This is a genomic window from Ferrovibrio xuzhouensis (assembly GCF_042648965.1).
In the GTDB taxonomy this organism is placed as follows: Bacteria; Pseudomonadota; Alphaproteobacteria; order Ferrovibrionales; family Ferrovibrionaceae; genus Ferrovibrio; species Ferrovibrio xuzhouensis.
Genome location: NZ_JBHRYJ010000001.1, coordinates 1,132,501 through 1,186,680, shown reverse-complemented (window position 1 = coordinate 1,186,680; position 54,180 = coordinate 1,132,501). Strand labels below are relative to the sequence as shown.

Here is a 54,180-nt window from a genome sequence, read left to right as displayed (position 1 = left end):
CAGCCAGCCGCGGATGTGCAGGTTGGTGCCGATGTCGCGCAGTTCGCCCGGCATCGCCGCGGCACCGGCGATCACATTGAACAGGATGTACCACTGGGTGCCGAGGATCATCAGCGGGCTGAGCCAGACATCTGGGTCAAGGCGAAACATCACGATGGCCGAGACGGCGACCGGGAAGAACAGGTTGGCGGGGAAGGCGGCCATGAATTGCGCTATCGGCTGCACGATGCGGGTGACCTTGGGGTGCAGGCCGATCCACACGCCAACCGGCACCCAGATGATGCTGGCCAGCAGGATCAGCACGAAGACGCGCAGCATGGTGAGCAGGCCGAGCAGCAAAGCGGTGCCGGCTTCGGTCCAGGGGACGCCCGCGCCGACGAAAACTGCGATCCGCCATATGGCCAGCGCGGCGATGGCGGCCATCAGCAGCGGCCAGGCCCGGTCGGTCAGCGACGTGGCGGTCGCGTCGGCGCCGGGGGTGCTGCTGTCCCGCACCGGCAGCACACGGTAGGACCAGCGCATCGCGGCACCGGCCGGCGCCGCCAGCCAGGCGGCGAGCGGCGAGCGACGCAGCACGGTCAGTACCCAGGACTGCGTCGGGGCCGCACCGCCGGCCTCCTGTTCGACGCGGAAGCGGCTGGCCCAGGCGACCAGCGGGCGGAACAGCACCTGGTCGTAGACCAGGATCACCACCAGCATGGCGCCGATCGCCCAACCGATGGCGCCGAGCGACCGCCGTTCCACCGCCAGCGCGATATACGACCCAATCCCGGGCAGGGTGACCGTGGTGTTGCCGACACTGATCGCCTCGGAGGCGACGACAAAGAACCAGCCGCCCGACATCGAGACCATCATGTTCCACACCAGCTGCGGCAGGGCGAAGGGCACCTCGAGACGCCAGAAGCGCATCCAGGTGCCGAACCGGTAGCCGCGCGCGACTTCGACCAGGTCGTCGGGCACGGTGCGCAGCGACTGGTAGAAGCTGAAGGCCATGTTCCAGGCCTGGCTGGTGAAGATGGCGAAGATCGCCGCGCATTCGGCGCCGAAGGCGAGGCCCGGCGCCAGCGACATGAAAAAGACGACAGTGACCGAGATGAAGCCGAGGATCGGCACCGACTGCAGGATATCGAGCAGCGGGATGAGGATCGCCTCGGCGCGCCGGCTCTTGGCCGCCCAGGTGGCATACGTGAAGGTGAAGACCAGCGACAAGATCATCGCCGCCAGCATGCGCAGCGCAGTCCGCGCGGCGTAATCCGGCAGCCGGGCCGGGTCCAGTGAAATGGATTGGGCGCGCAGATGCGCCAGCGGCTCGACGAAACCGCGTCCGGCCTCAGCCAGGAAGGCGAACAGGCCGACGATCAGTAGGACGGCGACGGCATCCCACAGGGTGAGGTGCCGCCGGCCGTGGCGACCGACGGAAATCGGGAGAGCGGGCTGCGACATCGGGGCATATCCCGCTCTCCGCAAGGCATCAGAGGCTTACGCGCTCTTGGGGGCGATGTCGCGCTTCTCGGTGATGCGGGCGGCCTTGCCGGTGCGGCCGCGCAGGTAATACAGCTTGGCACGGCGCACGTCGCCGCGGCGCACCACGGTGATCGACTCGATGCGCGGGCTGTACAGCGGGAAGATACGCTCGACGCCTTCGCCGTAAGAGATCTTGCGCACGGTGAACGACGAGTTCACGCCGCGGTTGGAGCGGGCAATGCACACGCCTTCATAGGCCTGCACGCGCTCGCGGCCGCCTTCGACCACCTTCACGTTGACCTTGAGGGTGTCGCCCGGGGCGAAGTCCGGCACCGCACGGGCGGCGGCGAGAGCGTCCGACTGCTCTTTCTCGATCTGCTGCAGAATGTTCATGGCAACCTGCCTTTCGTCTTTCTCTAACTGTTCAACTCGTCAAAACTCGGTTCAATCCTTCACGCCCGGCTTGCGCCCGGCGTAGCGCTTCCACAGGTCCGGCCGGCGCAGGGCGGTGATCTTTTCCGCCATCTCGCGTCGCCAGGCTGCGATCCTTCCGTGGTGGCCCGACAGCAGCACTTCCGGTACGCCGCGACCTTCCCACTCCTGCGGCCGGGTATACTGGGGATATTCCAGCAAGCCGTCCGCGAAACTCTCCTCGGTGCCGGACTCTTCGGCACCCATCACCCCGGGCAGCAGCCGCACCACCGCGTCGATCAACGCGTAGGCTGCGATCTCGCCGCCCGACAGGACGAAGTCGCCGAGGCTGACCTCGACAACGGGGCGCGCCTCCAGCAGGCGCTCGTCCACCCCCTCGAACCGGCCGCACAGCAGTGTGGCGCCGCCGGCCGCCTTCACCTCGTGCACCAGCGCCTGGTCGAGGCGCCGGCCGCGCGGCGAGAAATACAGCAAGGGCTGTTCCGCCGCGCCTGCCTCCGGCTGGGCCGCGCCCGCTGCACCGGTCACCGTTGCATCGATCGCGGCGGCCAGCACGTCGGGCCGCATCACCATGCCGGGCCCGCCCCCGAAGGGGGTGTCGTCGACGGTGCGGTGTTTATCGCGCGCGAAATCGCGGATGTCCACCACCGCCAGCGACCACAGGCCCTGTTGCAGGGCCCGTCCGGCCAGGCTTTGTCCCAGCGGTCCGGGGAACATCGCCGGGTACAAAGTCAGTACCCGCACATTCCACGGCCGCGCCGGGGCGTCACTCACGTCAGGCCTCGTCGGCCCTGCGGTCCTCGCCCACCGCCGCGTCGACCTCACCGGGTTCGCCGAGCCAGAAAGCGGGTTCCACCACCACCCTGCCGCCGGCGATGTCCACTTCGGGCACCGCGTCGTCGGTGAAGGGCACCATCGCCGAACGGCCGCTGGCGGTTTTCACCTCCAGCATGTCGCCGGCGCCGTAATTATGCACCGCGCTGATCTCGCCGAGGTCCTGACCGGCCGTGGTCGCGACCTTCAGGCCGACCAGATCGGTGTAGTAGAACTCGCCGTCCTCGGGCTGCGGCAGCGCATCGCGCGCCACATACAGCTCGGTGCCTTTCAGGGCTTCGGCGGCATTGCGGTCGCCGACGCCCCTGATACTCGCTACCACCACATCACCCTTGGCCAGCCGGTGCACTTTCAGCTTGAAACTGCGCTGGCCCTGGGCGTCGCGCAGGGGGCCGTAATCCCCGATGGCTTCCGGATCGCCGGTGAAGGCCTTCACCTTCACCTCGCCGCGGATGCCCTGCGCGCCGATGATCACGCCCAGCAGAAGCGTTTTGGGCGGGACCGTGTCGGCCATGCGTCAGGCGCGGCGATCAGCCGGCAGCGGCTTCGTCGGCGGCCGGCGCCGGCGCGGCAGCAGCTTCGGCAGCGGCCTTGGCGGCTTCCTCGGCGGCCTTGATGCGCTCCTGCGCCTTCGCCTTCGGCTTGGCCTTTTCCGGGTTGTTGCCGTGTTCCCACTTCATCAGGCCGGCCTTGGTGAAAAAGCTGGCGCAGCGGTCGGACGGCTGCGCACCCTGCGACAGCCAGTACTTCACGCGCTCGACGTCGAGCTGCACGCGCTCGCGGTCCTTCGGCAGCATCGGGTCATACGAGCCGATCTTCTCGATGAAACGGCCGTCACGCGGGCTGCGCGAGTCGGCAACGACGATACGGTAATACGGGCGCTTCTTGGCGCCACCGCGCGTCATGCGGATCTTGACTGACATTGATGGTCCTTTCCTTGAACTGTGATTCGTGAATTACGCGATACTGTGCCCGTCACATCTTCGGCATGCCGGGGAAACCCCCGCCCATGCCGGCCATGATGCTGCGGGTAAAACCCTTCTGCCCCAGCTTCGACATGCGTTTCATCATGTCGGACATCTGGAGATGCTGCTTCAGCAGCTTGTTGACGTCCTGCACCGAGGTGCCGCTGCCCGCTGCGATGCGCTTCTTGCGCGAGGCATGGATCACCTTCGGATTCTTGCGCTCTTCGCGGGTCATCGACCCGATGATGGCTTCCTGGCGCTTGATCACCGTCTCGTCGATGTTGGCGTTCGCCATCTGCTGCTTGATCTTGCCGACGCCGGGCAGCAGGTTCATCACGCCCGACATGCCGCCCATCTTGCGCAGCTGCTGCAGCTGCTTGGCCATGTCCTCGAGATCGAACAGGCCCTTCTGCATGCGTGCGGCCTGGCGTTCGGCCTCTTCCTTCTCGATCGTCTCGGCGGCCTTCTCGACCAGGCTGACGATGTCGCCCATGCCGAGGATGCGCTGCGCGATGCGCTCCGGGTGGAAGGTCTCCAGCGCGTCGGTCTTCTCGCCGACGCCGATCAGCTTGATCGGCTTGCCGGTGACGGCGCGCATCGACAGCGCGGCGCCGCCGCGGCCATCGCCGTCGACGCGGGTCAGCACGATGCCGGTGACGCCGACCCGCTCGTTGAAGCTTTTGGCGACATTCACCGCGTCCTGGCCGGTCAGGCTGTCGGCGACCAGCAGGGTTTCATGCGGTTGCACGGCGTCGCGCACGGCCGCGACTTCCAGCATCAGTGTCTCGTCGATATGCAGGCGGCCGGCGGTATCCAGCATCAGCACGTCGTAGCCGCCGAGCTTGGCGGCCTGCAGGGCGCGCCTGGCGATATCGACCGGCATCTGGCCGGCGACGACGGGCAGGGTGGCGACGCCGGTCTGCTCGCCGAGAATCTTCAGCTGCTCCTGCGCCGCCGGGCGATAGACGTCGAGCGACGCCATCAGCACCTTCTTGCGGTCGCGGGTCTGCAGACGCAGCGCAATCTTGGCGGTCGAGGTGGTCTTGCCCGAACCCTGCAGGCCGACCATGAGGACGGGCACCGGCGGGACGGCATTGAAATCGAGTTCGGACCCTTCGCCGGCACCGCCCAGCATCTCGACCAGGTGGTCGTGGACGATCTTGATGACCATCTGGCCCGGGGTCACCGAGCGCAGCACATCCTGGCCGACTGCCTTGGCCTTCACGCCGTCGATGAAGGTCTTCACGACGGGGAGGGCGACATCGGCCTCGAGCAGGGCGACGCGGACCTCGCGCAAAGCCTCCGAGACATCGGATTCCGTCAGCGCGCCGCGCTTGCGCAGCCGCTCGAAAACCTCGCCCAGTTTGCCGCTCAGAGATTCGAACATGCCGACCCTGACAAAATCCCGTTCAGACCGGTCACAAGCAAAACGACGCCCGTGCGCGACACTCGCGGACGGACGGCGGTCCTCGGACCGGATTCAAGCTCCCGAAATGGAAAGCGGCCGGAATAAAGCCTTTCGGCGCCCGGAAGTCAAGGAAAGGCGCGCGGTTCCTGACATTTGCCCGGCCTGCCCCTAGGCCGGAGTCCGGGACGATTTTATGGATAAATTATAATGAAATCAACATATTAAAGAAGAAACCGCCGGATCGTCTCGACCAGTTTGCGCGGGTCGAGCGGTTTCACCAGCATCTCGTTCATGCCCGACGACAGGCATTCCCGGCGCACCTCCGGGCCATCGGCGGCGGTCATGCCGATGATCGGCACCCGCATGGCATTGCCGCTGCCGGCCAGACGGATTTCCTGGGCCGCCTTGATGCCGTTCAGGTTCGGCATGCGGACATCCATCAGAATCAGGGCGATATCCGGATATTCGACGAACATGGCGACCGCCTCGCGGCCCGAGCCGGCGAAAACCGGGGTGAAGCCCAGGGCGGTCAGCAGCTTCTGCAGCACTGCCTGGCCGGCGGTGGAATCCTCGGCCACCAGGATGCGGCGGGTGCCGCCGGCCTCTGCTGCTGCCATCGCTTCCCCCTGACTGCGGCCGGCTACGGCGTGTTCGGGCGTTCGACCGCATAGCGGATGGGCGGCAGGGGGGCAAGCCAGGTCTTGCCGTTCAGCGTGGCGCCGGCAATCCAGCCGGTGACGCTGCCCAGGCTGATGCCGCTGTCGATCTGCACCGGAATCCAGACATCGACGCCGGGCGGCCGGGTCAGCCACAGCCGGGTGACATGTTCTTCCACGGCCCGGGTATCGGCGTCATCGCCATGACGATAGCCGGCGATCGGCTCCAGCCGCACCGCACATTCATAGGCCGGACCGGCATAGGTCGAGCGGTCCTGCGGTTTCAGCATGGCCGGCCCGACCGGGGAAAAATGCAGGTTATAGCGGCGCCGGCCGTCGAAGATCGCGTCTATGCCGTTGCAGGGCGGCGCGTCGCCGCTGTGCAGGGCGCGGGCGACGATGGCGGTGGTCGGGTCCATGGTGTTGCGCTTCAGCGCATCGGGCACCGGATCGCGGTCGTCCTGGTCGACCGGCGGCAGTACCTCGGCCGTCGGCATGCCGTCGGCGTCCCAGACGATGCGGGTCGAGCGCTTCGACCAGCTGCCGTCGCTGTCGGTGCGATAGCGCACCGGCATCACGCGGCCGCCCTGCATCTGGGCCGCGACATGGCCGGTCATCTCGAAGCTCATCAGGAAATTGACCAGCCCGAAGGTCTGCATGCCGGTGTCGACGGTAATCGCGTCGCCCTCGCGCTGCAGGTCGAGCTTCATGTCAAACGCCTTGGCGCCCAGCGCATAGAGGCCGAATTCCAGCCTGGCGCTGCGCAGGGCGCCGCGCGGCGCGGTGTCGCCGGGTGTGGCCAGCGGTGTGGGGGCGGGATCGGCCGGCGGCGGCTCGGCGCGGACCGCGCCGGTGGCCGCGGCGGCCGGCAGGCTCGCCAGCAGCAGCCCGATCCGCAATGCACCGGGGAACGTGACACTGGGAAGCGTGATTCGCATGGGGAAATCTTAGTCCCGATTCGCGGAATCGCAGAACGGAACCGTATTCGACTGGCAGTTGCGGCGATCTGTCGCTGGCGCCCGGTGGCCACCCGCCTGGGCCTCAGCTCGCCCGGCCGCCCAATTCGCGGTCTGCCGCCAGCCGCAGGCCGCGCAGCAGGTCATGGCCGGCCTGGTTCATGTCCGGCCGCAGCTCGGCACGGCGCAGGGCATAGAGGGCGTCGACCAGCAAGCCGATCAACGCCAGATGGCGCGGCTCGGTGGGCAGGCAGCGCGACAGCGCCCCGGCCAGCAGGGTGACCCCGTCGGCCAGCATGGCCCAGCCCGCGGCATCGCAGTGTTCGGCCAGGGCGTCGCAATCCTGCCGGGCGTCGCTGAGGAACAGCAGGGCGGCGACGGCATCGCTGCGGGCCTGGGCAAGGCGGCCGCGCAGCAGGTCGATGCGGGCCAGCGTGGCGCCGTCCTCGGCCCGCAGCGGGGCATGCGCTGCGGCCGGCACCGATGACATCGAGGGTGCCACCGCGGGCGGCTGCATGCCAACCTCCTGCATGGCCGTATCGCTACGGCCAGCCAGATCGGCGCGGGCACGGGCCAGCGCCTGCCGGGCGCGCGTCGCAGGGTCGTCGTCTGGGAAGGGGAGCGGCCGATTCGCCATGGCTGCTACATGGCATACGAATCCGCGGGACTCCTTGTCAACCGCACATGCGTGACAGCCGCCGAAGACAACGCATCGTTGCAACGGAACGGAGCCGCCGGTGGCATCGCCGCAGCGGCTTCGCTAAGCTGGCCGAACCGATGTCCAGCCGCCGCACCCACGACCCCGATGCGCTTGCCGGCCGCCTGCTTGCCGGCGACCGCCGCGCGCTGGCGCGCGCCATCACGCTGGTGGAATCGCGACATCCGGCCGACCAGGCGGTGGCCGAGGTCCTGCTGCAGAAGATATTGCCCGCCACCGGCCAGCAGGATGCCGGGTGTGCCATCCGGCTCGGCATCTCGGGCACGCCGGGCGTCGGCAAGTCGAGCTTCATCGAACGCTTCGGCCTGTATCTGACCAAGGCCGGCCACAAGGTCGCCGTGCTCGCGGTCGATCCATCCTCGGCCCTGTCGGGTGGCTCGATCCTCGGCGACAAGACCCGCATGGAACAGCTCACCCGCGACGAGAATGCTTTCATCCGGCCGTCGCCGTCGGGCGGCTCGCTCGGCGGCGTGGCGCGCCGCACGCGGGAGGCGATGCTGCTGGTCGAGGCCGCCGGCTTCGATGTCGTGCTGGTCGAGACCGTCGGCGTCGGCCAGTCGGAAACCACGGTGGCGGAACTGGTCGACATGTTCCTGCTGCTGCTGGCACCCGCCGGCGGTGACGACCTGCAGGGCATCAAGCGCGGCATCATGGAACTGGCCGATCTCGTCATCGTTAACAAGGCGGACGGCGAGCTGCTGAAGCCTGCAAGGCTGGCCCAGGCCGATTATCGCGCCGCGCTGCACCTGATGCGGCCGCGCCATCCGGAATGGACCGTGCAGGTGCTGCTCGTCTCCGCCCTGCTCAACGAGGGCATCGAGGCGGTGTGGACGGCGATCGGCGCGTTCCGCGCGGCGCTGACCGCCAGCGGCGCCTTCGCCGCCCAGCGCCGCCACCAGGCCGAACACTGGCTGATGCGCGAACTGCAGGACGGCCTGCTCGACTGGCTGAAGGCCGATCCGCGTATCGCCGCCGAACTGCCGAAGCTGCGCAAGGCGGTCGGCGCCGGCAAGACCACCCCCAGCGCCGCGGCGCGCAAACTGCTGGAGATCCTGCGCAGATGAACACCCCCGTTTCGTGGCCCGTCCAGGCCGGCCGTTTCGCGCTTGGCGATTTTGCCACCCTGTCGGGCGAGACCATCTCCGGCGCGTTTTTAAGCTGGAAGACCCACGGCACGCTGAACGCGGCGCGCGACAACGTCATCCTCTATCCGACCAGCTATTCGGCGCAGCACGCGGACCTCGAGTGGCTGATCGGCCCCGACGGCGTGCTCGACCCGCAGCGCTGGTTCATCGTCATCCCCGACATGTTCGGCAACGGCCTGTCGTCCAGCCCGTCGAACACGGCGGACTATCCGCTGCTGGTCACGGCCTGGGACAACGTGCAGGCGCAGCGCCGCCTGCTCACCGAAGCCTTCGGCATCGACACGCTCGCCTGCGTCTACGGCTGGTCGATGGGCGCGCAGCAGGCCTATCACTGGTCGGCGCTGTTCCCTGATGCCGTGCAGCGCGCGGTGATCAACTGCGGCTCGGCGCGCACCGCCGAACACAACAAGGTCTTCCTCAAGTCGCTGATGGCGACTCTGGAGGCCGCACCCGAGCATATCGGCAACGGCCGCTTTTCGGGCCCGCCCGCGGCCGCGATCCGCGCCTTCGGCCGCATCTATGCCGGCTGGGCGCTGAGCCAGGATTTCTATCGCGCTGGCCTGCATCTGTCGGCGCTGAAAGCACCGGACCTCGAGACCTTCCTGCGCACCGACTGGGAAGAGCGCTACGCCCGGCGCAGCGCCGCCGACCTTTATGCGCAGCTGCGCTGCTGGGAAGCCGGCGACATCAGCAACAATCCGCTGTATGGCGGCGATCTGGTGGCTGCGCTGCGCGCGATCAGGGCCCGCCTGCTGCTGCTGCCCGGTGCGACGGATCTCTATTTCCGCGTCGCCGACAACGAGGCCGAGATGGCCAACCTGGCCGCGGCCGAACTGCTGCCGATCCCCAGCATCTGGGGCCATCGCGCCGGCAACCCGGTGCAGAACCCGGAAGACGCCGCCTTCATCAAGGAGAATGTGCGGCGCTGGCTGGAGCTGAGTTAGGAAATATCTCCCCTTTGTGGCTTGCGAGTATCTGCGTATTCAAAAGCCAAATTAATGTCTTGATGACCTGTGGAATTATTTTGCCGTCTTTAACGACCTATGCTGTCTTTGAATTGAGACTGCATCGGTCGTGGGGGGTGAAGTTGGCAGCGCAGAAATTTGGAGGGACGTGGTCGATCTTGAAGGTCGATGCGGTCGCCAACTATATGGAAAAATTTAACACGGCACTGAAGTATCAATCATTTAAGCGAATATATATTGATGCGTTTGCGGGCAGTGGGGATTTTTCTTTTGATGCTACTTCCGCACCGCTGTTGGATGAGCACGAAGCCGTGCGGGTGCATGAGGGGTCGGCCCGACGCGCACTTGCTGTAGACCCGCCTTTTACACGGCTAATCTTTATCGATCGAAAACCTGCCAATATTCGAGCACTAAAATCCTTGGGTACGCAGGATGAACGCGTAACGATTATTTCTGGGGACGCCAACATCGAGGTCAAGCAGATCATTTCCAAGATAAATTGGGAGGATACGCGAGGAGTAATTTTCCTAGACCCATTCGGGAATTCAGTTGGGTGGGAAACCTTGCGGGCCATCGCCCGCACAAAACTTGATCTCTGGTATTTGTTCCCTCTATCTGGGGTTTATCGAAACGCCCCTAACAATCACGCTCTATTGACTGAGGATAAGCGCTCTACGTTAAATTTTATTTTGGGAACGAATGAATGGGAGTCTGCATTTTATGCGGCACCACCTGTTACGGGCGCCCCGGACTTGTTTGGCTATGTTCAGCCGGCCGCAGGGATGCAGCGGGTCCTCAACCCTGATGGAATTGAAGCGTGGGTGAAGCGGCGCTTGGAGGATGAGTTTCCTCTAGTATTACCGCCCGCGCGAATATTGGGGAAAACAAATGCCCCGATGTTCAGCCTTTTCTTTGCAATGGCGAACCATTCAAAGGCGGCCCAGAAAGTTGGCCGGCCAATTGCAACTGCAGTGCTTAAGAATTTACGTTAATTGGCATCTCATCCCAAGTGCGACCGTTCAGTTCCCGGCCAGTCTTGGCCTTGTTTATTCCGCCCCATTGTTTGAAGAAGAATGCTGTGCCGTATTCCCGGCACAACTCATGAATTTCCTCCGCCCATTCTTTATCCATCGGTCGGGACCGTGGGCCGGACTCGCCGCCGACAATCGCCCATTGAATCTTGCTCAGGTTGGCGTCGGCAACCGAGCCGAGCAGCGGTTCGAAGCTGACAAAGCGGATTGCCGCCGGTGTTTTTCGCAATTCATCCAGCCGCCAGAGCGTATCGGCATGTTCTACAGTCGTGCCAAGCCATGCATTGGGTATAGGCTTGCGGTTCAGTTGCCGAGCCATTTCCTGCATGCGGACAGGGCGTTTTGTCAGAATCTGGTAAGTGTGCTGCGGGGTCTGGCGCATCACATCCCAGACCTGACTGATGAAGTCTGCCGGGACGCTGTCGTGGAACAGGTCACTCATCGAGTTGACGAAGATGTGGCGCGGTTTGCGCCATGTCAGCGGCAGTTCCAGCGAAGCCTTGTCCAGGCGCGTTTTGCCGGTCCAAACATATCGCCCTCCGGACTTGCGGGTCAGGCCGGCATATTTGTCGACCCCCATCGCATCGAGCCGCGCGGCCATCCGCATGGCATAGCAGTTTGTGCAGCCGGGCGTGATGACGGTGCAGCCGGCGACCGGATTCCAGGTCGCATCGGTCCATTCAATGCTGCTTTCGGCCATGGCGTGGCTCCTGACTGATCCGCGGAATCGATAATACCCCGCCGGTATTTTGGCGAGGCAAGCGGAACGAGTTGAATCTGAACGCGTTAATTATAGCCTAAGAGCCGGCCGGTTTCATCCAGGGCTTAAATCGAGCTAAGTGCTTGATCCTGAATCAAGCCTTCAGCACCGGCACTGTATTCGGTGTCACCGGGTCGATGGCGCCGTTGCCCTCGCCGGCGCCGCGCGGCAGCACGGAGCCATCGATCGGCAGTTGCGCGCCCAGCCACAGCGGATTGACCACGTGGTCGTCATACTGCTGCCCGGTATTCGGATGCACCAGGATGCTGAGGCCGCGCCGGTTCAGCATCAGCCAGGGCACCAGCGTGGCGAAATCCGCCACCGTGAAGGCGATCTGGAACATCGGCTTCGCATGGGGTCCGACCGGCTGGTCGTGCCAGCGGCCGAGCATCACGGCAAACCGTTCGGCGGCCCGCTCGCGCAGCCAGGCGGCGGCTTCGCGCTCGGCCGGCCCGTCGAAATAAACATGGGCGTGGTAACTGGTGATCGTGGCGACCGGCCGAGGTGTTTCCTGAGAGGACGGCGCCGTCATGGCCGTGGTGTCGCCAGCATGCGGTCGAGCTCGCCGGAGTCGAGCAGTTGGGCGAGGTCGGAGGCGCCCCCGATCAGCACGCCCTTCACGAAGATCATCGGCAGGGTCGGCCAGCCGGTCCACAGCTTCAGCGCGGTACGCCGCCGCCAGTCGCTCAGATAGCTGCCGTATTCGAGATAGTGATGGGCGAGGCCGCGGGCCGCGAGCAGCCGGCGGGCCTTGCGGGGGAACGGGTTGATGCCCATGCCGACCACCACGATGTCATGGGCGGCGACGGCGGCCTGCACCTCGGCGATGATCGCGGCGCCATGGCCGGCGATTTTCGCGCGGATCGCCGGATGGATATGGGCCTCGTCGAGGATCGGGCGCGGCATTGGCGTTTCCCTTCTGGTGCGGTCCGGCACCGGCAATCCAGCCCCCCCCCGGGGCGGTTACGCTCCGGCGATCCAACGGCGCGTGATCTGGTGCGCCAGGCTGATCGGATGCGACAGCCGCGGGCTGGCCTCCGGGTCGGTGGCGCGTTCCAGCATCACGGCGATCTGGTCGCGGCTGAACCAGCGTGCCTCTTCCAGCTCCTGCGGGTCGATGGCGATGGTCTCGGCCGTGGCCTCGGCGACGCAGCCGAGCATCAGCGACGAGGGGAACGGCCAGGGCTGCGAGGCGATGTAGCGCACCGCGCCGCAGGGAACGCCGGCTTCCTCGAAAATCTCGCGGCGCACGGCTTCTTCCATGGTCTCGCCGGGCTCCATGAAGCCGGCCAGCGCCGAATACATACCGGGTGGGAAATGCGGCTGGCGGCCGAGCAGCACCATGTCCTGCCCGGTCTTTGTGTCGCGGCGCACCGCCAGCATGATCACCACCGGGTCGGTGCGCGGGAAATGCTGCGCCTTGCAGTCGGGATTGGTGCAGCGCCGGGAATAGCCGCCCTCGACCGCCCCGGTCGCAGTGCCGCACTGGGCGCAGAAGCGGTGGCGCTGGTGCCAGTCGACCAGGCTGCGCGCCTGGGCGAGGATCGCCGCCTCGCCGAGGCTGACCTGCGGCGCGATCGAGCGCACGTCGATGTATTTCACCGTCTCGCCATGCAGGTCGGCGGTGTCCGGGGCCGAGTCGCAGTCGAGCACGAAATGGGCGATACCGGCCGTATCGAGGCCGAGGAAGATCGCCGGCAGAGACTCGTGGCGGGCGGCCCACAGCGCATCCTGCCAGGCCAGCCGGGCCGGCTGGCTCGAGATATCGACCAGCGGCTTGAGTTCGCGCAGCGGCAGGAAGCGGCTGTCCGGCGCCCGGCGTTTGCCGGTCATCCAGGCGGCATCGCGGCGCGGATTGCCGGCGCGGTCGAGCGGATTGCCGGTAAAGGTGATCGGGCGCGGGGCGGGGGTTGCGGGGGCCGGGTTAAGCATACGGGAACGCTGGCATATTCCGCGCGGCCCGTCCATCGCCGGGGCGGGCGGAATGGGGATTCCTACCCATTGAATTGTCCGGCCCGATGGCTGATATAAGGCGCGGGAGGTTGGTGGCGGACGGGCGCCTCGCCAACCCGGTCAGGTCCGGAAGGAAGCAGCCGCAACGAGATTCCGTTCGGGTCGTTGCCAGCCTCCCACCTCAGTTTCCCCGCCAGGGTTCCAGTGCCGCCCTCCGGATTGCGCCCGGCAAGGATGCGCCGCCCGCCGGAAGACGTTACAGTCCGAGAGGTTATGAGCACTCCCGCACCCTACCGCGTCCTCGCCCGCAAATACCGGCCGAGCAACTTCGCCGAGATGATCGGCCAGGACGCGCTGGTGCGCACGCTCACCAACGCCATCGCCACCGGGCGCATCGCCCAGGCCTTCATCCTCACCGGCGTACGCGGCGTCGGCAAGACCACCACCGCGCGGATCATCGCCCGGGCGCTGAACTGCACCGGGCCGGACGGCAAGGGCGACCCGACCATCGAGCCCTGCGGCGTCTGCGACAACTGTAAAGCGATAGCGGAAGACCGGCATCCCGATGTCTTCGAGATGGACGCCGCGTCGCGCACCGGCATCGGCGACATCCGCGAGATCATCGAGGCGGTGCGCTATGCCCCCTCGATGGCGCGCTACAAGATCTACATCATCGACGAGGTCCATATGCTGTCGACGGCGGCCTTCAACGGCCTGCTGAAGACGCTGGAGGAACCGCCGCCGCATGTGAAATTCGTCTTCGCCACCACCGAAATCCGCAAGGTGCCGGTCACCGTGCTGTCGCGCTGCCAGCGCTTCGACCTGAAACGGGTCGAGATCGCGGTGCTGGCCAATCATTTCCGCGGCATCGCCGGCAAGGAAGCGGCGCAGATCGACGATGACGCGCTGACCCTGATCTCGCGCGCCGCCGAGGGCTCGGTGCGCGACGGCCTGTCGCTGCTCGATCAGGCGATCGCGCACGGCGCCGGCAAGGTCGATGCGGCGCTGGTGCGCGACATGCTGGGGCTGGCCGACCGCGGCCAGGTCTTCGCCCTGCTGGACCAGCTGCTGCACGGCAAGCTGCCCGAGGCGCTGGAGAACCTGCAGAACCAGTATAACTACGGCGCCGATCCGGCCGTGGTGCTGCAGGACCTGCTTGATCTGACCCACTGGCTGACCCGCGTGAAGGTGATCGGCGGCACGCCCGACGACGTCACCCTGCCGGAGACCCAGCGCGCGCGGGGCAAGGAGCTTGCCGCCAAGCTCGGCATGCCGGTGCTGGCGCGGACCTGGCAGATGCTGCTCAAGGGCCTCGCCGAGGTGCGCGCCGCCCCGGTGCCGCTGGCGGCGGCCGAGATGGTGCTGGTGCGGCTGGCCTATGCCGCCGACCTGCCGAGCCCGGCCGATGTGGTGAAGGAATGGCGCGAGAAAGGTGGCGGCGGCGCAGCGCTGCCCGCCAGTGGTGGGAATGGCGCTGGCGGCAATGGCGGCGGCGCGCGTCCGGCCGGCGGCGGCAATGGCGGTGGCGCTTCTGCGGCGCTGCAGGCGCAGCCGGTCGCCCAGACTGTGGCCCAGCCGTCGCTGCGGCCGACCGAAACGGTGGCGCTGGCCGTCATGCCGGCGACCTTCCCGGCGCTGGTGCAGCTGGCGAAAGACATGCGCGAGAGCCTGCTGGCGGCGGAAATGTTCAACGAGGTGCATCCGGTCAGCTTCGAGCCCGGCCGCATCGAGATCCGCCTTGCCGAATCCGCGCGCCATGACCTGCCCGGCCGGCTGACCGAGCGGCTGAAGGCCTGGACCGGCCAGCGCTGGGTGGTGACGCTTTCGAAACTGCCGGGCGAGCCGACGCTCGCCGAACAGGACCAGGCCGAGGTGTCGCGCCGTCGCGCCCATGTCCAGGCGCATCCGCTGGTGCAGGCGGTGCTCACCACTTTTCCCGGCGCGGTGCTGGAGAGCGTGCGCGAGCTTGTGCCGCCGGCGCCGGACCTGCCGGTCGAGGACGACGCGGCCGAAGGCTATGCCACCGACGATATCGACCCGCTCGACGAACTCGACTGAGCGGGCGCTGGATCGAGACGAGGATACCACGATGAAGAATCTGGGCCAGATGATGAAGCAGGCGCAAGCCATGCAGCAGCGCATGCAGGAGATGCAGGCCGAGATGGAAGGCCGCGAGGTGCAGGGCAGCGCCGGCGGCGGCATGGTGATGGTGACGCTGAACGGCAAGAGCGAGATGCGCGGCATCAAGATCGATCCGGCGCTGCTGAAGCCCGAAGAGGCGGAAATCCTCGAAGACCTGATCAAGGCCGCCCATGCCGATGCCAAGGGCCGCGCCGACCGCGAGATGGCCGACGAGATGCAGAAGCTGACCGCCGGCCTGCCGCTGCCGCCGGGCATGAAGCTGCCGTTCTGATCCCGCATCCATGGCCGGTCCCGAAATCGAGCGGCTGATCCAGTTGCTGGCCCGCCTGCCGGGCCTCGGCCCGCGTTCGGCGCGCCGCGCCGCGCTGCATCTGCTGAAAAAGAAAGACGCCCTGCTGCTGCCGCTGGCCGCTACCTTGCGCGAGGTCGGCGACAGCGTGCATGCCTGCTCGACCTGCGGCAACCTCGACAGCCGCGATCCCTGCGCCATCTGCACCGACAGCCGCCGCGACGAAAGCCTGCTCTGCGTGGTGGAAAGCGTTGCCGATCTCTGGGCGCTGGAACGCGCCGGGGTGTTCCGCGGCCGCTATCACGTGCTCGGCGGTACGCTGTCGGCGCTCGACGGCGTCGGGCCGACCGATCTCAATGTCGACGGCCTGGTCGCCCGGGTGAATGGCGGCCGGGTCAAGGAAGTGATCATTGCCACCAATGCCACCGTCGAGGGCCAGACCACGGCGCATTACATCACCGACCGCGTCGCGCCGTCCGGCGTGCAGATCACCCGGCTGGCCCATGGCGTGCCGGTCGGCGGCGAACTCGATTACCTGGACGACGGCACGCTCGGCGCCGCGCTGAAGGCGCGCCGCCCGCTATAGAACAGGTCGGCCTCTCTGGAATGGGACCCTCGGGTCAAGCCCGAGGGTGACAAAACAAGGGGCAAGAAAAAAAGCGGTGTCATGCGCGGACTTGATCCGCGCATCCCATTTGTCAGCCTCGGAAGCCGTCTTTCCGCTTGCGCGTTTCGGCGAAGACGGCGACGTCATCGGCATCCGCCATGCCGAGCGTGGCGCGCAGGTCGCCGCTTTTCGGCCGCAGGAACGGATTGGTGGCGCGCTCCATGCCGATGGTCGACGGCACGGTCGGTTTGCCGGCGGCGCGCAGGGTTTTGATCTCGGCATAGCGTTCGGCCAGCGCCGCATTGCCGGGCTCGACGGTCACCGCGAAACGCGCGTTGGATTCGGTATATTCATGGGCGCAGTAGACCCGCGTGTCGTCGGGCAGGGCGAGGAACTTCTGCAGGCTGCCCCACATCTGCGCCGGGGTGCCCTCGAACAGCCGGCCGCAGCCGAGCGCGAACAGCGTGTCGCCGCAGAACAGTGCCTTGGAGCCGGCGAACCAGTAGGCGATATGGCCGCGCGTATGGCCTGGCACATCGAAGACCCGCGCCGTCTGGCCGCCGACATCGATGCCCTCGTTGTCGCCGACGGCGATGTCGATGCCGGGGATGCGGTCGGCGTCGGCCTCGGGGCCGATGATGGTGCAGCCGGTGGCCTCCTTCAGGGCGAGGTTGCCGCCGACATGATCGGGATGGTGATGGGTGTTGAGGATATGGGTGAGCCGCCAGCCGCGCTTGGCCAGTTCCGCCAGCACCGGCTCGGCCACGGCGGGGTCGACCACGGCGACGGCATCGCTGCCGGGGTCGCGGACGAGATAGACGTAATTGTCATTGAGGACGGGGATCTGGACGATCTCGAGCGGCATGGCCATATCGTAACCCAAGCTTTCGGAAACACCTGCTGCTAATATAGGACAATGCTGCGACCGGACATCATCGATCTGCGGGAATTTTACGCCGGCCATCTCGGCCAGGCGGTGCGCCGCATCCTGCGCCAGCGCCTGCGCAGCCTGTGGCCCAGCGTCGCCGGCATGACGGTGCTGGGCGTCGGCTATGCCACACCCTACCTGCGCATTTTCGAGGCCGAGGCCGACCGCGTGCTGGCCGCCATGCCGGGGCCGCAGGGGGTGGTGCGCTGGCCGCGCGGCAAGCCGGGCCGGGTCATGCTGGTCGACGAGGAAGACCTGCCGCTGCCCGATGCCTGCGTCGACCGCCTGCTGCTGATGCACAGCCTGGAGAATGCCGAGAACGTGCGCAACCTGCTGCGCGAGGTCTGGCGCGTGCTGACCCCGCAGGGCCGGCTGCTTGCCGTGGTGCCGAACCGGCGCGGCCTCTGGGCCCATATCGAATCGACGCCGTTCGGCAACGGCCATCCCTATACGCCGCCGCAGCTGACCCGGCTGATGCGCGACGCGCGCTTCTCGCCGACCCAGTCGCAGGCCGCCCTGTGGCTGCCGCCGTCAGAGCGCGCCTTCGTGGTGCGCGCGCAGGGCGCCTGGGAGGCGACCGGCGAGATGCTGTGGAAGCGGTTTTCCGGCGTGCTGCTGGTCGAGGCCGAAAAGCAGGTCTATGCCGCCGCGCCGGTCCGGCCGGTGAAGGTGAAGCGCAAGGCCTTCGTGCTCAAGCCGGCCCCGGTCTGGGGCGGTTCAGGTCCCGCGCCGGCGTAGCAGATAGACGGCCCGCGCCGCCTAGTGGCGGCGCAGGAGATATACGGCTTGCGCACCGAACAGGTTGGCGGCGGTGCCGTCCAGTTTCCAGCCGCCGCGATTGCCATGGCCGTCGACGGCGATGCGCTGTTCGACCACGATGCCGTCGCGGACGCAGAGTTCGTCGAAGTCGCGGATGGTGCAGAGATGGATGTTCTGCGTCTCGTACCACGGATCGTCGAGCGCCGCGGTCATCGGCATGCGGCCGGCCACCGCCAGCTGCAGCCGTACCCGCCAGTAGGCGAAATTCGGAAACGAGACGATGGCGCGGCGGCCGATGCGCAGCATCTCGTGCAGCACCTTGCGCGGATTGCGTGTCGCCTGCAGGGTCAGGCTGAGGATCACGTAATCGAAGGCGGCATCCGGATAGTCCGGCAGGTCGCTGTCGGCATCGCCCTGGATCACGCTGAGGCCGCGGGCGACGCAGGCATTGACGCCGCCCTGGCGAATCTCGATGCCGCGGCCGTCGACCTGCTTCTCGCGGGCGAGATATTCCAGCAGGGCGCCGTCGCCGCAGCCGACATCGAGCACCCGGCTGCCCGGTGCGACATGTTCGGCGATCAGCAGCAGGTCGCGGCGGATGTCGCGATGCCCGGCAGGCGAGGACATCTGCGGCACAGTCTGCGTTTGGGGGCTCATGACCGCGCCCCGTTCGAACTGTTGCCATTGAGGCCGCGGACTTCGGCGCAGCCGTCGATGAAGCCTTTCAGCGTGCTGAACATCTCCGGCTCGTCGAGCAGGAAGGCATCATGGCCCTTGTCGGTCTCGATCTCGACGAAGCTGACATTGGCCGCCGCCGCATTGAGCGCGCGGACGATCTCCTTGTTCTCCGGGGTCGGGAACAGCCAGTCCGATGTGAACGAGACCACGCAGAAGCGCGTCTTCGAGCCCTTGAACACATTGGCGAGATTGCCGCCGCTCTGGGCGGCGAGGTCGAAATAATCCATCGCCCGGGTGATGTAGAGATAGGAATTGGCGTCGAAGCGCTCGACGAAGGTCGAGCCCTGGTGGCGCAGGTAGCTCTCGACCTGGAAATCCGCCTCGAAGCCGTAGGTGATGCGCTCGCGGTTCTGCAGGTTGCGGCCGAATTTCCGGTGCAGGGCGGCTTCCGACAGATAGGTGATATGCGCGGCCATGCGGGCCACCGCGAGGCCGTTCTTCGGGATCACGCCATGGGCGAGGTAGCCGCCCTCGCGCCAGTCCGGGTCGCTGTAGATCGCCTGGCGCCCGACCTCGTGGAAGGCGATGTTCTGCGCCGAATGGCGTGCGGCCGAGGCGATCGGCACAGCGGCGAAGACGCGCTCAGGGTAGCTCGCCGCCCATTGCAGCACCTGCATGCCGCCCATCGAGCCGCCGATCACGCAGAACAGCTCGCGGATGCCGAGATGGTCGAGCAGCATCGCCTGCGCATTGACCATGTCGCGGATGGTGATGACCGGGAAATTCAGGCCATAGGGCTGGCCGGTGGCCGGGTTGATTTCCTTCGGCCCGGTCGAGCCCATGCAGCCGCCCAGCACATTGGCGCAGACGATGAAGAAGCGATCGGTGTCGATCACCTTGCCGGGGCCGATCATGGTGCCCCACCAGCCCGGCTTGCCGGTCACCGGATGGGTGCTGGCGGCATGCTGGTCGCCGGTCAGGGCATGACAGACCAGAATCGCATTCGACTTGTCGGCATTCAGCCGGCCATAGGTGCAATAGGCCACCTGGTAGGGACCGAGATCGAGCCCGCAGTCGAGATGCAGCGGCAGGGTCTCGCCCAGCGTGACCCGGTGGCCGGGCCCGATCGGATCGGGCGTGGAAATGGCGGGAGGTGCGGCACTCATGGCAGGCGGCCGGGATATCCTACAGGGTTTGGAGCGGGATTTCCGTCCCCCCTGACGGGAGGGGCAGAACCCGGCCGGGACCCTGTCCGGCGCGGGCCCCCGTGCTTAAGGACCCCCGGTCATGGTGTCAATGTTTTCCTGCCATCCGGCTTTGCAACCGGGGGTGAAAGCCCTATGACTATGCGGTTTTTCCGCCCCTGAAGCCCCGTGTGATGAGCGACCATATCCCGAGCCTGGCCGACCTGCGCCGTGACATCGATGTCCTGGATGACCAGATCCAGGACCTGCTGCGCCGTCGTGCCGAGGCCGTGCAGCGCGTCGCCGACAGCAAGGAGGCCAGCGGCGAGACAGGCGAGTTCCTGCGTCCGGGCCGCGAGGCGCAGATCCTGCGCCGGGTGCTGGAGCGCCATAACAGCAGCCTGCCGCCGGCGGCACTGCTGCGCATCTGGCGCGAGATGATCGCGGCGCTCTATCGCCTGCAGGCCCCGGTCAAGATCGCGGTGCACGCGCCGAACAAGTCGGTGGCGCGCTGGGACCTGGCCCGCGACTATTACGGTTCGACCACCTCGATGCAGCTCTGCACCACGGCGATGGCGGTGATGCGGGCGATTTCGTCGCAGCCGCTGACGCTCGGCGTGATGACCATGCCGGAAGACGGCGAAAAGGAAGCCTGGTGGCCGATGCTGGCCTCGCGCTCGGCCGAGACGCCGAAGGTGATCGCCCGGCTGCCCTTCGTGCCGAACCCGGAAGGCAGCTTCGCCGATCTCGGCGCCCTGGTGATCGGCAATATCACGCCGGAAGCCTCGGGCGAGGACAACGCGCTACTGGTGCTGATGCTGGCCGAGGAGGCTTTCAGCTTTGCCCGGCTGTCCGCTATGCTGACGCAGGCTGGTTTTGCCGGCCGGCCGCTGGCCCAGCATCGCGGCTCGGATGGCATGATTCGCGTGCTGGTCGAGGTCGACGGCTTCGTCGCCCCGGAGGATGCCCGGCTGGCCGTCCTGGCCAGTGCCGCCGGCGACCCGAATGCCGATGCCATCGTGATCGGGGCCTATCCGGCGCCGGTCCGGTAATCCCAGTACTGAAGATCGTCGTACCCGAGTGACCATTGCAGTTGCAGCCTGAGGAGTTCGCGTCGTGACCATGCCCAAGCCGCAGCCCGGTATCCTCGACATCGCCCCCTACAAGGGCGGCGAAGGCGCCGTCATGGGCGTCGAGCGGGTCTACAAGCTGTCGTCGAACGAAAGCCCGCTGGGCGCCAGCCCGCGCGCGAAGGAAGCCTACCAGAAGCTGGCCGGCGAACTGCACCGCTATCCCGACGGCGCCGCCGATGCCTTGCGCAATGGCATCGCCAAGCATTTCGGCCTGCCGGCTGCCAATATCGTCTGCTCGAACGGCTCGGACGAGATGATCTCGCTGCTCTGCGCCGCCTATTGCGGTCCGGGCGACGAGGTCCTGTATTCGCAGCACGGTTTCCTGATGTATCCGATCGCCGCCATGGCGCGGGGTGCGACTCCGGTCAAGGCGCCGGAGCGGAACTACACCACCGATGTCGATGCCTTGCTGGCGGCGGTGACGCCGAAGACGAAGATCGTCTTCGTCGCCAACCCGAACAATCCGACCGGCAGCTACATCACCGCGGCCGAGCTGCGCCGCCTGCGTGACGGCCTGCCGTCCGGCGTGCTGCTGGTGGTGGATGCGGCCTATGCCGAATATGTCAATCGCAACGACTATTCCAATGGCGCCGAGCTGGTTGCCGAGCGCGATGACACGGTCATGCTGCGCACCTTCTCGAAGATCTATGGTCTCGGCGGCCTGCGGGTCGGCTGGACCTATGCGCCGGAAAACATCGTCGCGGTGATCAGCCGCCTGCGCGGGCCGTTCAACGTCAATGCCGCCGCCCAGGCGGCCGGTCTTGCCGCGCTGGACGACATCGGCTGGCTAGACAAGGCGCGCAGCCATAACGATACCGAACTGCCGCGGGTCAGCGCCGCGCTGCAGGGCCTCGGCCTCGAGGTGTTGCCGTCGGTGGGCAATTTCGTGCTGATCCGCTTTCCCGGCGGCGCGGCGCAAGCCAAGGCCGCCGACGAAGCCCTGCGCAAACGCGGCCTGATCCTGCGCGCCATGGGCGCCTATGGGCTGGGCGAGGCGCTGCGGCTGACCGTCGGCACGGTGGAAGAAAACGATCTGGTGGTCGCCTCGCTTCGCGATTTCCTGAAAGGCTGAGCGGCGTGCCGGCGCAGCAGCCCCTGTTCGAGACGCTGGCGGTGATCGGCATCGGCCTGATCGGCTCGTCGATCGCGCGTGCCGCCCGTGAATACGGCTTGGCGCGGCAGATCGTCGCCGCCGATGCCAGCGAGCCGCATCGCCGGCAGGCGACGGAACTCGGGCTGGCGGATGCCGTGTATGGCGATGCCGCCGAGGCGGTGAAGGATGCCGATCTCGTCATGCTCTGCGTGCCGCTCGGCGCCTATGCCGCGGTGGCCGCGCATATTGGCCCGGCGCTGAAACCTGGCGCCATCGTTTCCGATGTCGGCTCGTGCAAGCAGTCGGTGATCCGCGATGTCAGCCCGCATCTGCCGGCCGGCTGCACTTTCGTGCCGGGCCATCCGGTGGCGGGCACCGAGCATTCCGGTCCGGCGGCCGGCTTCGCCGCGCTGTTCCATGGCCGCTGGTGCATCCTGACGCCGGAACCGGAGACCGAGGCGGCCGCCGTGGAGAAGGTGCGGGCCTTCTGGGCGGCCTGTGGCAGCAAGGTCGAGCAGATGGAACCGCACCACCATGATCTGGTGCTGGCGATCACCAGCCATGTGCCGCATCTGATTGCCTACAATATCGTCGGCACCGCCGACGACCTCGAAACCGTCACCGAATCGGAAGTGATCAAGTATTCCGCCGGCGGCTTCCGCGACTTCACCCGCATCGCCGCCTCCGACCCGACCATGTGGCGCGACGTGTTCCTGAACAACCGGGAAGCGGTGCTCGAGATGCTTGGCCGCTTCACCGAGGACCTGATCGCGCTGCAGCGGGCAATCCGCTGGGGCGAGGGCGACGCGCTATTCGACCTGTTCACCCGCACCCGCACCATCCGCCGCGCCATCATCGATGCCGGCCAGGAAACCAACGCGCCGGATTTTGGTCGCGGCAGCGCGGCTACGGTTGCGCCGGGGCCGGCAGCACCGAAGACAGACTGAACAACGGTACCGGACCGAGGAACAGCTTGCCGTCCTGCGCAGACAGCGGCACGGTCAGATGCGGCTTGCCCTCGCCATCGGGCTGTTCCAGCAGGACGAGCGCCGCCTTGGCGGCGCCGGCTTCCTTGTCGGTCATGCGACCGAGCGCCTGCAGTGCATCGATGCCGTGGGTGGCGCCGTAGATCTGGCCCGACATGGCGCCGAGCGGCCGCATCTGGCGGTCGACGGCCAGGCTGCCGTTGCCCTCGAGCTTCAGCCCGTCCCATTGCAGCCCGATGGTCGAGAGATCAAGGATGCCACCGGACTCGCGCCAGGTGCGCAGCATCTCTTCCGGCGTCTTGCCATACAGCGCGCCGCGCAGGTTGCCGACCAGGGTCAGCGCCGCGACATTGCGGCCCAAAGGCCCGTCGGCTTCCGGCGGCAGCACGCCATTGTCGACCTGCAGCGCGAGGTCGGTGCTCGGCGGCACGTTGCCACCGCGGCGGCCATGCAGCCGCAGTCGCTCGGCCGCCCAGTCCTGCAGGCCGACGGCGAGCTTGGGCTGGCGGATATCGGTATCGAAGCGCTGCCAGGCGCCGGCGGCATCGGTTGCCATGCTGGCGAGAAAACGCGCGCTGGTCAGGATCGCCTGCTGGCGGGCGGCGCCGGCGGCGGGGCGCCAGCCGAGGCGCTGGCTGCCGCCGAGATCGAAGATCACATGCTCCAGCTTCCACAGCTGCAGATGCGCGGTGACGCTGTCGGCCTGCAGGTCCCAGTCGGCGGCCGATTGCGGGTCATGCCAGCGCAGGTTTTCGAAGGTCACCGACAGCCGGTAGGGAAAGCCCCAGAGCCGCATGCGGTCATAGTCGACCTCGCGGCCCTGCGCCCGCTGGCTCTCGATCCAGGCGGTGGCGCGGCCGGCCACCTGGTCGACCAGATGGGCCCACAGGAAGTAATAGGCGATCAGGCCGCCGGCGACGATGCCGCCCAGGATGATGAATCGGTAGCGCATGACGCTGGTATAGCAGGCGGTTTTGCAGCCAGCCACGGCCGGCCCGGGTTGCAGCGGGGGCCGCGTCGGCTTGTCACAGCGGCCGGTTCGGCCGATAGTGGGAAAAACCACACCGCCCGTCAGCTTTGGTCCGCCGCCAACCCCAGTTCGCCAGCCGTATTTTCCATGACCGTTTCTGCGCCCCCCCGGCCGTCGCAGGCCCTGGCCCTGGCCGCCATGCCCGGCCTGTTCGTGCTGTTGTGGTCGACCGGCTTCATCGGCGCCAAGCTCGGCCTGCCCTATGTCGAGCCGATGACCTTCCTGGTGCTGCGCTTCGGCATCGTCACCGTGCTGCTGACCGGCTTTGCCGCGCTGACCCGGGCGCCCTGGCCGCGCGACCTGAAACAGGCCGGCCATATCGCGCTGGCCGGGCTGCTGCTGCAGGCGGCCTATCTCGGCGGCGTCTTCGCCTCGATCTTCCACGGCGTGCCGGCCGGCATCTCGGCGCTGATCGTCGGGATTCAACCGCTTCTGGTCGCCGCCGCCGCCGGCCCGGTGCTGGGCGAGCGGGTCAGTCTGCGGCAATGGGCCGGCCTCGCGCTCGGCCTCGCCGGCGTCGTCGCCGTGGTGTGGAGCAAGCTCGATCTCGGCATCGGCACGCCGCTCGGCTATGCACTGTCGGTTTTCGCCCTGCTCGGCATCACCATCGGCACGCTCTATCAGAAAAAATTCTGTCCTCACATCGACCTGCGCAGCGGCACGGCAATCCAGTTCGCCGCCAGCACGGTGGCGCTGGCACCCTTCGCGCTTCTGTTCGAAAGCCGGCAAATCATCTGGAGCGGCGAGTTTATCTTTGCGCTCGGCTGGCTGTGCATCGTGCTCTCGCTCGGCGCCATCTCGCTGCTGTTCATCCTGATCCGGCGCGGCGCTGCCGCGACGGTCTCCAGCCTGTTCTTCCTGGTGCCGCCCTGCACGGCGCTGGTGGCGTATTTCCTGTTCGGCGAGACGCTCAGCCTGCCGGCGCTGGTCGGCATGGCGGCGACGGTGGCGGGCGTCGCCATCGTCAACCGGGCCGCGAAAGCCTGATGGCGCACGGAAAGCCTAAAGGGGGCAAGCATATTCCCTTCGACCACGAGGAGCCGCTGCCCGGCGAGACGCCACCGCCGTTTCCGCGCGTGAAGCCGGCCAGGGGCGAGCCGCTCTGGGTGTTCGGCTATGGCTCGCTGATGTGGGACCCGGGCTTTCCGCATACCAGCGTGACGGTGGCAAAGCTGTGGGGCCATCATCGCGGCTTCTGCATCTGGTCGCACCGCTATCGCGGCACGCCGGAAAATCCCGGCCTGGTGCTCGGCCTGATGCCGGGCGGCTCGTGCAAGGGCCGGGCCTTTCGCGTGCGCCGTGCCGACGAAGAGGCGGTGATCGACTATCTCTACCGCCGCGAGATGGTCACCGGCGTCTACCGGCCAGGCTTCCACCGGGCGGCAACGCCCGACGGCAAACGGCTGAATGTGCTCGCCTTCGTTGCCGATCCGCACCACAAGCAGTATGCCGGCCATCTCAGCGAGGCGCAGGTGATCGATATCATCGCCCGCAGTCGCGGCCAGCGCGGTCCGAATGCCGACTATCTGGCCAATACCGTGCAGCACCTCGATGCGCTCGGCATCGCCGACGGCCCGCTGCACCGGCTGCTGGCCGAGGTGCGCGGGCGCAGCATGAAGGCATGACGCGCAGGCTTGTCCTGCCCGGCTAGCTTTATTGCTGGACCCCGGGTCAGGCCCGGGGTGACGGGCTTTAAATAGAACGGCTCAATCCCCGGGATCGTCACCCTGGCTAAGCGTAGCACGAGCCGGGGTCCATACGGCATGGCAGCGGCACGGACCGTCGGAGGATTATGCCGATTTCTTCGCTGCCATCGCGCCATATTCGTCGCGCAGTTCGCGCTTGAGAACCTTGCCGATGGCGCTGCGCGGCAGCACTTCGCGGAACTCGACGGCGCTGAGCCGCTGCATCTTGCCGAGCTTTGCATTGGCCCAGCCAAGTAGGTCGGTGGCGCTGACCGCCTTGCCCGGCGCCAGCACCACGAAGGCGACCGGCGTTTCGCCCCAGTCATCGGACGGCACGCCGACCACGGCGACGTCATAGACGGCCGGATGCTCGCGCAGCACGCCTTCGAGGTCGCTTGGGTAGATGTTGAAGCCGCCGGAAATGATCATGTCCTTGCGGCGGTCCATCAGCTGCAGGAAGCCGTCGGCATCGAAGCGGCCCATGTCGCCGGTGCGGATGAAGCGCCGGCCGCTCTCGTCGAACCATTCGGCCTCCGCGGTCTTCTGCGGCTGCTTGTGGTAGTCGGTCATGATGGCGCCCGAGGTGCCGACCACCTCGCCGATCTCGCCGGCGGCGACCTCCTTGCCGTCCTCGCCGATCAGGCGGATGTCATGGCCCGGCGCCGCCTGGCCCACGGTATGCAGCTTGTCGGGGTGGTCGTGGGCGGCAAGGATGCAGGTGCCACCGCCTTCGGTCATGCCGTAGAATTCCAGCAGCTTGCCGGGCCAGCGCTTCAGGATGTCGGCCTTCAGCTCGGCGGCAAACGGTGCGCTGGTGCAGAATTTGGCGCGGAAGGCCGACAGGTCGTAGGTGTCGAAATCCGGATGCGCCATGATGCGGCGATACTGCACCGGCACCAGCATGGTGTGGGTGACGCGGTGCTTCTGCGCCAGTTCCAGGAATGTCCCGACGTCGAATTTCGCCATCAGCACCACGGTGCCGCCGCCGGCCAGGGTCGGGAACAGGCTGACCAGGGTGGTGTTGGAATACAGCGGCGTCGACAGCAGCGTGACGGCGTCGCGGTCATAGCCATAGGCCACCGCGCGCTGCATGTGCAGCCAGCGCATGCCGTGCGGCTGCACGATGCCCTTGGGCGTGCCCGTCGTGCCCGAGGAATAGATAATGTTGAACGGCATCTCCGGCGTTACCGGCGCCGGCGCGGGCCGCGCGCCTTCGGGCGCCAGCCAGGCCTCGAATTCCGGCGTATCGAAGCGGATGCGTCTGGCCGGCAGCCGGTCGGCGACATCGGCCAGCGCCGCGGCATTGGGTGCGTCCCAGAACAGGTGGCCGGCATCGGAATCCTGCGCCATCACCGCGATCTGCTCCGGCGTCGCCGAGGGCGGCAGCGGGGCGACGGCAAGGCCGGCCCGCAGGGCGCCAGCAAACACCGTGACATAGTCGACGCAGGAATAGCTGACCACGGCGATGCTGTGCAGCTTTTTGCCGTCCTGGGCCCCGTCGCGCTGCAGGGCGGCGGCGACGCGGTCGACGCGGGTATTCAGCTCGGCATAGGTCAGCCTGTCGCTGCCCTCGATCACGGCCGGGTGGTCCGGCCGCTCGGCGGCATGGGCGGCCAGCATCTCCGACAGGGTGCCGAAATCCTCGCGCGCCAGCAGGGCGTCCACGGTGGCGGTGGTCGCTTCGACGGTCATGCTTCGAACTCCACTCCGATGATGGCGCTTAAGTCAGCCAGCGCCTTGTCCGGGTCTTCCACCTTGATGGTACGCATGCCCATGGCGGCGGCGGGTTTCAGGTTGATGCCGAGGTCGTCGAGGAAGACGGCTTCGGCCGGCGCGATCTCCAGCAGGTCGCAGGCGCGGCGGTAGAAATCCGGCTCCGGCTTGCGGATGCCGACCTTGCTCGATTCCACCACATGGTCGAACAGCGCCATCACCTCGGCGACGGCGGCGGCTTTCTCGGCCGAGACCGCCATGCCCGGGCCATGGCCGAGCGGCATGTTGTTGGTCAGGCAGGCGACCTTGAACGCCTGCGCCTTCACCTTGCGCAGGGCTGCGACCATGCGCGGCCGCACCTCGCCGGAGATCAGCGGCAGGATGTCGCGGCCATGCACGTCCTGGCCGAGCGCGCGGGCCTCGACCTGGAACAGCGCGCCGAAGGCGAGTGCGTCGACCTCGCCGCGCTCGAAGCGCGCCCAGGCATTGGTATGGGGATTGGTGGCATTGACCTTGCGCAGGAAGTCACGCGGCAGGCCGCGGCTGTCCTCGAAGCGGCGGAAGGCCTCGAACGGGCTGGTGAGAATCACCCCGCCGAAATCCCACAGGACGGCCTTGATTTTCAAAGCTTCAACCAATGGATTTTTCCAGTTGCGACAAGGCTACCAAATGCGACTCCCAGAATTACGCCCAGAACAATTGTCGCTGGATGTGGGAGTATTGCTATTGGAGTGGCTCCTATTGCTAAGCCACCGTAAACGGCAACCCACCAGCGCAACAAAGTAAAACCGTCGCGTATGGACTTGGTGGCTAGGGCGCCTATCACCCATATCCAACCGAATATCCAGATCAAGCCGCAAATAAAAGCGGCAGTTTTTTGATGGCTGTAACCAAAGGCTGGGACGACGAAGTTCATCATCAGTCCACCAAGACCGATGTATATAAACATGCCAGCAATGATCACTGGTGTCGGCATTGTGACTTCGCGCGGTGCGTTTCCCTAAGGGAAGCGCTTTACGCGAACGGCAGGCGCTTCCTTATCCGCACTTACTATAGCCGCAGGAGGTGCAGGTGTCGCAACCCTCGGATTTGATCAAACCGGGCTGGCCGCATTTCGGGCATTGCCGCAGGCCGGACAGCGGCTTCGGCGTCTCGGCGTTGGCGGCCAGGGCGAGGACCGCCTTTTCCTCGCGCTGCTCGTGCGGGTCGGCCATGAAGCCGATCTCGATCAGGTGGCGCTCGATCACCTCGCCGATGGCGGCCAGCAGCGACGGGACATAGCGGCCGCCCATCCAGTGGCCGCCGCGCGGATCGAACACCGCCTTCAGCTCCTCGACCACGAAGGTGACGTCGCCGCCGCGGCGGAACACCGCCGACATCATCCGGGTCAGCGCCACGGTCCAGGCGTAATGCTCGGTGTTCTTCGAATTGATGAACACCTCGAAGGGGCGGATGCGGCCGTCCTGCACGATGTCGTTCAGCGTGATGTACATCGCGTGTTCGGAGTCCGGCCAGGTGATCTTGTAGGTGCGGCCGGGCAGGGCCTCCGGGCGGTCGAGCGGCTTGGTCATGTAGACGACGCCGCCGGCCGAGAGCTGGCCGGCCGCGAGCGGATCGCGCGACTTCACCACGGTTTCGGCCGGCCGGGTGGCGGAGACCAGCGGCAGCTCGGCCTGGCCCTCGGCCGCGGCGGCCTTCTTCCTGTCGTCCTTCTTCACCGTGAGGACCGATCCGGTGATGTCGTTCGGTCGGTAGGTGGTGCAGCCCTTGCAGCCGGTCTCATAGGCCATCAGGTAGATGTCTTTGAAACTGTCAAAATCGATCTCTTCCGGCACGTTGATGGTCTTGGAGATCGAGCTGTCGATGTATTTCTGCACCGCGGCCTGCACCCGCACGTGGTCGGCGGGCGACAGGCTCTGCGCGTCGACGAAGGCCTCGGTCAGCGGCGCATTGTCGCCCTTCATCTGGCGATAGAGGCGATAGGCGTAGTCGCTGACTTCCTCGTCACGGCGGCTGCCGTCGGGCATCAGCACGGTGCGGGTATAGGTGAAGCTGAACACCGGCTCGAGGCCGGACGAGATATTGTCGGCCAGCAGCGAGATGGTGCCGGTCGGCGCGATCGAGGTCAGCAGCGCGTTGTGGATGCCGTGCTCGGCGATGGCGGCGCGCACGTCCGCGTCAAGCTCGCGGATGCTTTCGCCGGCGAGATAAGCCTCGCGGTCGAACAGCGGAAAGGCGCCTTTTTCCTTCGCCAGTTCGACCGAGGCGAGATAGGCGGCGCGCTGCAGCCGCTTCATCCAGGTCTCGATCAGCGTGACCGACTGCGCCGAGCCATAGCGGGCGCCGACCATGATCAGCGCATCGGCCAGCCCGGTGACGCCCAGCCCGATGCGGCGCTTGGCCTTCGCTTCCGCCTGCTGCTGCGGCAGCGGGAAGTTCGAGGCATCGATGGTGTTGTCCATCATGCGGATCGCAGTGCGCACCAGGCCGTCGAGCGCGTCGAGGTCGAGCGCGGCATCGGCCGCGAAGGGCCGCTGCACCAGCCGGGCGAGGTTGATCGAGCCGAGCAGGCAGGCGCCATAGGGCGGCAAGGGCTGTTCGCCGCAGGGATTGGTGGCGGCGATGCTCTCGCAGTAATGCAGGTTGTTGCGATTGTTGATGCGGTCGATAAAGATCACGCCGGGCTCGGCATAGGCATAGGTCGCCCGCATGATCTTGTCCCACAGCTCGCGGGCCTGCACGGTGCGATAGGCCGTGCCGTTGAACGTCAGCTCCCAGGGCAGGTTCTGCTTCACGGCAGCCATGAAGGCATCGGTGACCAGCACCGACAGATTGAACATGCGCAAGCGCCCGGCCTCGCGCTTGGCCTCGATGAAGGCCTCGATATCCGGATGGTCACAGCGCAAGGTCGCCATCATGGCGCCGCGCCGGCTGCCCGCCGACATGATGGTGCGGCACATGGCGTCCCACACGTCCATGAAGGACAGCGGCCCCGAGGCGTCGGCGCCGACGCCCTTCACCGGCGCGCCGCGCGGGCGCAGCGTCGAGAAGTCGTAACCGATGCCGCCGCCCTGCTGCATGGTCAGGGCGGCTTCCTTCAGATGCTCGAAGATGCCGCCCATGTCGTCGGGGATGGCGCCCATGACGAAGCAGTTGAACAGCGTGACCTTGCGGTCGGTGCCGGCGCCGGCGACGATGCGGCCCGCCGGCAGGAAGCGGAAATCCTCCAGCGCCGCGGCGAACGGGGCTTCCCAGGCGGCCGGATCGGCCTCCGGTTGCGCCAATGCACGGGCGATGCGCCGCCAGGTATCCGGGATCGACTGGTCGACCGGGGTGCCGTCGGGGCCCTTCAGGCGGTATTTCATGTCCCAGATCTGCTGGGAAATCGGTGCAATCGGCGACATCGGAAAATCCTGGACCGGCCTGAGAAATAACAATCTGGAGACGCCAACGGCGGCCCCGTCCGGGCGCCGCCGCAGCAGGCTGACTCTAGCGTCCGAAGGGGCAGAGTCCAGCATAATGTTCCCAATCTGTTTCTACAGATTGATCCCGAGCGGAAGGCGTCTCAATATCTTGTATTGTCTTGGAAATTTCAGTTTTGCACGTTATCCCGATACTCGTCGGGCTAAATCGGCGCAGAGTTATCCCGAGGTATCCACAGATTTGTCGGCATCGGATGTCCTGCGCTCCAGCAGGGCAATCAGGGCTTCGCCGGCGGCAAGAATATGCTGGGACAGCAGCTGCGTTGCCTGTTCGGTATCCCGACGGCTGACGGATTCCAGGATCGCCACATGCTCATGGTCGGATCTGGGCTGCCAGCCGGCGGTCTGCCAAGTTGCCAGCAGAAAGCGGCTGCTGGCTGCATGCAGGTCATCGATGCTCGATAGCAGGCGTGGCATGCCACAAGGCACCAGCAGGGCGCGGTGAAACCGGCGGTTTGAGGCCTCCAAGGCAACTATATCGGCGGCTGTGGTGCTGTCCAGCAGCGCTTGGTGGGCGGCGGCGAGGGATTCCGCTGTCATGCGCTGGACGGCGTGACGCAGGGCCAGGACTTCCAGGGCCGCGCGCATTTCCGTCACTTCGCGGACGGCCAAAGGATCCAGCCGGGCAACCCGCACGCCCCGGCGCGGTTCGCTGATCACGAGGCCCTGCGCCTCCAGCCGACGAAACGCCTCGCGCACCGGGACATGGCTGGCGCCGAATTCGGCCGCGATATGGTCCTGTCGCAGGCGCTCTCCAGGGGGGAGGGCGCCGGCAATGATGCGGTCGGCCAGGATGCGGGTGATCCTGCTGGTTACGGTCCCGCCTGAATCTTCGGAAAGGTCTTGCACTGGTCCGCCATGATCGATTTATTATAGATTATAGATAATCTATAATAAGGAAGAAAGCATGACGATACCGCGCCACCGGCCCGCCCGCCTCGAACATATAGCCGGGATCGGGGTCGACCGCATGGGCTCCCTCGCCGATGCCGGCGGCCGAGATTACCTCCGGCTGGAAAATCTCGATGTCGACATTCCGCCCGATCCCGAGGCCATTGAACGGACCCGGGCCGCCGCCAGCTGCGATGCCGACAACAGCTATCTGCCCTTCATCGGCCAGCAGGGCCTGCGCGACACCGCCGTCGCCCATGTCGGGCGGATGTCAGGCCTGCCCTATACCGGCGAGCGGAACTGCGTCATCTCCGCTGGCGGTCTGTCCGGCATCCTCAATGTGTTGCTGGCGACCGTCGAGACGGGTGACGAGGTGATCGTCACCGACCCGACCTATGCCGGGCTGATCAACCGGATACGGCTGGCCGGTGGTATTCCGCGTTTCGTGCCGTTCCGCTTTGAGCCGGGGGGCGAATGGAAGCTGGATCGTGCCGCGCTGGAACAGGCTGTCGGGCCGAAGGTGCGCGCGATGCTGCTGATGTCGCCGTCGATGCCATCGGGCGGCGTGCTCGACGAGGGCGACTGGATGCGAGTGGCCGAGCTTTGCGTGCAGCACGATCTGCTGCTGATCGTCGACAGCGCCATGGAACGCCTGCTGTTCGACGGTCGCGCTGTGCGGCATCCGGCCGGCCTGCCGGGCATGGCCGAGCGCACGGTCACCGTCGGTTCGGCAGCCAAGGAGCTGCGCATGATCGGCTGGCGTGTCGGCTGGGTCGTGGCGCCGGAGCATCTGATGCCGGATATCGTCGCCGTATCCCTGGCCAATGTCGTGGTTCCGGTTGGCATTGGCCAGGATGCCGCGGCGATCGCATTGCGCCGGTCCTATGACACGCTACCAGCCTATGTGGCGGAACTGCAGGCCCGGCGCGACCTGATGCTGCGGGAACTGGATGGCCTGCCGGTTGGCGTGCCGGCAGGCGGCTGGTCCATGCTGCTGCGCGTGTCGGATTTCGGCCTCGACGGCGAGACGATGTCGTCGCAACTGCTGGAGCAGGGGGTCTGTGCCACATCGATGAAGGGCTGGGGCGAAACCCATGGCGCGCAGTTTATCCGTTTTGTCTTTGCCAATGAGCCGGTGGCGCGTCTCGCCGGCATCGGGCGACGCGTACGCACTGCATTGGCGGGAGTGGGGGCATGAGCATGGCTGCATGGCGCGAGCGGCATTCTGCACTGCAAGACCTGCCCGTCTGTGACGGACTGCTGCCATGGACCTCGGCCTTTCTACCGCCGGGGGCCGATCTGCCCGCGATGCTGCGCCGTTACCGGCAGGCCGGTATCGACCATGTATCGCTGACGGCCGCCGCGGGGCGCGATGACACGGCAACCGCGCTGTCGCGACTGGGCTGGTTCCGTCGTATCCTGCAGCCGCATGGCGACTGGGTATCCATAGCCGACGGCCGCCATGGCATCGAGGCGGCACGGGCGGGTGGGCAGATGTCGGTGTCCTTCCATTTTCAGACCGCTACGCCGCTGCTCGACGACCTTGAATATGTCGATGCCTTCCGCGCCGCCGGGGTCTGGCGCACCATATTGGCCTACAACGAGGCCAATACTGCCGGCGATGGCTGTCATGAACCGCGCAATGCTGGCCTGTCCGCCTTTGGCCGCCGCTTGATCGCACGCATGGATGCGGCCGGCATGGGAGTGGATCTCAGTCATTGCGGAGAACGCACCAGCCTTGAAGCCATCGAGGCCACTGCTGGCGTTCCGGTCTTTTCCCATTCGAATGCTCGCGCGCTGTTCGATCACGAGCGCAACATCACTGATGTGCAGATCAGGGCCTGTGCGGCGCGCGGCGGTTATGTCGGCATCAGCGGCGTCGGCTTCTTCCTTGGCGCCGATGGCGACGGCCTGCCGGCGGCTGTGGCGCGCAATGTTGCCTATATCGCCGATCTAGTCGGACCGCAGCATGTCGGTCTCGGTCTCGATGTGATGTACTTGGAAGGTAGCGATTATGGTTTTTTCCACGGCAGTCGCGAGCGCTGGCCGCGCGGCTACCCGAATCCGCCCTGGAGTTTTCTGCAGCCCGAACAGTTCGATGCTTTGGTTGAGGCAATTATCGGGCATGGCTTCAGCAAGGCCGAGATTGCCGGCATTCTTGGTGGCAACCTGCTTCGCTGCATGCCGCGCTGACGGGGTGGGTTATGACAGCTTCGCCCTTGTCTCCGCCTCGAGCTGCGCCGTCGCCGTCTCGATGCGGGTCTCCAGTTCGTGCATGAATTCCTCGCGGTCGAGGCCGGGCGGGATGGCGGGCAGGTAGCGCAGCACGATGGTGCCGGGCCGCCGGCGCAGGCCGTATTTCGGCCAGAAGAATCCCGAATTCACCGCCGCCGGCACCACCGGCAGCTTGAGGTCGCGATAGAGCGCGGCGACGCCCGACTGGTAGGGCAGCACCTCGCCGGGCAGGGTGCGGGTGCCCTGCGGGAAGATTACCAGCTTGCGGCCCTCGGCCACCGCGACGCGGGCGTCTTTCAGCATCTGTTTCAGCGCCCTGGCGCCGCCGTCGCGGTCGACCGCGATCATGCCTTGGGCGCGGGTCAGCCAGCCGTAGATCGGAATGCGCTGCAGCTCCTGTTTCATCACCACGGCGGGCCGGGCGAACAGATGGAAGATGATGGTGGTGTCCCACAGCGACTGGTGCTTGGCGGCGATCAGCACCGGGCCGTCCGGGATATGCTCGCGGCCCTCGACGCGGAAGTCGATGCCGACGATCCAGCGCAGCAGCCGGTTGATGCAGCGCGACCACAGGGCGTTGATGGCGAAGACCTGGTCGCGGTCGCCGCGCATCAGCGGGATCAGGCTGTACAGCGCCAGCAGGGTGCTGAAGCCGAGGAAGACGACCTGGAAGACGAGCGAGCGCAGCATCATCATGACGCGGAGGCCTTGCCGGGCTGGGGCTGCGGCTGCGGCGGCGCGGCGGGCTGTGCCGGGGCGGCGGCGCCGGTCTCGCCGAGTGCCGCGGCGATGGCGGCATCGAGGCGGGCGCGGATCAGGGCGATGGCGTATTTGCTGTATTCGCCGAGCAGGAAGCCGGCGGCCTGGCGGCGCTGCCACCAGCCTTCGACCCGCATGCTGTCGGGCAGCACCGGGTGCGGCACGATGGTGATGCCGGGCAGGCGGCGGCTGAATTCCACCAGGCTGCGCGGCATGTGGTAGTTGGCGGTGACCAGCCGGATCGACTTGTAGCCATGGGCATTCAGCCAGCCGGCGGTCTCGAGCGCATTGCCGGCGGTATCGGCGGCCTCGAAACCGAGATCGACGCAGCATTCGAACAGCAGTTGCAGGTCGATGCCCTGCCAGTTCGCGGCGGCCTGGGCGGCGTCGGGCATGCTCGGCAGCACCGCCTGCAGCAGCGATGCCTTGGTCACCGTCGGGCCGACCCCCGACACCAGCAGGCGTTCGGCCTTCTGCTCGTTCAGCAGCCGGAGCGCGGTGGCCAGCCTGGCCGTGCCGCCGGTCAGCACCACGATGGCATCGGTGCGCTGGTCGCCGGGCTGCGGCAGATGCTCGATCTGGTCGATATAGACCAGCGCACCGCCGAGCCACAGCAGGGCCAGGGCGGCGAGGGCGGCGAGCCAGCGTTTCAGCCGGCGGCCCGGCGGGGCAGCGGTCGTCTTTGCCATCAGGCCTCCGCCGTGGCCTGGAAGCCGGCAAGCAGCCGCTCGACCGCATCAGGCAGCGACTCGGCGATGGTGACCGGCTGGACGTCGGGCGGCAGGCCGGCCGCCTGGGTCTTCATGCCCTTGCCGGTGCGCACCAGGATGCGGCGGCAGCCGGCCGTGGTGCCGGCCTGCAGGTCGACCAGGGAATCGCCGATGAACACGGTGTCGGCCGGTGCGACGCGGAAGTGTGCCATCGCCTCGCGCAGCATGCCGGCGCCGGGCTTGCGCCGCTCGGTCGGCGCCCAGGGCGGATCGGGCGCGAAATAGATCTCATCGATGCGGCCGCCGCCGTCGCGGGCCAGCCGCTCGCGCAGGTGGCGGTGGATCAGCGCCAGCATGGCCTCATCGATGATGCCCTTGCCGATGCAGGACTGGTTGGTGCAGATCGCCACCGGCCAGCCCATGGCGTTCAGCCGCGCCACTGCGGGCCCGACGCCGGGCAGCAGGATCAGTTCGTCCGGCGACTTCACGTAGTCGTCGGGATAGTCCCGGTTGAGGACGCCGTCGCGGTCGAGCAGGATCAGCATGGCAGGCTTGCAGGTCTCCGCGTTCGTCCTACAGCATGGCGCGGAGCGCGCCAAGTACCGTGCGCCGCGCGGTGAGGATGGCGAGGCCGGCTGCGGCCAGCGGCAGCACCAGCAGGGCCAGCCAGTGCCACCAGGCCAGCGCCAGGCCGGGCAGCATGCCGGTGCCGACGCGGGCGGCGAGCAGCTGGATGCCGACCAGGATCAGCAGGGCGGCGGCGGTCCCGGCAATGCCGCCGCGCACCGCCTGGGCCGCTACATGGCGCTGGAACTGCCGGGCGATATAGCCGTCCTCGGCGCCCATCAGATGCAGCAGCTCGATGGTGTCGCGCCGCGCGGCCAGGCCGGCGCGGGTGGCGAAAATCACCAGGGCTGCGGCGGCCAGCCCGACCAGCAGCACGATGCCGCCGCCGAGCGACTGCAGCAGGCGGCCGAGCTGCACCAGCCGCTCCAGCCACGGTTTCGGGTCGTCGACCCGGGCGCCCGGCACCGCGGCCTGCAGCCGCGCGGCCAGCGCATTGACCGACAGCGCGCTGCCCTCGTCGAGGGTGACGTCGATCAGCCCGGGCAAAGGCAGCCCGGCCTGCAGCGCCTCGGCGCCGAGCCAGGGTTCCAGCAGGGCCTCGACGGCCTTCTGCGGCATGGCGATGGCCGAGCGCACACCGGGGATCGTCTCCAGCGTGGCGATCGCTTTCGCCACGCGCGGCGCCATCGGCTGGTTGGGCCGGTCGGCGATCTGCACGGTCAGCTTGGCGGAGACGCCGCGGCGCCAGCCATCGATGCTGCCGTCCAGCGCCAGCGCGCCGGCCAGCGCCAGCGCCGCGAGGAACACCATCACCGCCAGCGCCCAGGGCAGGAAGCGGTTGCCGCTGTCGGCATGCAGCTGCAGGTCCGACGCCGGCCGCGGCCGCGTGGGAGATTTCTGCGCACTCATGCCGCGCCGCCTTTCTCTGCAGCGGGCCTTTCGATGACGAGCTGGCCGTCGCGCAGGCGCATCACCGGAAAGCGGAAGCGCTGCAGCAGATGGGTGTCGTGGGTCGCCAGCACGATGGCGGTGCCGAGCTTGTTCAGCTCGACGAACAGATACATCAGGCGCTGGGCCATCTCGGGGTCGACGTTGCCGGTCGGCTCGTCCGCCAGCAGCAGGCTGGGCCTGGCAATAACAGCGCGCGCGATGGCGACGCGCTGCTTCTCGCCGCCCGATAGTGTGGCCGGGCGCGCGTCGAGGCGGTCGCCGAGGCCGACCCAGGTCAGCAGCTCGATGACGTGGTCGCGGGTGCGCTGGGCATCGGCGCCGGCGATGCGCAACGGCAGGGCGACATTGTCGAGTGCGGTCAGGTGGTCGAGCAGGCGGAAATCCTGGAACACCACGCCGATGCGCCGGCGCAGCATCGGCAGGGCCGACCGGCTGGCGGTCGAGACGTCCTGGCCGAACATGCTGATCAGGCCGCGACTCGGGCGGTGCGCCAGATACAGCAGTTTCAGCAGCGAGGTCTTGCCCGCGCCGCTCGGCCCGGCCAGGAAATGGAACGACCCCGGCGCCAGCTCGAAACTGACGTCGCGCAGCACCTCCGGCCCGGGGCCGTACCGCATGCCGACGTTCTGGAAACGCACCAAGCCGATTCTCCCAATGCCTTGCGCGCCAATATCTTGCGGGGGGTGTAGCCTTGCTTCAACCGCCCTGTCCGTCCTATAAGGGAAAGAATACGGAAACGCAAAAGGGGGCTCGCCAAGAGCCCGCATTGCAAGACGCATTGCAAGAACGGGGCTCGCTGAGGGTCCGTATTGAGGCATGATCCTTACCTGCCCTAACTGCGCCACCAGCTTCCACGTCGCGCCGGACACCTTCGGGCCCGGCCGCCGGAAGGTGCGCTGTTCGCGCTGCCGGCATATCTGGCAGCAGGATCCCCTGCCGGAACCCGAGCCAGAGCCGCCCCCGCCCCCGCCGGCACCGCCACCGGAAGAGGAATTCCCGATCCCGCCGCGCAAGCTGGTGGTCGAGCCGGACCCCGAACCGATGCCGCCCCCGCCGGTGGCCCCGATGGCCGCGCCGCCGATTTCCGACGAGCCGGTCTCGCGGGTGATGAATATCGAGCTGGACGATGATGCCCTCGACGGCATCGACCGGCCGCCGCTGCATCCGCCGTTCGACGGCCCGGCGGAAGCCGGGGAAGAGGATCCCGATGCCGTGCTGGCGCAGCGCCGCGAGCGGCTGGCGCGGGCCGGGGTGCAGCGACCGCCCTCCAAGCCGCGCAAAAAGCGGTCTTATGCCTGGATCGGCTGGCTGCTGCTGTTCGGGCTGCTTGGTGGCGTGATCGGCGGCGGCTACCAGAAGCGCAACGAACTGATCGCCTTCTATCCGCCGCTGGCCAAGCTGTACGAACAGCTCGGCATCCCGGTCGATGCCGCCGACTGGCTCGGCCTCGAGCTGCATAACCTGAAATCTTCGACCATCATCGAGGGCGGCCAGACCAAGATCGCGGTGTCCGGCGAGGTGGTCAACGTCGGCAAGCGCGTCCATACAGTGCCGGCGATCCGGGTCGCCATGCGCGGGGCGGGCAACAAGGAACTGAACGCCTATACGCTCACCCTGCAGCAGCCGAGCGTCGCCGCCGGCGAGAAGCTGACCTTCGACGTCAAGCTGCCGGCGCCGAAGGACGAGGTGACCGACCTTGAGGTTGCCTTCGCCAGCCAGACGCCGGTCGGCGAAGGCCCACGCCCGACCAGCCAGGCCGCGCCGGCCGCGCCGAAAGAATCCGCCAGCGAGGCGGCACCCGCCGCCCATGGCGAGAGTGCCACTCCGACCGCCCCCGCGGCCGAGTCCACGACCCCGGTACCGCCGCCCGCCCCAGCCTCGACGGCGCCCCCGGCGGCTGCCCCGGCCACCAACCAGTCTGGTGGCGGCAGCCCTGGCGAAGCAGCGCCAAAACACTGAAAACCGGCATTCTTAAAGCCCGCATAAATAGTTTTGCAACCGGTGATTTTCCCGTTCCGCTTCCTGACGCTTCGGTGGTAGGGTTAATTGTTGGTTGACGCATAGCTACTTATGCGGTCATGCCGGCGCTGATCCAGAATAGGTGGCCGTCCGGGGCAAGAATTTGCCCGCAGCCGGAGCGGCCGTCGGCGAGGCTCCATGGCGCGAATCCTTGTCGCGGAAGACGAAGTGCCTGTGCGGGAGTTCATCCGCCGTGCCCTGGAACACCGGGGTCACGAAGTGGTGGCTGTCGCCGATGGCGCCGACGCCCTCGTCAAGCTGAACCGTGGCCCCTTCGACCTGCTGCTCACCGATATCGGCATGCCCAACATGGACGGCGTGGAATTGGCGCTGAAAGTCGCACGCGACTGGCCGGACCTGCCGGTGCTGATGATGTCGGGTTATGCGCTGGAACGGCGCCGGGCGCATGGCATCGACGGCCTGGCCGAGGCGGTGCTGCAGAAACCGTTCAGCATGGTCGATCTCAATGTGGCGGTCGAACAGGTGCTCGCCAGCCGGGCGCCGGCCGGCTGAAACGATCTCATCCCGCGACGCGGTTGGAAATCTCGATCAAATTCTGGTCCGGATCGCGGAGATAGACCGACAGCAGCGGCCCGGTGGCGCCGGTGCGCCGCACCGGTCCTTCAAGGATCGCCGTGCCGCACGCCTTCAGATGCGCGATCACGTCCTCCAGCGGCCGGCCGGTCAGGAAGCACAGGTCGGCGCTGCCGGGCAGCGGATGCGCCGCCTTCGGCTCGAATTCCCGCCCGGCCAGATGCAGGTTGATCTTCTGCTGCCCGAACGATAGCGCGACGCGCGTCACGCCGTCGGCGGCCTTGAAGCGGAGGCCAGTCATGCCGAGCACGCGTTCGTAGAAGGCGACCGTGGCATCGATGTCGCGGACGGTCAGCACCAGATGGTCGAGAGAGTCGATCATGGGCGAAGCCTAGCACCGCCGGCCGGATGCCGGCACGCGAGAAATCGTCAAGCCGGTGATGAACGGAAATCCCGATGCATTTACTATCGCAGCTCAGAAGCGCTGCAGCAGGCGGCCGAGGTAGTCGCGTTCGGCGGCGGGGCGTTCGCGGTCGCTGGCGCGGCGTTGCAGTTCCTCGAGGATGCGCCGCGCGCGCTCGACCGGCGCGATGTCGGGCACCGTATTGTCGCGCGCATTGTCGTCATAGCCGTTGGCGGTGCGGCCGAAGGGGTCGCGGTCCGGGTTGCGGTTGTTCTGCCGGGCATCGGCCGACGGCGCCTGGCCGTCCGGATTGCCGCGCTGCGCCTGCTGCATGTCGCGCAGGCCCTGGCGCAACTGGTCGAGCGCATCGGTCTGGCCCTGCATGGCATCGCCCGGCTCGCCGCGCTTGAGCGCATCGCGGGCATCGCGCATCGCGCGGTCGGCGTGGCCCAGCGTATCGGGCATCTGGGCGCCGCCCTCGGCCAGCCGGTTCATCATCTCGCCGAGCCGGCGGCGCAGGTCTTCCTGGGCGCGGCTGTCGGCCTCGTTGTCGCCCGGCTTGCCGCCGTTGCGGCCGTACTGCTGGCTGCGGCGGAAGCTGCGGTCGAGCAACTGCTGCTGCTGGCGCATCATCTCGCTGAATTCCTGCATCATCTGGCCGGGCTGCATCTGGCCGCTCCGGCCGCGCCGGCCGCGGCCTTCCGGCATCTGCGCCAGACGGCCGTTCTTCATCGCCTCCATCATCTGCTGCAACTGGCGCAGCAGGTCGCGGGCCTGGTCGCGGTCGCCCATCTGCGCCATCTCCTGGGCGCGGTCCATCATGTCCTGCAGGTCCTCGTTGCCCAGCGCCTGCTGGTCGTCATCCAGCATCTCGGGCTGCTCGCCGCGCGCCATGCGTTCCATGGCGTCGCGCATCATCTCGTCGATCATGCGATCCATCGCGGTGCGCAGTTCCTGCATCAGGCGCTGGATCTCGGAATCGTCGGCATTGCGGTCGATGGCATCCTGCAGCCGGTCCATCAGCGCCTGGAAATCCCGCTCGGACTGGCTGCGGCGGCCGTCCTCGAGCTGCAGGGCGATCTGCCACAGCAGTGCCTGCACACTGGCCACCGTTTCCGGCAACCGGCTGAGCTGCAGGCGGGTTGCCGCCATGCGCAGGCCGAGATGCGGGGCAACGTCGCCGTCATACATTTCGGGCGCCAGGGTCAGGGCCTTCAGCGACGTCACCACGCGCTGCCACTGGCCCGGATGCAGCGCGAGGTCGCGGCGCTGCTCGACGATGGCCTTGGCGACCGGATGGCGGAACTTGCGGGCCGGCAGGGTGACGGTGACGGTCTCGCTGCGGCCACTCTGGCCGACGGCATCCTTCGCCACCAGGGTCATCGCCACTTCGAGGCCGGCCCAGGGATGCGACAGCAGGTCGAAGCTCTGCTTGTCGGTGACCGGGCCGGGAGCGGCCGGCGGTACCGGCCAGTCGATGGTGACCGGCGCCTCGGCGCCAGCGCGGGCCATCTCGACCTGCACGGCCTGCAGGCCGTAGTCGTCTTCGCCGGCCATGCCGATATCCAGCGTGTTCTGCCGGCCGGTCTTCGGCGCTCCGTCGAAGCCGATCTGCGGCGGCAGGTCGGGGACGATGCTGAGCGGCCAGTCGGCAAACGGCGAGTCGTGTCGCAGCAGGGCCAGTGTCGCCGTGCCGCCCTGGCTGAGGTCGAGCGGCAGGTCGAGTTCAGCGTGATGCTCGTCGACCGCCTTCAGGGTATGGGCGGCCTTGCCGAAGCGGAGCGCGAAGCCCGAGGCCGGCGCCGCGAGGCGCAGCTGCAGCTGGCTGCCGACCGGCACCTTCAGGGCCTCCTGGGCCGCCACCGGCTTGCCGTCGCGGGTCAGGAAGATCGGCGCCCGGCCGGTATAGGCCGGCGGGGTGATCCAGGCATCCAGCGCCAGCACGGTGCCCGGCGGCAGCGCCGTGCCGGGGTTGAGGGTATCGGTCAGGCGCTGGGCGCGGTCCTCGCCGGGGCTGGCCCAGGCGACCACCAGCAGCAGGCCGAGTGCGGCGCGCAGGCCCCAGACATCGCGGCGCCACCAGCCGGCTTCCGGGGTGCCGACGCGGGCCGTGGCCAGCCGCTGCAGCGCCAGGCGCCGGTGCAGGGTCCACAGCGCCCGGGCGATCGGGTCCTGCTGCTCGGGCGACAGCCGGTCGGCGGCGGCCTCCAGCGGGCGGTGGTCGAGGCGGTTGATGCGTTCCAGCCGGCGGGTCGCGTCGCCCTTGCCGGGCCAGCGCAGCGCGTGCAGGCCCTGCCACAGGGCGGCGCCGAAGGCCGCGGTGAAGCCGGCCAGTGCGGCCCAGTGCAGCCAGACCGGCGTGAAGCGCCAGACGTCGAAGCCGGCGAGAATCAGGAAAACCGCCGCGACCATGGCGGCGGGCAGCAGGCCGGGCCAGAAACCCTCCCAGAACAGCGCGGCGCGGGCGAGGAACAGCCGGCGCGCCAGCAGCGGCGGCAATGCCGCCGGCTGGTGAATGTCGGGGGAACCTACGCTTTCGCCTCGCTGAGCCATGCCGGCAGGGTCTCCAGGGCCGTCATGTCTTCAATGCTAGGGCGTCGGCGGGTAATGGCAAACCGGTCGCCATGCACCATCACCTCCGGAGCCAGCGGCCTCGCGTTGTAGGTCGAGGCCATGGCGGAACTATAGGCGCCGGCGGAGAGGATGGCGAGCAAATCTCCCTGGTCGACCGGTGGCATCGGGCGGTCTTCGGCAAAAGTATCGCCGGTCTCGCAGACCGGGCCGACGATGTCGACCGGTGCGATTTCTGCGCCGGATTCCGGCGCTTTTACCGGCACCACGCCGTGATACGCCTCGTACATGGCGGGCCGCACCAGGTCGTTCATGCCGGCATCGAGGATCAGGAAGGTTTTCTTGTCGGCCGACTTCACATAGGTGACACGGGTCAGCAGCAGGCCGGCATTGCCGACCAGGTAGCGGCCGGGCTCCAGCGCGATCTCGCAGCCCAGCGGCGCGATATGCTTGCGCACCAGCTCGGCATAGGCGCGCGGGTCCGGCGGCGTCTCGTCGTTGTAACGGATGCCGAGGCCGCCGCCGAGATCGACCCGGCGGATGTCATGGCCGGCGATGCGCAGCGCCGTCACCAGTTCGGCGACGCGCTGGAAGGTCTCCTCGTAGGGCGTCAGGTCGGTGAGCTGGCTGCCGATATGCACATGCACGCCGGTGATGTTGATGCCGGGCAGAGCGGCCGCCTCGGCATAGACTGCCTGCGCCCGGCGATACGAGATGCCGAACTTGTTCTCGGCCTTGCCGGTGGTGATCTTCTTGTGGGTCTTGGCGTCGATGTCGGGATTGATGCGGATGGCGACCGGCGCCCGCAGGCCGAGGCCGGCGGCAACCTCTGAAAGTGCCTGCAGCTCGGGCTCGGATTCGACATTGAACTGGGCGATGCCGGTATTGCCGGCCTTCAGCGCCAGCGCCATCTCGTCGCGGGTCTTGCCGACACCGGCGAAAATGATCTTGCCCGGTGCGATGCCGGCTTTCAGCGCCAGCTGCAGCTCGCCGCCCGAGACCACGTCGGCGCCGGCGCCCAGCGCGCCGAAATGGCGCAGCACGGCCAGGTTGGAATTCGCCTTCATGGCATAGGCGATCAGCACCGGCATGCCGGCGAAGGCGTCCGCTAGGCTGCGATAGCGATCGGTCAGCGCCGCCGTGCTGTAGACATAGGCCGGTGTGCCGACTTCGGCGGCGATATGGTCAAGCGGCACGGCCTCGGCGCAGAGCACGCCGTTGCGGTAGGCGAACCAGGGCAGATCGGTCATCGGGAAATCCGGGCCAGGACTACGGGATCAGTAATAGCGGAAGGGATCGCCGCGGTCGGGCGCGGTGCCGGGCCGTGCCACGGCGTCAGGCGGATAGGCCGGCACATCGCGGCGGCCGCAGGCTGCCAGTGCCGCCGATGTCAGCAGTAGCAGCAGGATGGCAGCGGCCCTCATGCGCATTACCGGGGTTCCTTCGCAAGTCTGGCGCGCCAGCGCGCCACCTGCTTCTTAACATTGGCCGGTGCGGTGCCGCCATAGGAAACCCGGCTTTTCACCGAATTGGCGACGCCGAGCACGGCGAAGATATCCCTGGTGATGCGCGGCTCCACCGTCTGCATCTCGGCCAGCGTCAGGGCTTCCAGCGGTTTGTCCTGGCTTTCCGCCAGCCGGACGATGCGGCCGGCCACGTGATGGGCGTTGCGGAACGGCATGTTCAGCTTGCGCACGCACCAGTCGGCGAGGTCGGTGGCGGTGGTATAACCCTCGCCGGCGGCCGCCTGCAGGACCGGCGCGTTGGCCCTGAGGTCGCCGATCATGCCGGCACAGGCGGCGACGCAGAGTTCCAGGCTGTCGACGGCGTCGAAGACCGGCTCCTTGTCTTCCTGCATGTCCTTGCCGTAGGCGAGCGGCAGCCCCTTCATGGTGATCAGCAGGGCATTGAGATCGCCGATCACGCGGCCGACCTTGCCGCGCACCAGTTCGGCGGCGTCCGGGTTGCGCTTCTGCGGCATGATCGAGGAGCCGGTGGTAAAGGCATCCGACAGCGTGACGAAGCGGAACTGCGCGCTGGTCCAGATAACAATTTCCTCGGCCAGCCGCGACAGGTGCACGGCGCAGATCGCCATGGCCGAGAGGAATTCCAGCGCGAAGTCACGATCGGAGACGGCGTCGAGCGAATTGGCCATCGGCGCAGCAAAACCCAGGTCCTTCGCGGTCATGTGCCGGTCGATCGGCAGCGACGTGCCGGCCAGTGCCGCGGCGCCGAGCGGATTTTCGTTCAGCCGCACGCGGGCGTCTTGCAGGCGGCTGCGGTCGCGGCCGGTCATTTCCACATAGGCCATCAGGTGATGGCCGAAGGTGACCGGCTGGGCGGCTTGCAGATGGGTAAATCCGGGCATCACGGTCGCGGCATATTCCTCGGCGCGTGCGAGCAGCACGGCCTGCAGGGCCGCCAGGCCGGCATCCATCCGGTCGATGGCGTCGCGCACCCAGAGGCGGAAGTCGGTCGCCACCTGGTCGTTGCGCGAGCGCGCGGTATGCAGGCGGCCGGCCGGCTCGCCGATCAGTTCGGCCAGCCGCGCCTCCACATGCATGTGGATGTCTTCGAGCTTCGGGTCGATGCGCAGCTTGCCGGCCTCGATCTCACGCAGAATTGTCTCCAGCCCGGCCGCGATCTTCTTGCCTTCGGCGGCGGAAATGAGACCCTGTTTCACCAGCATGCGGCAATGGGCCTGCGAACCGGCGATGTCCTGGCGGTAGAGCCGGCGGTCGAAGCCGATCGAGGCGTTGATCTCGGTCATGATCGCCGCCGGGCCGGCGGCAAAGCGGCCGCCCCACATGCTGTTGGCGGCGCGTTTTGTCGCAGCCGGCCGGGGCTTGCCTTGCTTCGTCCGGGAGCTGGTTTTATCTGGGGTGCGTGCCATGGTGATGCGGTCGGAAGGATAGGATGATGGTGAAGTTTTTCAAATCGGTTCGGATGCTGCCGATGATGGTTGCGCTGGCGGGCGTCACGCTGGCGCTCGGCGCCATGCCGCTGCCGGCCACCGCCGCCGGGCTCCCGCTTGCCGGCGAGATGCGCAAACTTACCCTCCCGGCCGAACAGAAGCCAGTCGCCGCGGCGGAATTCCAGGACGAAAAGGGCCAGCCGACCTCGCTGGCGGCGTTCCGCGGCAAGGTCGTGCTGCTCAACCTCTGGGCCTCGTGGTGCGTGCCCTGCCGCGAGGAAATGCCGGCGCTCGACCGGCTGCAGGCATCGCGCGGCGGCAAGGATTTCCAGGTGGTCGCCGTCGCCCAGGATCGCGCCGGCCGCGAGAAGGTCGAGAAGTTCCTCGGCGAGGTCGGCGCCAAGCACATCGTGCCCTATCTCGATGCCAGCATGAAATCGGGCCGCGCCTGGGGCGCCATCGGCCTGCCGACCTCGATCCTGATCGACCGCCAGGGCAACGAGGTCGCCCGCCTGATCGGCGGTGCGGAATGGGATTCGGCCGATGCGGTGAAGCTGATCGACGCGCTGGTGGCGCGGAAGTAACCGGCAGAAGCGGGACCAAAGGAAAAGGGGCCGCAGGGCCCCTTTTTGCTGTCCGGTTTGCCGCGGCTCTTACCGGGTCGGGGTCGGGTGCTCGCCGCGATAGTCGTAGAAGCCGCGGTTGGTCTTGCGGCCGAGCCAGCCGGCCTCGACATATTTCACGAGCAGCGGGCAAGGGCGGTACTTGCTGTCGGCGAGGCCTTCGTAGAGCACCTGCATGATCGACAGGCAGGTATCGAGACCGATGAAGTCCGCCAGCTGAAGGGGGCCCATCGGATGGTTGGCACCCAGCTTCATCGCCGTGTCGATCGCCTCGACCGAGCCAACGCCTTCATACAGCGTGTAGATCGCCTCGTTGATCATCGGCAGCAGGATGCGGTTGACGATGAAGGCCGGGAAATCCTCGGAATTGGCCGGGGTCTTGCCGAGCTTCACGGTCAGCTCGCGAACCTGGCGGAAGGTCTCTTCCTCGGTGGCGATGCCGCGGATCAGCTCGACCAGCTGCATCACCGGCACCGGGTTCATGAAGTGCATGCCCATGAACTTTTCCGGCCGGTCGGTGGCCGAGGCGAGTCGGGTCACCGAGATCGACGAGGTGTTGGTGGCGAGGATCGCGTCCTTCTTCAGCACCGGGCAGAGTTCGGCGAAGATCTTCTTCTTCACCGCCTCGTTCTCGGTCGCCGCCTCGACCACGAAATCGGTCTCCTTGAAGGCGTTGATCGAGTTGCTGGTGCGGATGCGGGTCAGCGCCGCGGCGCTGTCGGCTTCCGAGACCTTGCCGCGGGCGACCTGCCGATGCAGGTTGCCCTGGATGGTCTCCAGCGCCTTGCCGAGTTGCTCGGCGTTGATGTCCTGCAGAACGACGTCATAGCCGGCCAGCGCGCAGACATGGGCGATGCCGTTGCCCATCTGACCGGCGCCGATCACCCCAATGGTCTTGATCATGATGCGGTTGCCCCGATCCGGTTGTGCTGCGCGTTACTTCGACAGTTCCTGTGCCAGCTCGGGCAGGATCTTGAACAGGTCGCCGACTAGGCCGTAGTCGGCAACCTGGAAGATCGGCGCCTCCTCGTCCTTGTTGATGGCGACGATCACCTTGCTGTCCTTCATGCCGGCGAGATGCTGGATCGCGCCGGAGATGCCGACGGCGATGTAGAGCTGCGGTGCGACGATCTTGCCGGTCTGGCCGACCTGGTAGTCGTTCGGCACGAAACCGGCATCGACGGCGGCGCGGCTGGCGCCGACGGCGGCGCCCAGCTTGTCGGCAACCGCCTCGATCAGCTTGAAATTCTCGCCCGAGCCCATGCCGCGGCCGCCCGAGATGATGATCTTGGCCGAGGTCAGTTCCGGCCGGTCCGACTTCTGCAGTTCCTGGCCGATGAACTTCGACAGGCCCGGATCGGCAACTGCCTCGCCCTTCTCGACGGCGGCCGAGCCGCCCTCGGCGGCGACGGCCTGGAAGCCGGTGGCGCGCACGGTGATCACCTTGATGGCATCCGACGACTGCACGGTCGCCATGGCATTGCCGGCATAGATCGGCCGCACGAAGGTATCGGCCGACTTGACCTCGACGATGCCGGAAATCTGCATGACATCGAGCAGGGCGGCGACGCGCGGCATGACGTTCTTGCCGGTCGTGGTCTCCGGCGCCAGCACGGCGGCGTAACCCTTGGCGAGGCCGGCGACCAGCGGCGCCAGCGCCTCGGCGAGGCCATGGGCATACTGGGCGCCCTCGACCTGGATCACCTTGGCGACACCGGCGACCTTGGCGGCGGCTGCGGCAGCCGGGCCGCAATTCTCGCCGGCAACCAGCACATGGATGTCGCCGCCGATCTTGGCTGCGGCGGCCACGGTGTTCAGCGTCGGCGCCTTCAGCGAGGCGTTGTCATGTTCGGCAAGGACGAGGACGCTCATCTCAGATCACTCCCGCTTCGGTCTTCAGCTTCTGCACCAGGGTGGCGACATCGGGCACCTTGATGCCGGCGGTGCGCTTCGGTGGCTCCTCGACGGACAGGGTCTTCAGGCGTGGCGCGATATCGACGCCGAGGTCCTCGGGGGACTTCTCGTCGATCGGCTTTTTCTTCGCCTTCATGATGTTGGGCAGCGACGCATAGCGCGGCTCGTTGAGACGCAGGTCGGTGGTCACCACCGCCGGCAGTTTGAGTTCGACCGTCTCCAGGCCGCCATCCACTTCACGAACGACCGTGGCCTTGCCGTCGGCCAGCGCCAGCTTGTTGGCGAAGGTGCCCTGGGCCCAGCCCATCAGGGCGGCGAGCATCTGGCCGGTCTGGTTGCTGTCGTCGTCGATCGCCTGCTTGCCGACGATCACCAACTGCGGGGCTTCCGCCTCGGCCAGCTTGGCGAGCAGCTTGGCGACCGCCAGCGGCTGCACCTCGGCATCGGTCTTCACCAGGATGCCGCGGTCGGCGCCCATGGCCAGTGCCGTGCGCAGGGTTTCCTGCGCCTGGGCCGGGCCGATCGAGACGGCAATGATTTCGGTGGCGATGCCGGCTTCCTTCATCCGGACAGCCTCTTCGACGGCGATTTCGTCGAAGGGATTCATCGACATCTTCACGTTGGCGAGATCGACACCCGTCTTGTCCGCCTTGACGCGGATCTTGACGTTGTAGTCCACCACGCGCTTAACCGCGACCAGTACCTTCATGGACATCCAACCTTTTTGCTGGCGAAACAGGCGGCAGCCCGGCAGGGAAATGACGGGCGCATGCTCTTTTTTTCGCGCTGCACACTATAGCCCGCCACGAGGGCTGTCAACGAACCGCAATGCCGCGTTTCCGTTCCGTCAAGTGCATGTCCGGCGAGGGAAAATCACTGTTTCGGGGGCGCTGCGGGACCCGTCCGCAGAGGCACCGGCAGGGTCGGTTTCACCGCCCGGACCCGGATGGTGGCCCGGTGATGCGGGCGATGCAACAGACCCGGCGCCGCGGCGCCGGCCTGCCATGGCGGGCGCGGGCCTATGTGGCGGCTGCCCCGTTGACTATGCTGTTGATCAGGCCGGACAGGCGTTTCGTCCCGCCTCCCAGTGGCAGCAGGTGGTCGTAATCCCCGAAGACGGTATCGGGAAACCGGTCGTCATCAAAGCAGTCCAGCACCTCGACGGCGTAGCCGTTCTCCCGGAAGGCCTGCAGGATTTCGAACAGCGACTGGAAGAGCGTTGCGGAATTCGCCGCGCAGGCCGCCCTGAAATCCGACCGCGCCGGCGGAAGGACGATGCAGGCCCGGTGGCCGAGATGCTTCGCCAGCGCCAGCAGCTGGGTGAGATAGGCGTTGGATTCCGTTGATCTGTTACATGCTTATCCGGTTGACACACATAGGTACTAGATGTTGACGACACAGACCGAAAATCCGGCGGCGAACGCGACACAACCTGTAGCGCCGCGCTTCAATTTGGCCGATGCGGACCGCGCGCACGATGAATGGGGCGCGAACTGCGGCCCCGGTGCGCTCGCCGCCATCATGGGCATGACGCTGGACGAGGTACGGCCGCACCTCGTCGGATTTGACGATAAGCACTACACGAATCCGACGATGATGTTTGGGGCGCTCAAGAGCATTTGCCCTGGACGGTACGCCACCAAGAAATTGCGCACCGCCGGTAGAGCGCCGTGGGACTGGCCGCGCTACGGGTTGTGTCGCGTCCAATGGGAAGGGCCGTGGACACAGCCCGGCGTGCCGATGCGCGCCCGATATCGCTATACCCACTGGATCGGCTCTTGTGCGGCGAACAACGAAAATATCGGCGTTTTCGACATCAACTGCATGAACAACGGCAGCGGATGGTGTTCGCTCAAGAATTGGTCCGACGTGATCGCGCCGCACCTGATCGCGCAATACCCGCGCGCGAGCGGTATTTGGCACCTGACCCATGCCATCGAAATCGAGCAACCCACTACAGGTAGACCATGAGGGAGCCACTACATGTTGGGGCATTTTCGACCTGTGTGTGTCAACCGGATAAGCATGATCTGTTATATTTCAGGTGGTCCTGGGCCCGTCTCTCCGCGCCATATGTTTCCGGAAAAAACGTCTTGGTGGTATTGCCGATAAACCCGCCAACGCCGGGCGTTTCAACGGCAAGGGTATCGAGCTTGCCAGCTACGGCCCTGGAGATGGCGTCCAGCCTTGGGTCTTCATAGGTCAGCCCCAGACCGAAAATCTCGTTCAGCGGCGGGCACATCTCGTTTTCCGACGGGACCTGCTCCCAGATGAATCCCGGCGAGAATATCGAATAGAACAGAACGACCTGTTCCAGGTTTGGCTGGCTTCTCGCGACATGCTGGTACAGATGGAAAGAATACTTCAGGTCCTGGGACCGGGAACACAGGTTGAATGCGCCGGGGCAATAGGCCGGATTGAAGCCGAAATCGCCATGCGAACTGCCGACGGCGATGGTTTCTGTGCTGGCTATTTCCTTGCGCAGCATCGTTCGTTTTGCGCCGGCCGAAACAACAACGTTCTTCATGTTCGGGGTGAGAGGTATTTCCATCTTGCCCTCAAGGTGCAGTCGGTCAATAAAGGGGAATATGCGGGTTAGATATACAACCATATCGGGCAAATGACGCCGGGATCGGTCAGCCAGGAATGCTCTCAATAATCCCTGGTCCCTTACGACGGGATTAAAGCCGATGGCAATCCTTGCGGACGGTAGGCCCAGAGGCCCAAGCCGGCCATGCCGGTGAAAAGCCGGATCGCCGTCACGCCATTATTGTGGGTGACGAAGCGCGCGCCGGCCCCTTGCATCGGCTGGGCGCCGGTCCCGGCAGGCCGGTGATGCTGTCATAGAGGCTGGCCCGCGAGGACGGCGGCGGCTTGACCCATCGCAATGAAATCCGGGCGCGAATCCGCCAGTCTCCTCTTGTTACCCGCCCGGCGGCTTCCCACATTTCCTGCATGTGGGGCCCGCCCCGCGACCTGCCGCCTGGCGGGGGTTGCGGATCAAGGGCTGCCGATGAGGAGCTGAACCTATGGATTTCGAGAAATATACCGAACGCGCCCGCGGGTTTCTCCAGGCGGCGCAGACCATGGCACTGGCGCGCGGCCACCAGCGTTTCGCCCCCGAACATCTGCTGAAAGTCCTGATCGACGACCCGGAAGGCATGGCCGCCGGGCTGATCAGGGCGGCCGGCGGCCAGCCGCAGGTGGCCAAGCAGAAGAATGAAGACGCGCTCGCCAAGATGCCGAAGGTCGAGGGCGGCGGCGCCGGGCAGCTCTATCTGGCGCCGGAGATGGCCCGCCTGTTCGAGACCGCCGACAAGCTGCGCGAGAAGGCCGGCGACAGTTTCGTTGCCGCCGAACGCCTGCTGCAGGCGCTGGCGCTCAGCACCGGCAGCCCGGCCGCCGAGGCCCTGAAGGCCGCCGGCGTCACGCCGCAGAGCCTCGAGACGGCGATCCAGGACATGCGCAAGGGCCGCAAGGCGGATTCGGCCTCGGCCGAACAGGCTTATGACGCGCTGAAGAAATATGCCCGCGACCTGACCGAGGCGGCCGAAAGCGGCAAGCTCGATCCGGTGATCGGCCGCGACGAGGAAATCCGCCGCACCATCCAGGTGCTGTCGCGGCGCACCAAGAACAACCCCGTGCTGATCGGCGAACCCGGCGTCGGCAAGACCGCCATCGTCGAGGGCTTGGCGTTGCGCATCACCAAGGGCGATGTGCCGGAAAGCCTGAAGGGCAAGCGGCTGATGGCGCTCGATCTCGGCGCCATGATCGCCGGTGCCAAGTTCCGCGGCGAATTCGAGGAGCGGCTGAAGGCCGTGCTGGCCGAGGTCACCTCGGCCGAGGGCCAGATCGTGCTGTTCATCGACGAGTTGCACACCCTGGTCGGCGCCGGCAAGGCCGATGGCGCCATGGATGCCTCCAACCTGCTGAAACCGGCGCTGGCGCGCGGCGAGCTGCATTGCGTCGGCGCCACTACGCTCGACGAATACCGCAAGTATATCGAGAAGGATGCGGCGCTGGCGCGGCGCTTCCAGGCGGTCTTCGTCGGCGAGCCGACGGTGGAAGACACCATTTCGATCCTGCGTGGCCTGAAAGAGAAGTATGAAGTGCACCACGGGGTGCGCATCACCGACAGCGCCATCGTCGCTGCCGCCACGCTGTCGAACCGCTACATCACCGACCGCTTCCTGCCCGACAAGGCGATCGACCTGATCGACGAGGCCTCGGCCCGCCTGCGTATGGAGGTCGACAGCAAGCCGGAGGAGGTCGACGAGCTCGACCGCCGCATCATCCAGCTCAAGATCGAACGCGAGGCGCTGAAGAAAGAGACCGACGCGGCTTCGAAGGACCGGCTCGACCGGCTGGAAAAGGAACTGGCGGATCTGGAAGAACAGTCGGCGACACTCACTGCCGCCTGGCAGGCCGAGAAGGACAAGCTGGGCGACGCCCAGAAGCTGAAGGAACAGCTAGATGCCGCCCGGCTCGACCTTGAGCAGGCGCAGCGCAAGTCGGACTGGAACCGGGCTTCTGAGCTGTCCTACGGCGTGATCCCGCAGCTTGAACAGAAGCTGAAGGATGCGGAAGCTGCCGGCGGCGACGGCGCCAAGGCGATGGTGCAGGAAGCGGTGACCGACAGCGACATCGCCGGCGTGGTATCGCGCTGGACCGGCATCCCGGTTGACCGCATGCTGGCCGGCGAGCGCGAGAAGCTGCTCGGCATGGAAAAGAAGCTGGCAACGCGTGTCGTGGGCCAGGACGAGGCGCTGGTCGCCGTGGCCAACGCGGTGCGCCGGGCGCGCGCCGGCCTGCAGGACCCGCAGCGGCCGATCGGCAGCTTCCTGTTCCTCGGGCCGACCGGCGTCGGCAAGACCGAGCTGACCAAGGCGGTCGCCGAATTCCTGTTCGACGACGATGCCGCCATGGTGCGCATCGACATGTCGGAATACATGGAGAAGCATTCGGTCAGCCGGCTGATCGGCGCCCCGCCGGGCTATGTCGGCTACGACGAGGGCGGTGCGCTGACCGAGGCGATCCGCCGGCGCCCCTATCAAGTGATCCTGTTCGACGAGGTCGAAAAGGCGCATCCGGATGTCTTCAACGTGCTGCTGCAGGTGCTCGACGACGGACGGCTCACCGACGGCCAGGGCCGCACGGTGGATTTCCGCAATACGGTGATCATCCTGACCTCCAACCTCGGCAGCGAGTATCTGGCCCGCGCCGAGGGCGAGCAGATCGACGAGGCGACCCGCCACCAGGTGATGGAAGTTGTCCGTGCCAGCTTCCGGCCCGAGTTCCTCAACCGGCTCGACGAGGTGATCCTGTTCCGCCGGCTCAGCCGGGAGAACATGACCGGCATCGTCGAGATCCAGCTGATGCGCCTGCGCAAGCTGCTGGAGGATCGCAAGATCGAGCTGCGGCTGGATGACGCTGCCAAGCACTGGCTCGGCGATGCCGGCTACGACCCGGTCTACGGGGCCCGGCCGCTGAAGCGGGTGATCCAGCGCCAGTTGCAGAACCCGCTGGCCAGCCTGATCCTCGAGGGCGAGATCCCCGACGGGGCGACGGTGAAGGTCAGTGCCGGCACCAGCGGCTTGACCATCCAGGGCCGTGCCGTCGACGTCGCGGCGGAGTAAGACCTGTTGCCGCCATTCCCGCGTAAGCGGGAATCCACAGCAACCACCGGACTGAGTCCCCGCCTTCGTGGGGCCGACGAGAAGTAAAGAACGCAGTGTCATGGCCGGGCTTGTCCCGGTCTTCAGTTCAGCGTGTCATATAGATCGGTCCAGTCCGGGTTCTGGCCGAGGATCAGCCTGACTTTCCAGGTGCGCGGCCAGTGCTTCATATTGGCCTCGCGTTGCAAGGCCGGTCCAATGTCGTCATAGGGCTCGACATAGACGAGGCGCTTCAGTCCGTAACGTTTGGTGAAACCGGCGATCAGCCCGTCCGGTGCCGTGGGTGCGCCGCCAGATGTCGCCGGTGGCACCGACATAGAGGGTGCCGTTCGGTCGGTTGGTGACGATATAAAGCCACGCATAGGCCATGCCGAAACGCTGGCATGCGTGGATGGCCGGGACAAGCCCGGCCATGACA

Annotated in this window: 56 protein-coding genes and 1 other RNA gene (1 of these 57 only partly in view); 20 read left to right on the top strand and 37 right to left on the bottom strand. The window is 66.9% G+C overall.

All coding sequences use genetic code 11. From position 1 onward, the window contains the following. The 9 genes from ACFOOQ_RS05870 to ACFOOQ_RS05830 form a co-directional block, all read right to left on the bottom strand. Window positions 1–1,443, bottom strand: partial view of an ABC transporter permease gene (locus ACFOOQ_RS05870; RefSeq protein WP_379722904.1) — the 5' portion only. Its footprint begins 291 nt before the window's first position; 1,443 of the gene's 1,734 nt are visible here — the first part of the coding sequence; its start codon is at window positions 1,441–1,443; its stop codon lies beyond the left edge, outside the window. A 36-nt stretch (window positions 1,444–1,479) separates the two neighbouring features. Continuing rightward, window positions 1,480–1,857 (bottom strand): 50S ribosomal protein L19, encoded by a 378-nt coding sequence (rplS, locus tag ACFOOQ_RS05865; protein WP_379722901.1) that lies wholly within the window; start codon window positions 1,855–1,857, stop codon window positions 1,480–1,482. A 51-nt stretch (window positions 1,858–1,908) separates the two neighbouring features. Beyond that, the gene (gene trmD, locus ACFOOQ_RS05860; RefSeq protein ID WP_379725351.1) at window positions 1,909–2,613 is read right to left on the bottom strand and encodes a tRNA (guanosine(37)-N1)-methyltransferase TrmD; all 705 of its coding nucleotides are present in this window, start codon (window positions 2,611–2,613) and stop codon (window positions 1,909–1,911) included. A gap of 58 nt (window positions 2,614–2,671) precedes the next feature. Further along, the gene (gene rimM / locus ACFOOQ_RS05855; protein WP_379722898.1) at window positions 2,672–3,244 is read right to left on the bottom strand and encodes a ribosome maturation factor RimM; all 573 of its coding nucleotides are present in this window, start codon (window positions 3,242–3,244) and stop codon (window positions 2,672–2,674) included. A 16-nt stretch (window positions 3,245–3,260) separates the two neighbouring features. Beyond that, on the bottom strand, window positions 3,261–3,653 hold the full coding sequence (gene rpsP, locus ACFOOQ_RS05850; protein WP_379722895.1) for a 30S ribosomal protein S16: 393 nt from the start codon (window positions 3,651–3,653) through the stop codon (window positions 3,261–3,263). A gap of 52 nt (window positions 3,654–3,705) precedes the next feature. After that, on the bottom strand, window positions 3,706–5,082 hold the full coding sequence (gene ffh / locus ACFOOQ_RS05845) for a signal recognition particle protein (RefSeq protein ID WP_379722891.1): 1,377 nt from the start codon (window positions 5,080–5,082) through the stop codon (window positions 3,706–3,708). 242 nt (window positions 5,083–5,324) lie between these two features. Next, the gene (locus tag ACFOOQ_RS05840; RefSeq protein WP_379722888.1) at window positions 5,325–5,720 is read right to left on the bottom strand and encodes a response regulator; all 396 of its coding nucleotides are present in this window, start codon (window positions 5,718–5,720) and stop codon (window positions 5,325–5,327) included. Between the two features lie 23 nt (window positions 5,721–5,743). After that, the gene (locus tag ACFOOQ_RS05835; protein WP_379722885.1) at window positions 5,744–6,697 is read right to left on the bottom strand and encodes a DUF3108 domain-containing protein; all 954 of its coding nucleotides are present in this window, start codon (window positions 6,695–6,697) and stop codon (window positions 5,744–5,746) included. A gap of 103 nt (window positions 6,698–6,800) precedes the next feature. Beyond that, window positions 6,801–7,232, bottom strand: coding sequence for a hypothetical protein (locus ACFOOQ_RS05830; protein WP_379722882.1), 432 nt, complete (start codon window positions 7,230–7,232; stop codon window positions 6,801–6,803). A gap of 260 nt (window positions 7,233–7,492) precedes the next feature. Here ACFOOQ_RS05830 and meaB point away from each other — a divergent pair, with 260 nt between their 5' ends. The 3 genes from meaB (at window position 7,493) to tcmP (ending at window position 10,535) form a co-directional block, all read left to right on the top strand. After that, window positions 7,493–8,497 carry a methylmalonyl Co-A mutase-associated GTPase MeaB gene (gene meaB, locus ACFOOQ_RS05825; RefSeq protein WP_379722879.1) on the top strand — a complete coding sequence of 335 codons (1,005 nt, stop codon included), beginning with the start codon at window positions 7,493–7,495 and terminating at the stop codon, window positions 8,495–8,497. Further along, window positions 8,494–9,522, top strand: a complete 1,029-nt coding sequence (locus ACFOOQ_RS05820) for an alpha/beta fold hydrolase (protein ID WP_379722876.1) — start codon at window positions 8,494–8,496, stop codon at window positions 9,520–9,522. Before meaB ends, ACFOOQ_RS05820 begins: the two co-directional genes overlap by 4 nt. A gap of 143 nt (window positions 9,523–9,665) precedes the next feature. Beyond that, window positions 9,666–10,535: a three-Cys-motif partner protein TcmP gene (gene tcmP, locus ACFOOQ_RS05815; RefSeq protein WP_379722872.1), complete on the top strand. Its 870-nt coding sequence runs from the start codon at window positions 9,666–9,668 to the stop codon at window positions 10,533–10,535. Here tcmP and ACFOOQ_RS05810 read toward each other — a convergent pair. The 4 genes from ACFOOQ_RS05810 to nudC form a co-directional block, all read right to left on the bottom strand. Continuing rightward, entirely contained in the window at window positions 10,519–11,274 is a 756-nt protein-coding gene (locus ACFOOQ_RS05810; protein ID WP_379722869.1) for a DUF5131 family protein, read from the bottom strand. The two genes, tcmP and ACFOOQ_RS05810, sit on opposite strands and share 17 nt — an antisense overlap. A 154-nt stretch (window positions 11,275–11,428) precedes the next feature. Beyond that, a complete protein-coding gene (locus tag ACFOOQ_RS05805; protein WP_379722866.1) occupies window positions 11,429–11,866 on the bottom strand; it encodes a DOPA 4,5-dioxygenase family protein in 438 nt (145 codons plus the stop codon). Then, window positions 11,863–12,240 carry a glutaredoxin gene (locus tag ACFOOQ_RS05800; RefSeq protein ID WP_379722863.1) on the bottom strand — a complete coding sequence of 126 codons (378 nt, stop codon included), beginning with the start codon at window positions 12,238–12,240 and terminating at the stop codon, window positions 11,863–11,865. Before ACFOOQ_RS05800 ends, ACFOOQ_RS05805 begins: the two co-directional genes overlap by 4 nt. Before the next feature lie 57 nt (window positions 12,241–12,297). After that, complete coding sequence (gene nudC, locus ACFOOQ_RS05795) at window positions 12,298–13,266, bottom strand: NAD(+) diphosphatase (protein WP_379722860.1); 969 nt, start codon at window positions 13,264–13,266, stop codon at window positions 12,298–12,300. 105 nt (window positions 13,267–13,371) lie between these two features. Here nudC and ffs point away from each other — a divergent pair. The 4 genes from ffs to recR all read left to right on the top strand — a co-directional run bounded on the left by ffs (window position 13,372) and on the right by recR (window position 16,304). After that, window positions 13,372–13,467: signal recognition particle sRNA small type (ffs, locus tag ACFOOQ_RS05790), an RNA gene on the top strand. 93 nt (window positions 13,468–13,560) lie between these two features. Next, window positions 13,561–15,345, top strand: coding sequence for a DNA polymerase III subunit gamma/tau (locus ACFOOQ_RS05785; protein ID WP_449265796.1), 1,785 nt, complete (start codon window positions 13,561–13,563; stop codon window positions 15,343–15,345). 31 nt (window positions 15,346–15,376) lie between these two features. Continuing rightward, window positions 15,377–15,700 (top strand): YbaB/EbfC family nucleoid-associated protein, encoded by a 324-nt coding sequence (locus ACFOOQ_RS05780; RefSeq protein ID WP_379722854.1) that lies wholly within the window; start codon window positions 15,377–15,379, stop codon window positions 15,698–15,700. 10 nt (window positions 15,701–15,710) lie between these two features. Next, window positions 15,711–16,304 carry a recombination mediator RecR gene (gene recR / locus ACFOOQ_RS05775; RefSeq protein WP_379722851.1) on the top strand — a complete coding sequence of 198 codons (594 nt, stop codon included), beginning with the start codon at window positions 15,711–15,713 and terminating at the stop codon, window positions 16,302–16,304. A gap of 112 nt (window positions 16,305–16,416) precedes the next feature. On the opposite strand, the gene gloB is transcribed toward recR, so the two are convergent. Continuing rightward, on the bottom strand, window positions 16,417–17,190 hold the full coding sequence (gene gloB / locus ACFOOQ_RS05770; RefSeq protein WP_379722848.1) for a hydroxyacylglutathione hydrolase: 774 nt from the start codon (window positions 17,188–17,190) through the stop codon (window positions 16,417–16,419). A gap of 51 nt (window positions 17,191–17,241) precedes the next feature. On the opposite strand from gloB, the gene ACFOOQ_RS05765 reads away from it, so the two are divergent. Then, entirely contained in the window at window positions 17,242–17,991 is a 750-nt protein-coding gene (locus ACFOOQ_RS05765) for a class I SAM-dependent methyltransferase (protein WP_379722845.1), read from the top strand. Window positions 17,992–18,012: 21 nt separating this feature from the next. Here ACFOOQ_RS05765 and metW read toward each other — a convergent pair whose 3' ends face one another. Together metW and metX are read right to left on the bottom strand one after the other, a co-directional pair. Continuing rightward, window positions 18,013–18,669: a methionine biosynthesis protein MetW gene (gene metW / locus ACFOOQ_RS05760; protein ID WP_379722842.1), complete on the bottom strand. Its 657-nt coding sequence runs from the start codon at window positions 18,667–18,669 to the stop codon at window positions 18,013–18,015. Continuing rightward, entirely contained in the window at window positions 18,666–19,856 is a 1,191-nt protein-coding gene (gene metX / locus ACFOOQ_RS05755) for a homoserine O-acetyltransferase MetX (protein WP_379722839.1), read from the bottom strand. Before metX ends, metW begins: the two co-directional genes overlap by 4 nt. 212 nt (window positions 19,857–20,068) lie before the next feature. Here metX and ACFOOQ_RS05750 point away from each other — a divergent pair, with 212 nt between their 5' ends. The 3 genes from ACFOOQ_RS05750 (at window position 20,069) to ACFOOQ_RS05740 (ending at window position 23,047) form a co-directional block, all read left to right on the top strand. Further along, window positions 20,069–20,926, top strand: a complete 858-nt coding sequence (locus tag ACFOOQ_RS05750) for a chorismate mutase (protein ID WP_379722836.1) — start codon at window positions 20,069–20,071, stop codon at window positions 20,924–20,926. 64 nt (window positions 20,927–20,990) lie between these two features. Next, window positions 20,991–22,079 carry a histidinol-phosphate transaminase gene (gene hisC / locus ACFOOQ_RS05745; protein WP_379722832.1) on the top strand — a complete coding sequence of 363 codons (1,089 nt, stop codon included), beginning with the start codon at window positions 20,991–20,993 and terminating at the stop codon, window positions 22,077–22,079. Between the two features lie 5 nt (window positions 22,080–22,084). Further along, on the top strand, window positions 22,085–23,047 hold the full coding sequence (locus ACFOOQ_RS05740) for a prephenate/arogenate dehydrogenase family protein (RefSeq protein ID WP_379722829.1): 963 nt from the start codon (window positions 22,085–22,087) through the stop codon (window positions 23,045–23,047). Here the strand turns inward: ACFOOQ_RS05740 and ACFOOQ_RS05735 are convergent. Then, on the bottom strand, window positions 23,007–24,074 hold the full coding sequence (locus ACFOOQ_RS05735; protein WP_379722826.1) for a DUF2125 domain-containing protein: 1,068 nt from the start codon (window positions 24,072–24,074) through the stop codon (window positions 23,007–23,009). The two genes, ACFOOQ_RS05740 and ACFOOQ_RS05735, sit on opposite strands and share 41 nt — an antisense overlap. A 129-nt stretch (window positions 24,075–24,203) precedes the next feature. Between ACFOOQ_RS05735 and ACFOOQ_RS05730 the strand changes: the two genes are divergently transcribed. Beyond that, complete coding sequence (locus tag ACFOOQ_RS05730; protein ID WP_379722824.1) at window positions 24,204–25,103, top strand: DMT family transporter; 900 nt, start codon at window positions 24,204–24,206, stop codon at window positions 25,101–25,103. Further along, window positions 25,103–25,741, top strand: a complete 639-nt coding sequence (locus ACFOOQ_RS05725; RefSeq protein WP_379722821.1) for a gamma-glutamylcyclotransferase — start codon at window positions 25,103–25,105, stop codon at window positions 25,739–25,741. Before ACFOOQ_RS05730 ends, ACFOOQ_RS05725 begins: the two co-directional genes overlap by 1 nt. Before the next feature lie 165 nt (window positions 25,742–25,906). On the opposite strand, the gene ACFOOQ_RS05720 is transcribed toward ACFOOQ_RS05725, so the two are convergent. The 5 genes from ACFOOQ_RS05720 to ACFOOQ_RS05700 all read right to left on the bottom strand — a co-directional run bounded on the left by ACFOOQ_RS05720 (window position 25,907) and on the right by ACFOOQ_RS05700 (window position 31,845). Further along, window positions 25,907–27,493 carry a class I adenylate-forming enzyme family protein gene (locus ACFOOQ_RS05720; RefSeq protein WP_379722818.1) on the bottom strand — a complete coding sequence of 529 codons (1,587 nt, stop codon included), beginning with the start codon at window positions 27,491–27,493 and terminating at the stop codon, window positions 25,907–25,909. Next, window positions 27,490–28,152, bottom strand: coding sequence for an HAD-IA family hydrolase (locus ACFOOQ_RS05715; protein ID WP_379722815.1), 663 nt, complete (start codon window positions 28,150–28,152; stop codon window positions 27,490–27,492). Before ACFOOQ_RS05715 ends, ACFOOQ_RS05720 begins: the two co-directional genes overlap by 4 nt. Next, the gene (locus tag ACFOOQ_RS05710) at window positions 28,137–28,490 is read right to left on the bottom strand and encodes a hypothetical protein (protein ID WP_379722812.1); all 354 of its coding nucleotides are present in this window, start codon (window positions 28,488–28,490) and stop codon (window positions 28,137–28,139) included. The genes ACFOOQ_RS05715 and ACFOOQ_RS05710 overlap by 16 nt, the downstream gene beginning before the upstream one ends. 61 nt (window positions 28,491–28,551) lie before the next feature. Next, entirely contained in the window at window positions 28,552–30,918 is a 2,367-nt protein-coding gene (locus ACFOOQ_RS05705; protein ID WP_379722809.1) for an adenosylcobalamin-dependent ribonucleoside-diphosphate reductase, read from the bottom strand. Window positions 30,919–31,155: 237 nt separating this feature from the next. Next, complete coding sequence (locus tag ACFOOQ_RS05700) at window positions 31,156–31,845, bottom strand: GntR family transcriptional regulator (RefSeq protein WP_379722806.1); 690 nt, start codon at window positions 31,843–31,845, stop codon at window positions 31,156–31,158. Window positions 31,846–31,903: 58 nt separating this feature from the next. Here ACFOOQ_RS05700 and ACFOOQ_RS05695 point away from each other — a divergent pair, with 58 nt between their 5' ends. Together ACFOOQ_RS05695 and ACFOOQ_RS05690 are read left to right on the top strand one after the other, a co-directional pair. After that, entirely contained in the window at window positions 31,904–33,085 is a 1,182-nt protein-coding gene (locus ACFOOQ_RS05695) for a pyridoxal phosphate-dependent aminotransferase (protein ID WP_379722803.1), read from the top strand. Beyond that, window positions 33,082–34,080, top strand: coding sequence for a dipeptidase (locus ACFOOQ_RS05690; protein WP_379722800.1), 999 nt, complete (start codon window positions 33,082–33,084; stop codon window positions 34,078–34,080). Before ACFOOQ_RS05695 ends, ACFOOQ_RS05690 begins: the two co-directional genes overlap by 4 nt. 9 nt (window positions 34,081–34,089) lie before the next feature. Here ACFOOQ_RS05690 and ACFOOQ_RS05685 read toward each other — a convergent pair whose 3' ends face one another. From ACFOOQ_RS05685 to ftsE, 5 genes are read right to left on the bottom strand one after another with little or no spacing between them, the layout of a single operon-like run. After that, window positions 34,090–34,818: a lysophospholipid acyltransferase family protein gene (locus ACFOOQ_RS05685; protein WP_379722798.1), complete on the bottom strand. Its 729-nt coding sequence runs from the start codon at window positions 34,816–34,818 to the stop codon at window positions 34,090–34,092. Continuing rightward, on the bottom strand, window positions 34,815–35,570 hold the full coding sequence (locus ACFOOQ_RS05680) for a YdcF family protein (RefSeq protein WP_379722795.1): 756 nt from the start codon (window positions 35,568–35,570) through the stop codon (window positions 34,815–34,817). Before ACFOOQ_RS05680 ends, ACFOOQ_RS05685 begins: the two co-directional genes overlap by 4 nt. After that, entirely contained in the window at window positions 35,570–36,136 is a 567-nt protein-coding gene (locus ACFOOQ_RS05675; RefSeq protein ID WP_379722792.1) for a D-glycero-alpha-D-manno-heptose-1,7-bisphosphate 7-phosphatase, read from the bottom strand. Before ACFOOQ_RS05675 ends, ACFOOQ_RS05680 begins: the two co-directional genes overlap by 1 nt. Window positions 36,137–36,164: 28 nt before the next feature. Then, entirely contained in the window at window positions 36,165–37,067 is a 903-nt protein-coding gene (locus tag ACFOOQ_RS05670; protein WP_379722789.1) for a cell division protein FtsX, read from the bottom strand. Next, a complete protein-coding gene (ftsE, locus tag ACFOOQ_RS05665) occupies window positions 37,064–37,747 on the bottom strand; it encodes a cell division ATP-binding protein FtsE (protein WP_379725348.1) in 684 nt (227 codons plus the stop codon). Before ftsE ends, ACFOOQ_RS05670 begins: the two co-directional genes overlap by 4 nt. Before the next feature lie 178 nt (window positions 37,748–37,925). Between ftsE and ACFOOQ_RS05660 the strand changes: the two genes are divergently transcribed. Continuing rightward, the gene (locus ACFOOQ_RS05660) at window positions 37,926–39,068 is read left to right on the top strand and encodes a zinc-ribbon domain-containing protein (protein ID WP_379722786.1); all 1,143 of its coding nucleotides are present in this window, start codon (window positions 37,926–37,928) and stop codon (window positions 39,066–39,068) included. Between the two features lie 198 nt (window positions 39,069–39,266). After that, the gene (locus ACFOOQ_RS05655; protein ID WP_379722783.1) at window positions 39,267–39,641 is read left to right on the top strand and encodes a response regulator; all 375 of its coding nucleotides are present in this window, start codon (window positions 39,267–39,269) and stop codon (window positions 39,639–39,641) included. A gap of 7 nt (window positions 39,642–39,648) precedes the next feature. On the opposite strand, the gene ACFOOQ_RS05650 is transcribed toward ACFOOQ_RS05655, so the two are convergent. The 5 genes from ACFOOQ_RS05650 to argH form a co-directional block, all read right to left on the bottom strand. Continuing rightward, on the bottom strand, window positions 39,649–40,044 hold the full coding sequence (locus ACFOOQ_RS05650) for a VOC family protein (RefSeq protein ID WP_379722780.1): 396 nt from the start codon (window positions 40,042–40,044) through the stop codon (window positions 39,649–39,651). Window positions 40,045–40,137: 93 nt separating this feature from the next. After that, the gene (locus tag ACFOOQ_RS05645) at window positions 40,138–42,618 is read right to left on the bottom strand and encodes a TIGR02302 family protein (RefSeq protein WP_379722777.1); all 2,481 of its coding nucleotides are present in this window, start codon (window positions 42,616–42,618) and stop codon (window positions 40,138–40,140) included. Next, a complete protein-coding gene (lysA, locus tag ACFOOQ_RS05640) occupies window positions 42,594–43,877 on the bottom strand; it encodes a diaminopimelate decarboxylase (protein WP_379725345.1) in 1,284 nt (427 codons plus the stop codon). The genes ACFOOQ_RS05645 and lysA overlap by 25 nt, the downstream gene beginning before the upstream one ends. Before the next feature lie 36 nt (window positions 43,878–43,913). Then, on the bottom strand, window positions 43,914–44,066 hold the full coding sequence (locus ACFOOQ_RS05635; RefSeq protein ID WP_379722775.1) for a hypothetical protein: 153 nt from the start codon (window positions 44,064–44,066) through the stop codon (window positions 43,914–43,916). Further along, window positions 44,066–45,529, bottom strand: a complete 1,464-nt coding sequence (gene argH, locus ACFOOQ_RS05630; RefSeq protein ID WP_379722771.1) for an argininosuccinate lyase — start codon at window positions 45,527–45,529, stop codon at window positions 44,066–44,068. The genes ACFOOQ_RS05635 and argH overlap by 1 nt, the downstream gene beginning before the upstream one ends. 26 nt (window positions 45,530–45,555) lie before the next feature. Between argH and ACFOOQ_RS05625 the strand changes: the two genes are divergently transcribed. Next, window positions 45,556–46,134: a TlpA family protein disulfide reductase gene (locus ACFOOQ_RS05625; RefSeq protein WP_379722768.1), complete on the top strand. Its 579-nt coding sequence runs from the start codon at window positions 45,556–45,558 to the stop codon at window positions 46,132–46,134. 69 nt (window positions 46,135–46,203) lie between these two features. On the opposite strand, the gene ACFOOQ_RS05620 is transcribed toward ACFOOQ_RS05625, so the two are convergent. From ACFOOQ_RS05620 to ACFOOQ_RS05610, 3 genes are read right to left on the bottom strand one after another with little or no spacing between them, the layout of a single operon-like run. Continuing rightward, complete coding sequence (locus ACFOOQ_RS05620; protein ID WP_379722765.1) at window positions 46,204–47,076, bottom strand: 3-hydroxybutyryl-CoA dehydrogenase; 873 nt, start codon at window positions 47,074–47,076, stop codon at window positions 46,204–46,206. A gap of 33 nt (window positions 47,077–47,109) precedes the next feature. Further along, window positions 47,110–48,045: an electron transfer flavoprotein subunit alpha/FixB family protein gene (locus ACFOOQ_RS05615; protein ID WP_379722762.1), complete on the bottom strand. Its 936-nt coding sequence runs from the start codon at window positions 48,043–48,045 to the stop codon at window positions 47,110–47,112. A 1-nt stretch (window position 48,046) separates the two neighbouring features. Further along, window positions 48,047–48,796, bottom strand: a complete 750-nt coding sequence (locus tag ACFOOQ_RS05610) for an electron transfer flavoprotein subunit beta/FixA family protein (RefSeq protein WP_379725342.1) — start codon at window positions 48,794–48,796, stop codon at window positions 48,047–48,049. Between the two features lie 677 nt (window positions 48,797–49,473). On the opposite strand from ACFOOQ_RS05610, the gene ACFOOQ_RS05605 reads away from it, so the two are divergent. Beyond that, window positions 49,474–50,058 (top strand): hypothetical protein, encoded by a 585-nt coding sequence (locus ACFOOQ_RS05605; protein ID WP_379722759.1) that lies wholly within the window; start codon window positions 49,474–49,476, stop codon window positions 50,056–50,058. Between the two features lie 40 nt (window positions 50,059–50,098). On the opposite strand, the gene ACFOOQ_RS05600 is transcribed toward ACFOOQ_RS05605, so the two are convergent. Continuing rightward, window positions 50,099–50,638: a hypothetical protein gene (locus ACFOOQ_RS05600; protein ID WP_379722756.1), complete on the bottom strand. Its 540-nt coding sequence runs from the start codon at window positions 50,636–50,638 to the stop codon at window positions 50,099–50,101. A gap of 478 nt (window positions 50,639–51,116) precedes the next feature. On the opposite strand from ACFOOQ_RS05600, the gene clpB reads away from it, so the two are divergent. Next, on the top strand, window positions 51,117–53,723 hold the full coding sequence (clpB, locus tag ACFOOQ_RS05595) for an ATP-dependent chaperone ClpB (RefSeq protein WP_379722753.1): 2,607 nt from the start codon (window positions 51,117–51,119) through the stop codon (window positions 53,721–53,723). A gap of 122 nt (window positions 53,724–53,845) precedes the next feature. On the opposite strand, the gene ACFOOQ_RS05590 is transcribed toward clpB, so the two are convergent. Further along, on the bottom strand, window positions 53,846–54,079 hold the full coding sequence (locus tag ACFOOQ_RS05590) for a hypothetical protein (RefSeq protein ID WP_379722750.1): 234 nt from the start codon (window positions 54,077–54,079) through the stop codon (window positions 53,846–53,848). Between the last annotated feature and the right edge of the window lie 101 nt (window positions 54,080–54,180).

Excerpts from the sequence above, each read along its gene's own strand:
- ACFOOQ_RS05730 (WP_379722824.1), top strand. The coding sequence starts at position 24,204 with ATGACCGTTTCTGCGCCCCCCCGGCCGTCGCAGGCCCTGGCCCTGGCC.
- ACFOOQ_RS05720 (WP_379722818.1), bottom strand. The coding sequence starts at position 27,493 with ATGACCGTCGAAGCGACCACCGCCACCGTGGACGCCCTGCTGGCGCGC.
- ACFOOQ_RS05635 (WP_379722775.1), bottom strand. The coding sequence starts at position 44,066 with ATGCGCATGAGGGCCGCTGCCATCCTGCTGCTACTGCTGACATCGGCG.
- ACFOOQ_RS05590 (WP_379722750.1), bottom strand. The coding sequence starts at position 54,079 with ATGTCGGTGCCACCGGCGACATCTGGCGGCGCACCCACGGCACCGGAC.
- clpB (WP_379722753.1), top strand. The coding sequence starts at position 51,117 with ATGGATTTCGAGAAATATACCGAACGCGCCCGCGGGTTTCTCCAGGCG.
- ACFOOQ_RS05710 (WP_379722812.1), bottom strand. The coding sequence starts at position 28,490 with ATGCCGACACCAGTGATCATTGCTGGCATGTTTATATACATCGGTCTT.
- ACFOOQ_RS05800 (WP_379722863.1), bottom strand. The coding sequence starts at position 12,240 with ATGCCGCGCCCGATCCTCGACGAGGCCCATATCCATCCGGCGATCCGC.
- rplS (WP_379722901.1), bottom strand. The coding sequence starts at position 1,857 with ATGAACATTCTGCAGCAGATCGAGAAAGAGCAGTCGGACGCTCTCGCC.
- ACFOOQ_RS05660 (WP_379722786.1), top strand. The coding sequence starts at position 37,926 with ATGATCCTTACCTGCCCTAACTGCGCCACCAGCTTCCACGTCGCGCCG.
- rimM (WP_379722898.1), bottom strand. The coding sequence starts at position 3,244 with ATGGCCGACACGGTCCCGCCCAAAACGCTTCTGCTGGGCGTGATCATC.
- ACFOOQ_RS05830 (WP_379722882.1), bottom strand. The coding sequence starts at position 7,232 with ATGCAGCCGCCCGCGGTGGCACCCTCGATGTCATCGGTGCCGGCCGCA.
- gloB (WP_379722848.1), bottom strand. The coding sequence starts at position 17,190 with ATGCCGCTCGAGATCGTCCAGATCCCCGTCCTCAATGACAATTACGTC.
- nudC (WP_379722860.1), bottom strand. The coding sequence starts at position 13,266 with ATGCTTAACCCGGCCCCCGCAACCCCCGCCCCGCGCCCGATCACCTTT.
- metX (WP_379722839.1), bottom strand. The coding sequence starts at position 19,856 with ATGAGTGCCGCACCTCCCGCCATTTCCACGCCCGATCCGATCGGGCCC.
- ACFOOQ_RS05690 (WP_379722800.1), top strand. The coding sequence starts at position 33,082 with ATGAGCATGGCTGCATGGCGCGAGCGGCATTCTGCACTGCAAGACCTG.
- argH (WP_379722771.1), bottom strand. The coding sequence starts at position 45,529 with ATGGCACGCACCCCAGATAAAACCAGCTCCCGGACGAAGCAAGGCAAG.
- ACFOOQ_RS05695 (WP_379722803.1), top strand. The coding sequence starts at position 31,904 with ATGACGATACCGCGCCACCGGCCCGCCCGCCTCGAACATATAGCCGGG.
- ACFOOQ_RS05765 (WP_379722845.1), top strand. The coding sequence starts at position 17,242 with ATGCTGCGACCGGACATCATCGATCTGCGGGAATTTTACGCCGGCCAT.
- ACFOOQ_RS05610 (WP_379725342.1), bottom strand. The coding sequence starts at position 48,796 with ATGAAGGTACTGGTCGCGGTTAAGCGCGTGGTGGACTACAACGTCAAG.
- metW (WP_379722842.1), bottom strand. The coding sequence starts at position 18,669 with ATGAGCCCCCAAACGCAGACTGTGCCGCAGATGTCCTCGCCTGCCGGG.
- ACFOOQ_RS05650 (WP_379722780.1), bottom strand. The coding sequence starts at position 40,044 with ATGATCGACTCTCTCGACCATCTGGTGCTGACCGTCCGCGACATCGAT.
- ACFOOQ_RS05835 (WP_379722885.1), bottom strand. The coding sequence starts at position 6,697 with ATGCGAATCACGCTTCCCAGTGTCACGTTCCCCGGTGCATTGCGGATC.
- ACFOOQ_RS05620 (WP_379722765.1), bottom strand. The coding sequence starts at position 47,076 with ATGATCAAGACCATTGGGGTGATCGGCGCCGGTCAGATGGGCAACGGC.
- ACFOOQ_RS05625 (WP_379722768.1), top strand. The coding sequence starts at position 45,556 with ATGGTGAAGTTTTTCAAATCGGTTCGGATGCTGCCGATGATGGTTGCG.
- ACFOOQ_RS05785 (WP_449265796.1), top strand. The coding sequence starts at position 13,561 with ATGAGCACTCCCGCACCCTACCGCGTCCTCGCCCGCAAATACCGGCCG.
- ACFOOQ_RS05670 (WP_379722789.1), bottom strand. The coding sequence starts at position 37,067 with ATGAGTGCGCAGAAATCTCCCACGCGGCCGCGGCCGGCGTCGGACCTG.
- ACFOOQ_RS05680 (WP_379722795.1), bottom strand. The coding sequence starts at position 35,570 with ATGGCAAAGACGACCGCTGCCCCGCCGGGCCGCCGGCTGAAACGCTGG.
- ACFOOQ_RS05685 (WP_379722798.1), bottom strand. The coding sequence starts at position 34,818 with ATGATGATGCTGCGCTCGCTCGTCTTCCAGGTCGTCTTCCTCGGCTTC.
- ACFOOQ_RS05645 (WP_379722777.1), bottom strand. The coding sequence starts at position 42,618 with ATGGCTCAGCGAGGCGAAAGCGTAGGTTCCCCCGACATTCACCAGCCG.
- ACFOOQ_RS05600 (WP_379722756.1), bottom strand. The coding sequence starts at position 50,638 with ATGGAAATACCTCTCACCCCGAACATGAAGAACGTTGTTGTTTCGGCC.
- ACFOOQ_RS05780 (WP_379722854.1), top strand. The coding sequence starts at position 15,377 with ATGAAGAATCTGGGCCAGATGATGAAGCAGGCGCAAGCCATGCAGCAG.
- ACFOOQ_RS05655 (WP_379722783.1), top strand. The coding sequence starts at position 39,267 with ATGGCGCGAATCCTTGTCGCGGAAGACGAAGTGCCTGTGCGGGAGTTC.
- meaB (WP_379722879.1), top strand. The coding sequence starts at position 7,493 with ATGTCCAGCCGCCGCACCCACGACCCCGATGCGCTTGCCGGCCGCCTG.
- ACFOOQ_RS05615 (WP_379722762.1), bottom strand. The coding sequence starts at position 48,045 with ATGAGCGTCCTCGTCCTTGCCGAACATGACAACGCCTCGCTGAAGGCG.
- ACFOOQ_RS05840 (WP_379722888.1), bottom strand. The coding sequence starts at position 5,720 with ATGGCAGCAGCAGAGGCCGGCGGCACCCGCCGCATCCTGGTGGCCGAG.
- ACFOOQ_RS05605 (WP_379722759.1), top strand. The coding sequence starts at position 49,474 with ATGTTGACGACACAGACCGAAAATCCGGCGGCGAACGCGACACAACCT.
- ffh (WP_379722891.1), bottom strand. The coding sequence starts at position 5,082 with ATGTTCGAATCTCTGAGCGGCAAACTGGGCGAGGTTTTCGAGCGGCTG.
- recR (WP_379722851.1), top strand. The coding sequence starts at position 15,711 with ATGGCCGGTCCCGAAATCGAGCGGCTGATCCAGTTGCTGGCCCGCCTG.
- rpsP (WP_379722895.1), bottom strand. The coding sequence starts at position 3,653 with ATGTCAGTCAAGATCCGCATGACGCGCGGTGGCGCCAAGAAGCGCCCG.
- ACFOOQ_RS05725 (WP_379722821.1), top strand. The coding sequence starts at position 25,103 with ATGGCGCACGGAAAGCCTAAAGGGGGCAAGCATATTCCCTTCGACCAC.
- ACFOOQ_RS05805 (WP_379722866.1), bottom strand. The coding sequence starts at position 11,866 with ATGACGGCGCCGTCCTCTCAGGAAACACCTCGGCCGGTCGCCACGATC.
- ACFOOQ_RS05750 (WP_379722836.1), top strand. The coding sequence starts at position 20,069 with ATGAGCGACCATATCCCGAGCCTGGCCGACCTGCGCCGTGACATCGAT.
- ACFOOQ_RS05810 (WP_379722869.1), bottom strand. The coding sequence starts at position 11,274 with ATGGCCGAAAGCAGCATTGAATGGACCGATGCGACCTGGAATCCGGTC.
- trmD (WP_379725351.1), bottom strand. The coding sequence starts at position 2,613 with ATGTTCCCCGGACCGCTGGGACAAAGCCTGGCCGGACGGGCCCTGCAA.
- ACFOOQ_RS05675 (WP_379722792.1), bottom strand. The coding sequence starts at position 36,136 with ATGCTGATCCTGCTCGACCGCGACGGCGTCCTCAACCGGGACTATCCC.
- ACFOOQ_RS05705 (WP_379722809.1), bottom strand. The coding sequence starts at position 30,918 with ATGTCGCCGATTGCACCGATTTCCCAGCAGATCTGGGACATGAAATAC.
- ACFOOQ_RS05820 (WP_379722876.1), top strand. The coding sequence starts at position 8,494 with ATGAACACCCCCGTTTCGTGGCCCGTCCAGGCCGGCCGTTTCGCGCTT.